This is a genomic window from Coriobacteriia bacterium (assembly GCA_018368455.1).
Taxonomy (GTDB): Bacteria; Actinomycetota; Coriobacteriia; order Coriobacteriales; family UMGS124; genus JAGZEG01.
Genome location: JAGZEG010000003.1, coordinates 115,343 through 173,013, shown reverse-complemented (window position 1 = coordinate 173,013; position 57,671 = coordinate 115,343). Strand labels below are relative to the sequence as shown.

The window sequence follows — 57,671 nt, the reverse complement described above, 5'->3', positions numbered from 1 at the left end:
GGTAGTCGAGCAGCCGGTTGAGCTCAGCCGAACGCTCCCGCGGGCTCAACTCGCCCCGGGAGGCAGCAGACGGCTCACCGGTCGCGTCAAAGAGCGCTGGCGTGTCATTGGCAGACGTATCGGACACATGGGCAGTCATGGGGAACGCTCCTCGCCAGGCTAGACATCAGATCCGCACGTCATCATAGCCAACGGCGAGCCCTGCGCCGTGCACAAACAATGGGAAGGCAGGCGTCTCCAGAGGTGGAGCTCCGGCATTTGCCTCTCCGCCCGCACGCTAGCCCGCACGTGATGGGACGGAAAATGGCCAGGAATCCCCGGCATGCATGCCTCTTCTGGCCCCAGAGGTACATCCGAAAGCAAGGCGCCCGGAGAAGACGCAGGTGAGAAGGCTGTGGTGCGGGAGTGGCCTGGAGGCACCCATGCACCACGGCGACTCCTGACCAGCCTTGCGGCGCACGCACGCAGGACGCCATCGAACGGAAAATACCCCCGTGCGGTTGCGCAACGAAAAGCCGCCCCACCCGCAAGGATCTGCGGGCGGGGCGGCGTCCCGTGCCAGAAAGCGTTGTGCGGCGCGGGCCTACGCGCGAGCAGCGGCGCTACGACCGGCGATGCGGCCGAACGTCAGACAGTCGGCGATGGAGCTGCCCGAGCCGATGTACTCGCCGTAGATGCCGTTGCTGGAGCGGCCAGCGGCGTACAGGCCGGGGATAGGCTCGTTGTCGTAGTTGACGACCTCGGCGTTCGTGTTGATCTTCAGGCCGCCGAGCGTGAACATCGACGTCATGACGGGCGTCGTGTACATGGCATAGAACGGGCCCGTCTCGATGGCCTTCAGGTACTCGAGGCTCTTGTGGAAGTCCGTGTCCTCGCCCTTGGCGCACATCTCGTTGTAGCGCTCGATGCTCTCGACGACGTGGTCGACGGGCAGGCCAATGGCCTCGGCGAGCTCCTCGATGGAATCAGCCTGCGCATAGGGCTTCAGGTAGGCGCCGTACTGCGTCGTGAGAATGTTGTCGAGCTTAGGCTGGTCGAGGATGACGAAGCACGCGTCGGGCGTGCGCTCCATGACCTCGCGGCCGATCCACGAGCCGTACCAGTCCTCGGCCAGGAAGCGGAAGCCGTGGTAGTCGAGCATAGCACCGGCAGCAAGGTCGCCATAGAGGTACATGAACTCCAGCGCGGCGATACGGGACATGGACTTCGTAGCAGCGCCAACCTTCTGGCCCATGCGAATGCCGTCGCCCAGGTCATTCTCGTTGCCGGTCTTGCTGCCGCACAGCAGGTAGTCGGCGTTGTAGTCGGCGATCATGGCGTCGTTGTACGTGAATGCGCCAGCCGCGATGACGACGCCCTTGTTCGCCTTAACGGCAAGCGCCTTGCCGTCCGCGTCCGTGGCGCGCACGCCGATGACAGCGCCCGTCTCGTCCGTCACGAGGCTCTCGGCAGCGGTGTTGTAGTGCGGCGTCGTGAAGCCCTCGACAACGCTCTCCATCGGCTCAAAGATGCCAGCGGCACCGCCGTTGGGGGTGTGTCCACGCGGGGCAGCCTTGGCGACGGCCGTGTACTCGGGAGCGCGCTCGTTGCCGGTGTAGTGCAGGCTGATGCCCTCCGTCGCCTCGACGATGTGCGTCTCGACCTCGGCGTCGCCGTCGAACACCATGCCCTGGGCCTCGCACCAGTCGTACAGGTCGAGCGAGGAGTCGCAGAAAATCTTCTGGAGGTCGGGGTCAGAGCTCGGGCCGAGAGCCGCCTTCACATAGGCAGCCATGTCCTCGGGCGTGTCCTCGATGCCGAGCCTCTTCTGCAGGCCCGTGCCGCCGCCCATGTAGATGATGCCGCCAGAGCGGAACGTCGAGCCGCCACCACGACCGGCCTTCTCAATGACGCAGACCGAGGCACCCGCCGCGTTGGCCTCGATGGCGGCCGCGCAGCCGGCGGCGCCCATGCCGACGACGACGACGTCAACCTCTTCGTCCCACGCCGGCGCATCAGCGGCGGCAGAGGCCTTCTCGTTGGCCAGGGCCAGGGCCGAGCCACTGGCCAGGGCGGCCGTCGCGGCACCAGCGACGAACGTGCGGCGGGACATGCGTGCGTTGGTAGACATGTGATCCCCTTTCGAAATGCGGACGAGGTACTCCCCCACAAGCGCCCTGGCCGTAAGCCTGGCGCCGTGCTTCGTAATCTGATTGTGAGGGCAGGACGTGGCGCCACACATCGACCAAGTGCTCGGTCAAGCGACGTCAGCACCGGGATGACCCATCGGCCAAACGGGGTGAGCAAGATATCGGTCACGGATACTTGACACGTCTACCTGCCCCTCTTGCCTCGTTTCGATATGCTTTGCCGCCCCAACTTCCAAACGGATTGCTATAGTGGAATGCGGGCGCACCAAACGTGGCGCGCCTCATGCAGAAGGGCGGCTTTCCGATGGCACTCGCTTCGAATCAAGACCTCCCGCTTGGCGTCGTCATGGAGCGCGCCGTTAGGTGGGGAGTACCCGCCTCCCCTCTGTTCGCCGCGATGCTGACAGCGCTCTCGACGACGCCGGCATCGCTCTCGGAGGTCGACGCCGGCATCTCGTACATCGCCTGCATGTTCGGTGCGCTTCTCGGCTTCCTCCTCGTCTGCACGGCACGCACCTGGGCGCCCATGGCCCGGACGATCACCTGCTGGGGAGGCGCCGTCGTGCTGGAGGTCGCGTGGGTCGCACTGACGATCGCCGAGTTCAACGCGCTGCCCGTCGTGACGCGCTGCGGGATGGTGCTCGTCGGCCTCTCGACTGCCGTCCTGCTTTGCCTGTGGCTCAGCGTCGATCAGTGGAGCGACCCGCGTTGCGAGATCGGCAAACTCTCCGTCGCCCTGCTGTGCGCGTTTCTCATCAGCGCCCTGATCAGCACGGCACCTTATCTCGCCTACGCCAGCTTCGGCCTGCCGTTCCTCACGGCGATTCCCCTCGCCCTGCGCCTGAAAGAACGCCTCGTCGAACCATCCGAAGGAAGTGCCGCGCAGCAGGCGCTCTCCATGGTGCGGCCCCGCCTTGCCATCGTGCCGCTCGTACTCGCCTTTGGCGCCGGCATCGGCGTCCTCGGATTCGGCGGCACGATAGCGGACTACGGAGCGGCCCTGGCAGCGCTGGCGCTCCTCGTCCCGTTCGCGCTCGGCCCATCTGCGCATGTGGCCACAGGGCAGCTCGCGGCCCCGCTTGCCATCCTCGGCTTGACGATGGCCGTCTTGTTCGAGAGCGGTGCACCGTTCTCGTTCTTTCTCTCGGGATGCGCTGCCTGCCTCGCCTGGCTGTGGATGGACGTGCGCATCGAACCCGCCACGGGCGAGCTTTCCCCGGCTAGCCCTCGCACAACGGCTCTCGTGCTCGGCCTCGCAAACGTGTTTGCCCTGGCAGGTCTCCTGGCCGAGCACGTCGTCGCCGGCCTCGCGCGGGCGAACACGGCGACCGTTTCCGTCTTCCTGTGCGCCTTGCTCGTCCTCGTCGACCTGCTGTGGCGCCTCAGCGCCCTGCGCTCCCCCGCCAGCAGCGAGCCGGCCTCCCGCTACGGGCGCATCAGCCCAAGAACAGTCGGCACCGCAACGCCTCAGCTCGGCCCCATCGATGAGCACGTACTTGAGACCGCGTTTGGCCTCTCGCCGCGCGAGGCGCAGGTAGCAAGCCTGCTCTGCGAGAACAGGAGCGTAAACTACGTCTGCGCGAGTCTCGACCTGTCGCGCAGCACCGTAAAGACGCACGTACGCCACATCTATGAGAAGGCGGGCGTGCACAGCAAAGACGAGCTGCAGCTCCTCGTTTGCAGCGACCAATGCCGAAAGGACGCATAACGACACATGGACACCGTTGCATTCGCAGGGCTCACCTGGGGCCAGCTGCTCTCAAAGGCAATGTTTCTCCTCGTCGTCATCGCCGTCGCCTACGGCGTGCAACATGTCGTCGTGCGGCTCATCAGCCGACTTCTCTCGCGCACACAGGCACTGCCCCAGGCGTCCATTCTCACGAACATCGCGCGCGTCGTCATCTGGGTGCTCGCGCTCGTGACCGTGCTTAACCCTGTGTTCGGCATCCAGCCCACGACGCTCTTTGGCGCCCTGGGCATCTCATCCATCGTCATCTCGTTCGGCTTGAAGGACACAATCTCGAACATCATTGGCGGACTTGCCCTCATGATCAGCAAAGTCGTCCAGCCGGGCGACTACGTGACGATCTCGGGCATCACCGGCACCGTCAGCGACCTCACGTGGCGCCACACCATCGTCCAGAACCGCGCCGGGGACCACGTCGTCATACCGAACTCCGTGCTCAACACGACCGCCGTCGTACGCCAGGCCGCCTCAACAGAGTGCGCGTGCACGGTAGACTTCACGATGGAAGCCGGCCGCAACCCAAACGATGTGGCGACAGACATCATAGAGACAGCCCAAGGCGTCGTGGGCGACCGTCTGCGCGACGGCATGGAGAGCGCCGTGTTCTTTGGCAGCATCACGCCCTACGGCGTCAAAGGACAGCTCTGGGTGTACGTCAAGCCCGACATCCCCTTTGGCGGCGTGCGCAACGATATCGTTCGCGCGTTGGCGTGCAAGCCATATTTCTCGACGTTTGACGAGATGGCCGCCGCCGGGGAGCCAAGCACGTTTTAGAGAGGCATGACCGTCCGACCATATACCTCATTGACGACCTGCCCGAACGCGCCATACAGGGCGAAGCACGCACAGACGAGGCCCTCAACGCCCGTCACGAGCGTCAGCGTTGCGTTCGGAGCAAAGTTACCCGCGGCAAGCAAGAAGAACAAGATAGTCAGCGTACCGAAGACGAGCTGGTTCGTGCGCGTCTGCTTGAGCGTGCCGACGAACATGAACAGCGTGTAGACGCCCCAGAGGACGAAGAACCAGCCAAGATCGGGACCGGCAAGCGCAAAGCCGTCTCCTAGCGGGTTCACGAGGATGAAGCACAGCGCCCACCAAAACAGGCCGTACGACGTGAACGCCGTTGCGCCAAACGTGTTGTGATAACGAAACTCCATGAGGCCAGCGATGACCTGGGCAAGGCCTCCCACGAACAGGCCAAGGGCGATGATGGCGACCGACATGTGGAAGAGTCCTATGTTGTGCAGCTGCAGTAAGGCGGTCGCCATGCCGAAGCCCAGAAGACCGAGCGGGGCGGGGTTGGCGTGGGCATGCGTCGTCTCGGACATGGGGCATCACCTTTCTTTGTCATGAAATGGGAACTGCGCTTGCCCTGGAAACGGCCTGCATCCCCAAGCACAGCGCGTGACTTGTTTTTAATGGTAGAAATGCCGGCAAAGCGGCGCAATGACCCCATGGTAAGAAGGTGAGATTCGTGTCAACAAGAGCTCAGGTCCTGGCCAACTTATAGCTTGAACTGGCGTATTACAGACGTATGACATAATCAGCTATAAGGGCAGGTACAGTGGGCCTCGCACATCCGAAACGGCAACAAATCGATCTTGCGCCATGAGGCCAGTAAACAAAAAACCGGATGAACTCGTCATCCGGTTTTAGTAAGCAATGGTGGGCGATGCAGGATTTGAACCTGCGGCCCCATCCGTGTGAAGGATGTGCTCTACCCCTGAGCCAATCGCCCATTGCGTGACGTTACAAGCCTTGGTAATAATCGAGCCGGAAGTCTTGGTGACTTCCGGCTCGCTCAGGCTCTGGTGGAGATAAGGGGATTCGAACCCCTGACCTCTTGACTGCCAGTCAAGCGCTCTCCCAGCTGAGCTATACCCCCGTCACAAGGTGCAGGGGATACAATACGGCAGAGGTTTCGTTGAGTCAAGAACTCTCTGCCGAGAACCTTGTGTTTGCCCTTAGTCCATAACTCAACCACAAAGAAAGCTTCACCAATGACAGTGCCAGGCCATTGTGCTGGCCAAACTTTTCGAATGTGCACGGTTTTGCAAAACCGTGCCCGGAAAAAGGGCGCGATCTTCGAGTGTGCGGGGTTTGCGCGCCACAGTAGGCCCGCTTAGAACTAGCTTACTATGACTAGCAAGCCTCTGACCCGTGTCTTTCTCCCGACAGGGCAGTAAGCGACCGCTAGGCGACTGGCACAAACCTCGCATGTCCGCAATACGCGCCCATTTTCGAGGCCTCACGTTACAAAACCTAACACATCCGCAAAGTTCGCCCATAAGGAGACGACGTAACAGGGCCACGGCACACCCAAAGCGAGCAGACAGGACAGCACGCACAACAAAGAACCGAGGCTTGCCCCCATGCATCTCTCCAGAAGAGGCGCCAAACAAAAAAGGCGAGGAGCCCATGTGAGCTCCCCGCCTGTATACGCAATGGTGGGCGATGCAGGATTTGAACCTGCGGCCCCATCCGTGTGAAGGATGTGCTCTACCCCTGAGCCAATCGCCCATTGCCGCGCTTTGCACCTGAGAAACAAAACAGGCCGGAAGCTACATGCTCCCGGCCCGACGGAGTATCTGGTGGAGATAAGGGGATTCGAACCCCTGACCTCTTGACTGCCAGTCAAGCGCTCTCCCAGCTGAGCTATACCCCCGTCACAAGGTGCGTTGAGTATATTACCCAGAGACCCCTACCCCGTCAAGCCCCAAAATCAAAATCAGTCACATTTTTGTTGCACCCCAGAAAAGAGGCGCTCGAGGAGGCGTGCATCGAAACGCAGGACGTCTGCCACACCGTCATCCGCGCAATCCGCGGGCTCGCACGCCTCACCGCGCCCCAGCAGCTCCGCCTCGCTTCCGGGAACCATGCCCAGCCGTACCTCCCCCGACGCGATCGTCTCGACGCGCACGTCGAGCGGCACGCGCACAACCGCGTCTCCCACGTCGATGCCGCCCACGCACGCACCCGCCGGCAGCCGCAGCAGCCAGCCGTGCTCGGTGCTAGCCAGCACACTCGTCGCAGGAACGCAGAGCCACTGCACCTCAACGACCCCGCCGTCCTCACGCGGGTCCTGCGCAAGGCCGAGCTCGCGTCTGACCTCGAACAAGCGACGCTGCATGTCGCTGACGGCGCGTGAGAGCTCGTCATGCCCGTATGAGCGCCATGGCTCGTGCAGGTCGTTCAACAGCTCGGCCGTCGCCCGATCCATCGCCATGGCACGCTTGGGGCTCTCGATGCGGCCTTGGGCTTCGTAGGCGTCCCCACGGCGCATGACCATGACGAAGTTGTGGTGGCTGTCAAAGTCGGCCCGCATGTCACGGTATAGGGCCGCACGCCCCTCAGCGTCAAACGGGGGCCGCAGACACACCATGCCAATGAGCCCCGGCGAATCCGTCACAACAAAGTCGCACTGCCCAAGGCAGCGATTGACGCGCGCCTGCTGCTGGGCAAAGAACAGCCGCTGCGTCTGCAGGCCACCGTCCATGACGGCACGGGCTCGGGCGCGCTCCTCGGGCGTCGCAAGCGGGGCCTGCGTGTCCCAGACGACCTCCTTGGCGTACTCGGGCGCAAAGTCAGCCAGAAAGCCGAGCTTCTTGAGACGCGACGTGATGTCGAGCGCCGCCGTCGTCTTACCCGACCCCGGCCCGCCGAATATGCTGACAACGACGGTCGGGCGCATCGGAGCAGCCTCATCCCCCGGCCCGAGCACCCCTGCGTCTTTCGGCTCGCCAGGCACCGTCGAGGGTGACGGCTCTTCCGCCAAACGGCTGCAGGCGTCGTTCTCCATGCGTCGCACCATCCTTGTCGTCGCTCCATGCGACGGGGGCCCGACCCCATTGAGCCGAGCCCCCGCATGTGGTCACCCTATCCTAGCGGATGCGCGCACCCAACGGCGCGGCAAGCACTTACTTGATGTCGGAGAGCTTGAAATCGTCGATGCCCTTGAAGACGTCGAGCGCCTCCTGAACGTCGTAGTCGGCGAACGTGATGGCGGAGATGGCCTTCGTCAGGCGCACGGCCTCGTCCAGAGAGCGCTGGTGGATGTTGCGGCCCGTGGCGTTGCCGTCAGCGCCGCCGACATGGATCTGCTCGTAGAGCTGCGTCAGGAACGTCTCGGCGTCGACGGTCGAACCGCCCGCGCACACGAGACCCGTGCGGCCAGCAGCCACGGAGGCCTGCTTGAGCAGCTGGGCGGACGTCGCGTCAGCCGTGTCAGCCGGCGGGTTCACCTTCACGAAGTCGGCGCCCAGGCACAGGGCGACGCCAGCTGCGCCGGCGATGAGGTCGGCGGCCTTCTCGTCAGTGACAGCCTTGCCACGCGGGTAGATCCACAGCACGACGAGCAGGCCGTTGGCGTGGGCGTCGGCGATGAGCTGGCCGGCCTCCTGCACCATGGTGGACTCATACTCGCTGCCGAGGTAGATCGTGTAACCGAGGCCGACGATGTTCACGCCGGCGTCGCGCATGTCAAGGACGGAGCCCAGGTCGTTGAGCTGCGGCGAATACGGATCAGACTGCGCCGTCTTCACGAGGTTCGTCTTGGAGTTCATCTTGACGAGGTAGTTGATCTCGGGGTAGTCCTGCGCATAGCGGGCGATGAGGCCGCGCTGGCCGGCAAGCACGCCGATGACGCCTTCGTCACCGATCTTGAACAGGTGCTCGGGATCGGCGTCAGCCGGGTCGATGCCCGGGCCGAAGAAGTCCTTGTTCATATGTTCGAACTTCTGGTCGCACGCGAAGAGCATGAGACGGCCCGTCCCCTGCGTGGCAGCCATGTAGTTGTCGATGTATGTCTCACGGAACTCGGGCATGACGTCGAGCGGAACGCGCACGTCCTCACGAGTGATCTTGGGCATTCTTCTGCTTCTCCTTCGTCAAAAGACCGATGTCCGCGCACTGCCTGCAACAAGCGGGCCCAGCGGCACAGAAACGATGCCACAATACACAGTGCCGCGTCCGCACATCCATAGCAGCAGGTCAAGAGTCGGTCATTTCAAAGAATCGCTACCGCGAGCGGCGAACTGTCGGGCAATCCGCGCAAGAGCTACGCGCCCACGACGTCGGAGAGATCGGCAACCGTGCGCACGTCGCGCAGGCGAGCATAGTCGATGCCGCAGCCGAACTCCTGCTCGAGCTGCACGCAGATGGCCATCATGTCAAACGACGTGCACCCGAGGTCCGCCACGAGATCCGCCTCGCCCGCAGGCGGTCGCTCCAGGCCGCAGACCTGCGCCACGACGCGCGCCGTTCGCTCGCAGTCCCCCATCAGCGCTCCCCCTTCGGTGTCGCAGACCTCACCAACTTGCCCGTCGGCGTCGTCGCCAGCGGCTCGGACGCCAGCTCCACATGCTCGATATGATGCGCCCCGTCAGCGCAGACGCCCCGAACGGCCGCCGCCACATCGGTTGCGGCATCAGCAGCAAAGACGCGAGCGGCCAAGCACGTGCCTTGGGGGCCATGCCAGCCATACACGAGCGCCTGGCGCACGCCCTCGATGCGACACACGGCTCGCTCCCAAGGCTCGGGAACAACGCCCGTGCCGTCGGCAAGCACGATGAGACCATCGAGGCGGCCCTCGACCCAAAGAAAGCCGTCGTCGTCGATCCGCCCGACGTCGCCCGTATGCAGCCAGCCGTCACGCAGCGCCCGAGACGTGAGGTCGGGCCTGCCGAGATAGCCCGCCATGACGTTTGAGCCCCTCACGAGGATCTCCCCGTCTGAGGCGATGCGAACCTCGTTGCAGTCGAGCGGCAGGCCAGCGCTACCGTCCTTGCGCCACGCGTCCCGGTTGACGCTGACACAGGGAGCGCACTCGGACAAGCCGTAGCAGCCGTATGCCTCGATGTCATAGCCTCGCAGGCCCGCGCACGTCACCGCGTCGACGCCCGCCCCGCCCACGAGCATCTTGCGCAGGCGTCCGCCCGTGACTCCTTTGGGGTCCGAGGCGCGCTCGAGCATGCCGAGCAGGGCAGCCGCGAAGCGAGGCGGAACGTTGAGCTGCGTCGGGGCGAAACGTGACAGTTGGGCAAACGATGCCGCAGGGGTGTCAGGGATGCAGATCGTACCGCCGACGGCAAGCGGCGCGAGCGCGTCGCACACGAGGCCAAAGCCGTGCCAGGCCGGTATGACGCTCAGCGTGCGGCACGCCGGAGGAAACGCGTAGCGGCGCAGGCCACCAAGCAAGTCGGTCACGAGGGCCCGCTGCGACAGGACGACGAGCTTGGGCTCGGAGCCCGACGATCCAGAGCTTCGCAGCACGCAACACGGCGCGTCGAGGTCGGAAATCGGCAGCTCGTCGACACACGACGCCCCGCCGCCGGTCCCCGCCATGAGCTCGCGAATCGCTTGTTCATCGAGCACGGCACAGGCGCGCACGTCAGCCCGAGATGCGTCGCTCGCCGGCCCCAGTAGAGCGACGCACCCGGAGGCAACAGAGCCGAGAAAAGCCGTCGTGAGCAGCTCGGGGTCGTCCGCGCACACATGCACGAGCGGTCGGCCTGCCAGCAAGGGGTCGGCCGCCCCAGGACACGCGCGAAGCCTCTCGGAAAGAGTGCGGCTCACGGCATCGACGCCGTCAGCCCACGCCGCATACGTCGTTACGCCGCCCACGCGCTCAAACGCGGCGGCAGAGGCGTGGCACGCCCGCGCGCGGCGAACAATATCGAGCAGATCGACAAGCTCGGGCGCCGCATAGTCAGCGTACGGTCCTCCGAGCGCCCCTCCGCAGCCCCGCGATCGCTCCCCCACCGTCACCGCACGTCCCCGCTTTCCCGCTCACCAAGCTCGCTGAACGGCGCAAGCCGTGCATAGAAGCGCTCGCGCGTCATCGCGAGCACATGGCAGTCGTGGTAGCTGCCGTCGAGATAGCGATATCCCCGCAGGCAGCCCTCCTCCTCAAAGCCGGCCTGCAGATTCGAGGCGAGGCTGCGCTCGTTGTAGCCGTACACGAGCGCGTAGATCTTGCGCAGGGGGTAGGCGCGAAACAGCTCGTCCATGAAGGTCGTGCCGATGCGACCCGCCACTCCCTTGTCCTGCCAGGCGGGCGCCAGTGAGACGCACACCTTGCAGTGCAGGTCAAATGGGCGGTAGTCGTAGGAAAACGCGATGCCCACGAGCTCGCCCGTGCCCTGGGCCCGCACGATGCGAACGTCGTGGTAGGAGTTGCGCAGCATGTCGTCGAGCCAGTCGCCAAACTCCTCGCGGCTCGTGATCGGCACACGCTCGGAGAACAGCGGCTGGCCCGTGGGGTCGCTGAACAGGGCAAACAGATCGTCAAGGTCGCGCTGGGCCTCGAAGCCCAGTACGTCGAGGCCCAGCATCGCTCCTAGCCCTTACGCTTGCTCGATGAGGCCTTGTCGTGGCCCGACGAGTGCCCGAACGAGGCACCGGCCGACGAGGCCCGCTTCGAGCCGGCCTTGACGATGCGGCCCGTGTTGCGGTCCTTGCGCGAGCTGTGACCCTTGCCGTCCGACGCGGCCCCGCTCGAACCCTTGCGATCGCTTCCGTCGCTGCTCATGAATCCTGTCCTTTCTCACAAACCGTTTTATCCGATGGAGCGTACGAGCGCGCGCTACGCCTCGACGGGCTGCAAAAGCGAGAAGTCTATCGTCGCGTAGTCAGCCCGCCACAGCGCATAGACGTCGTCCGCCTCTGTCTCGCCATACTCGATGATGTGGACAAGGCGGTCACCCGTGTAGTCCCACATGCCGCCGATGTTGTAGAGAAGCGCGGGATCCCAGCCCAGGAACGTCAGCAGGCTCTTCGTAAAGCCGGCGTATCCACCGCCTCCGCAGACGAGAAAGAGAGGCCTGTCCTTGGGGAACAGGTCATCGAGGATCGTGCGCGACTCCTTGAAGTTCGGCGTCGCCGACTCAATGCTTCCGTCCTCGTTCCACACGACGGTGTACAGCACGTCGCCGTCATAGGCGCCCTCGACCGGCAGCGGCTGCATCGTGCCGACGTAGGGATACGGCACGATGCGGAATCCCTCGAGGCACGACGACAGGTCAGGGTTGCCGTTCATGGCCCACCAGTCCGCCGGGTCGAAGAGCATGCGGCAGTCGCGATAGGCGACGTCAGGGCGGTTGAGGTAGTCGTCGATGTTGTGCACCGTGATGGCGCGGTCAACGCCAAAGGGGCTCTCGGGATCCGGGTCCGAGGGCGGCAGCGGCGGCAGGTCGTTCTTCGCAGAGGACGCCTTTTCAGATGCCGTTGCCAGGCGTGGGGCAGCGGCTGCGCCCAGCACGCCCAGAGCCGCCCCCTTCAGCAGGCGCCGCCGATCCACCGCACCGCCCATCTCATAGGTCATAGCCACTCTCCCTTGCTCGTAGATAACGGCACGACGGAAAGCGTGCCGGCGAGTTCATCATAGCAAGGCGCAGCTCAAGGTTCTATAACCTACTACGTAGGCAGGAGGGTAAAGGCAGTACCGACTGTTGGGTCACGCTGAGGCGCCGAGACCCTTGATCTCATAAACCAGCAGGTAAATGCCTATAGAGATTCATATGACCCCCTCTTGAGCGGGCTTCATAGCACCTCGTTTGCGAGCGCCTGGCGCACGTAGGGATTCGTCGCGCGCTCGACGCCGATCGTGCTCGCGGGCCCGTGACCCGGAAGCACGCGCACGGCATCGGGCAGCTTGGCGAGACGCGCGAGCGAGCTCGCGATGGCACGCCCGCTGCCGCCCTCGAGGTCTGTGCGGCCGCACGACCCCGCAAACAGCGTATCGCCCGTGAACGCCAGGCCACAGGCGCGCTCGTAGTACGTGACGCCGCCTTTGGAGTGGCCAGGGCAGTCGATGACCGCAAAGCTCAGCTCCCCCGCGGTCACGACGTCACGTCCGTGCACGGTACGCTCCGGAGGAGTGGGCACCTCGACAGCGGCGTAGTGGGCGTGCGCGGTGCGAGCGCGGCCCGGCTCAAGCATGCGGGCGTCGGCGTCGCCGATGTACCAGGGTGCCCCCGTCGCAGCGAGCGCATCGTTCAGGGCGCCCACGTGGTCGGCGTGGAAGTGCGTGATCAGCACGGCGCGCACGGGACGGCCCGCGAGGGCACGCTCGATGGCGGGCCAGTCGTCGCCAGGGTCCACGAGCACGGCACCGCCCTGGCCGTCGTCGACGATGTAGCAGTTCTCCTGCAGCGAGCCGACAACGACAGTCCGGACGCAACCAGCTGGCTCACGCACGGAACTAGTGGGAGTGGTGCTTGCCACGGCCCTTCCCCTCCCCCGACTCGCCCGGCAGCGCGCGTCGCGCATCCAGCACACCGTCGACCTGCTGCAGCAGCGAGAGCATCGCGTTGAGGCGTCCGATGTCGCCGAGCTCGATGAGGAAGCGCATGTTGGAGATGCCACTGCGATCCGTGCGCGTGCCCGACGACAGGATGTTGCCCCCCTGGTCCGAGATGACGACCGTGATGTCCGTGAGCAGACGCGTGCGATCGACGGCTTCGATGACGATCTCGACTTGGAACAGCGAGGCGCGTCCCGAGTCCCAGCGCACGCCGATCATGCGCCCCTCGGACTTCTGGAGGCTCGAGACGTTCGGGCAGTCGGCGCGGTGTACGCTGACACCGCGCCCGCGCGTGATGAAGCCCACGATGTCGTCGCCCATCACGGGGTTGCAACAGCGTGCGAGGCGCACGGGCAGCTCGGTGTCCGAGCCTTCGACGACGATGCCGTTGTTCGTGCGCTTGGCCGCCTCTCGGCGCTGGGCCGTCGTGGGACGAGCGATGCGCGGCGGCGTCATCGTCATGAGCGAGCCGGCGGTCGTCAAGCTTGCGAGCGCGCGCTTCTCGGCCTCAGCCTGGCTGTTTGTCGCGCCCTCGAGCTGGGCGCTCACCTTGTTCGCCACGAGGCGCGGCGACGTCTTGCCGTTCGCCACGGAGACAAATAGGTCATCAGGCGAGGCAAATCCGAGGATGGGCGCCACCTTCGCCATGGCGCGTGTCGTGCGCGGCGTCGCGATGCCCAGGCCCTGCTTACGCAGCTCTCGTGCCACCTCGTCACGACCGGCCGCAGCGTCGTCGGCCTTCGTCATCTTGGCAAAGAAGCTGCGAATCTTCGAGCGAGCCGACGGCGTCTTGACGATGGAGAGCCAGTCGCGCGAGGGGCTCGCGTTGTTCTGCGTCAGGATCTCAACGCGGTCGCCCATCTGCAGCTCGTAGGAGAGCGGCACGACGGAGCCGTTCACCTTTGCGCCGACGCAGTGGTTGCCGACCTCCGTGTGCACGGAGTACGCGAAGTCCAGCGGCGTCGATCCGGCGCGCAGGATGACGACCTCGCCCTTGGGCGTGAAGACGAACACCTCGGTGTCGAACAGGTCAATCTTGAGCGCGTTCAAGAACTCCTGCGGGTCGGACATGTCGTCCTGCTGAGTCCACTCGAGCGTGCGTCCGAGCAAGGCGAGCTGGTCGTCGAGCTTTTGGGCGCTCGTCTGCTTGTTGCCCTCGGAGTTGCCCGCCTGCTTGTAGAGCCAGTGCGCCGCGATGCCGTACTCGGCCTGCTGGTGCATCTCCTCCGTTCGGATCTGGATCTCCAGAGGTCGGCCCGCCGGCCCGATGACCGTCGTGTGCAGCGACTGGTACATGTTGAACTTCGGCATGGAGATGTAGTCCTTGAAGCGCCCGGGCATGGGGTGCCACTGGGCGTGCACGGCGCCGACGGCCGCATAGCAGTCGCGCACGTTCGTCGTGATGACGCGCAGCGCGATGAGGTCGTAGATCTCCGAGAAGTCCTTGCCGCGGTTCTTCATCTTCTGATAGATGGAGTACAGGTGTTTCGGGCGACCCATGATGCGGTAACCCTTGATGCCCGCGCGGTCGAGCTCGCCGCGCAGCATGCCGATGACCTCGTCGAGGTAGTGCTCGCGCTGCTCGCGCGTCTCGCTGACCATGCGCGCGATCTGGCGGTACTTCGCCGGCTCTAGGTAGCAGAACGACAGATCCTCGAGCTCCCACTTGATGGAGCTGATGCCGAGGCGGTTGGCCAGCGGGGCGTAGATCTCCATCGTCTCGTGAGCCTTGAATATGCGGCGATCTTCCGGGATGGCCATGAGCGTGCGCATGTTGTGCAGGCGGTCGGCCAGCTTGATGATGATGACGCGGATGTCCTTGGCCATGGCAAGGAACAGCTTGCGCAGGTTGAGCGCCTGCTGCTCAGACAGGGAGTCAACCTCGATGTTCGTGAGCTTCGTCACGCCGTCGACGAGCTCGGCCACCTGCGGGCCAAACATGTCAGTCAGCTGTTCAAGCGTCGTGTCCGTGTCCTCGACCGTGTCGTGCAGCAGGCCGGCACACAGCACGTCGACGTCGCTATGCAGGTTCTCGGCCAGGATGAGCGCCACCTCGACCGGGTGGCAGATGTACGGCTCGCCGCTCTTGCGCTTGACGCCAGCATGCTGTTTGGCGGCATAACGATAAGCGCGCGTCACCTTGTCGAGGTCGTCGGGGCCGAGATAGCTCCCCGCAGCCTCGAGCAGGCGTGGGAAGTTGTCGCGCCCCTCGTCCGTAGGCGCCTCGAGAGGCGCAGGCTTCGCAGGCGCGGCCGGCGCCTTCGCGGCGGGAGGCGTGGACCCGGCAGGGCTCGTGCCCGTCGCCGTCGCAGCCGTACGCGTGTCGTCACTCATCGGGTGCCTCCCTCGGTTCCATAGGGCACGATCGGCCGGCTGATGCGCGCGAGTATCTCATCGCCCGGCGAGCCCAGCGCCCAGTCGCTGTAGCGCGCGAACTCCTGCTGGGCACGCAACCCCTCGACGTAGCGAATGGATCGCGTCAGGTCCATGTGCTCGGGAGACGACACCATCTCGATGCGCCGGCGCGAGCCGAACCCCGTCGTACGCGCAAAGCCGAGCTCGCGGAAAATGGCGATGCCGCACGACACGGCGTGGTCGTCGATCGTGCAACGCGTCATCTGGGCGATGCAGTCACTCGCGAGGTCAGCGTTTGTCGCCGCAAAGCTCTGCTCGCCAGCCAGACGTGCGGCGCGGGCGCGTCCCATGAGCACGCGGTACAGCATGGCGAGGTCGTCGCGACTCGGTGCCTCCCGCGCGAGCAGGCGCTCGTCGGCCCGGCCGTCGCCCACGCTGTACGACAAGTGTACCCAGGCATCCTCTCCGTCGCGCCCCGCACGACCGCACATCTGGTTGAACGAGACCTCATCGAGCGGCAGGTGGTAGAGGACGACGTGGCGCACGTCCGGCAGGTTGACGCCCTCGCCGAACGCGCTCGTCGACACGACACATGTCAGCTCGCCCGAGCGGAACGCCGCTTCGACGCTTGCGCGGTCCTCGCGCGTGAGCCCACCGTTGTAGAACGCGACGCGGTGGCCGCACTCCCACACGCGGTGGCGCAGCATGCGCGCGACGCGCACCGTCTGCTCGCGTGTCGTGACGTACACGAGCGTCTTCTCGCCGCGCGCAAGCAGGCTCACGAGACGGTCGTCGCGCCCCGCCGTGTTGCGCTCGTCGATAAGCATGAGGTTGTCGCGGCGCGATGCGTCGATGACGACGCCGCGCTCATCTATGTCGAGCAGACGCTCAACCTCACGCGCAACGGAGGTGTCGGCCGTCGCCGTGACGGCGAGCACCGTTGGATGGCCAAGCTCAGAGAGGATGCGCGGCATCTCGAGGTAGGCCGGGCGCTTCGTCGCAGCTGCCAGCCCGGCGTGGTGCGCCTCGTCGACGACGACAAAGCCGACGCGACCCGAGGCTGCGAACTCGCCCGAGTGCAGCGCAAGAAACTCCGGCGTCGTCAGCACGATGTCGACGCCCCCGTCAGCCAGGCCCGCAAAGACGGCGTCACGCTGACCGAGCGGCGTCTCTCCCGTGAGCACGCGCGTCGTCATGCCGAGGCGGTCGAACACGCGCCCAAGGTGGAAGGCCTGGTCTGCAACGAGAGCCCTCAGCGGGTACACGAACACACTCGCGCGATGGTTCAGCAGGGCCGTACGTGCGGCGTGTACGTGGAATATGAGAGACTTGCCGCGACCTGTCGCCATGACGCAGAGCGTCGAGACGCCCGCGTCGAGGTTAGCGAGCGAGCGCTCCTGAGCCGGGAGCAGCTGAGCGTCGCCGATGAGCAGCGCACGCAGCTCGTCGGTGAGCTCTGCGGTGGAGAGCGACGCAAGGCGGGCGCGTTCGCGGCGGCGCTGGGCCGCCACGGCAAGAGCGTCGTCGCTGCCGGGCTCGCCGCGGCGCACGACGAGCACGTTGACGCCGCGGCTCGTGCCCACGTCGCCGCCCGTCACATCGCTGACGACAGCGGAGTAGGCGGCGCCGCGGTCGAGCTCGGGAGCGAGGGCCGCCGCGATGATGCGCTTGAGGTAGCCAACCTGCGTGCCATCAGCCGTACGCACGGCAACGGCGTTCGGGTCGTGCTCGTTGGACGGCTCGCGCTCGAGCACGAGCTCATCGCCGGCCTTCAGCCCGGCAAGGGCATCTTGGCGCCCCTCAAACGTCACGCCTACGACCTTCGTGTGGAACGACGACGCCTGGGAGATATCGGCGACCTCGCTCATGCCGAGGAACTCGTCGGAGCGCCCGAACAGGTCGTCAACGAGGCGAGCCGTCGCAGGATCGCAGCTGCCAGGTGCCTCCTCCGTGCGCAGCAGGACATCGCGCACGTGCAGCTTGACGCTCGTGCGCCCCTGCCATACCTCGACCTTGGGCTCGAACACGAGATCGATGGCGCCGTCATACTCGACAAGAGCCTCGGCATCGGCAGCGTTGAACATGATGCAGGGAACGGACGACGTCCCGTCCGTGACATTGAACGAGAGGTGCCTACCCCCCTCACCGCGCCGGCGTCGCTCCGTCATCGTGACGCCGCACGCCGCGAGGAGCGGGACCTCGTTCGCCTGGCCAAACGGGCGCAGGACGTCGAGCGAGCGAATGACGTCGATCGTCATCTCGGAAAGCGTCACCTCGGCAGCGACGCTGCGCCTGTCCTCAAACGCGCTGACCGGTAGCTCAGAGAGCACTTCTTCCATGCGGTCGCGGAACGCATCGAGGTTGGCGGACTCGAGCGTGACGCCCACGGCTCCGGCGTGGCCGCCAAAGCGCACGAGCAGGTCAGAGCAACGCTCGACAGCCTCGAACAGGTTGACGCTACCCACGGAGCGACCCGAGCCGCGCGCTATACCGTCAGATATCGTGAACAGGAGCGCCGGCACGTGGAAGTGGTTGACGAGACGGCTAGCGACGATGCCCTTGACGCCCTCGTGCCAGCCCTCGCCACCCACAACGATGACACGCCCGCCGTCGTACGTCGATTCGACGAGCGCCATGGCCTCGGACGAAAGCTCCGCCTCGATGGAGCGGCGTTCCTGGTTGATGGCCTCGAGCTGCGAGGCGAGGTCCTCGGCGCGCAGGGGATCCTCCGCCATGACGACGTCGAGGGCGAGCGCCGGGTCAGCCATGCGACCGGCGGAGTTCAAGCGCGGGATGACAGAGTAGGCTAGCTCGTCGGCCGTGACGTCCTCAAGAGGATGGCGCGCGCGGGCGGCAAGCGCCGCAAGGCCAGGCAGGCGCGCCGTGCGCAGGCGGGCGACGCCGTCGGCGACGAGCGAGCGGTTCTCACCCGTCAGCGGCATCATGTCGCTCACCGTGCCCAGCGTGGCGACGTCGGTGTACGTACGCCACAAGTCAGGGCGGCCACGACGGGCGCCAAGCTCGCAAATGACCTTAAGCGCGACGCCGACACCAGCAAGATCGCGGCTCGGGCAGTCGTCGTCGAGCTTGGGGTCGCACACGGGCACGCCCTGCGGCACGAGGTCGGCGGGCTCATGGTGGTCGGTGATCGCGACGTCGATGCCCTCGGCGAGGAGCATGGCGACCTCGTCTTTGCCGGCGATGCCCGTGTCAACCGTGACGATGAGGTCGGGGCTCGTCATCTCGACGAGCCGGTCGAGCGCAGCGCGGGACAAGCCGTAGCCCTCGTCGAAGCGGCGAGGGATGAACGGCGTCACCTCAGCGCCGAGCTCGCGCAGGGCGCGCGTCAAAAGACACGTCGCCGATATGCCGTCAACATCGAAGTCGCCGAACACCGCGATGCGCTCCCCCGCGTCAAGCGCCCGGTCGAGGCGCTCGACAACAGGCACAAGTCCCGGGATGAGCGCCGGGTCAACCCAGTCGCGCGTCAGCGACGGTGAGAGGAAGCGCTCGACGGCGTCGGGATCCGTGACGCCACGCCCCGCCATGATGCGGGCGACGAGCGGCGTCACACCCGTCTGTTCCTCGATGCGCGCAGCGAGCTGGGGATCGAAGCGCACGACCTCCCAACTTCTGCTGCGCGCAAGCGAGGACATTAGCGATCCTTCCCGGCGTCCGTCGCGTTCTCGCCGTAGCGCTGCTCAGCCTGGGCCCAGCGCTCCTCACGGCCCTTCCACAGCGCGTACAGCGGCGCCGCGATGGCGATGGAGGAGTAGGCGCCCAGGGAAAGGCCGAGGAACATGGCGAACGCAAAGCCCTTGAGCGTCTCGCCGCCAAACAGCAGCATGGCACCGACGGGCACGAGGCTGCACAGCGCCGTGTTCACGGAGCGGACGATGACCTGGTTCTCAGAGAAGTTCGTGATCTGGAGCGCCGTGCGGTGCACGCCGTCCTTCAGCGAGCGCATGTTCTCGTTGACGCGGTTGAACACGACGACGGTGTCGTACAGGCAGTAGCCCATGATCGTGAGAAGGGCTGCCACGACGTTCGGCGTGACTTCGAGCTGCGCCCAGGCGTACACGCCGATGACGATGATGAGCACGTGCAGCAGCGACAGCACTGCCATGAGCGACATCTTGAGCTCGTAGCGCACGGACACGAACGCGATGATGAGCGCGATAACGACAACGAACGCAATAGCGGAGCTGCGCGTAACGTCGCTACCCCAGTTCGGGCCGATGGTCGTAACCTGGTAGGAGTTGTCAGCCAGGCCAAGCTGAGACGCAATGCCCGCCGCGAGCTCATTTGCCGCGCTCGGATCCGTCTCGTTCGTACGCACGAGGAAACCGCGCGTGTCGCCGGACTGCGTCGTCTGGACAACGGCATCGCCAGCGCCACCCTGCGCGAAAGCGTCGCGCATGTCGGAGATCGTGATGTCACCCGCGTCGTTGAACGACACCTGCGTACCGCCGATGAAGTCGATGCCCAGGTTGATGCCGCGCACCGCGACGCCCACGATGGCAACGACGATGAGCACGATGGAGATGGCGAACAGGACGCGACGGTGCTTGACGAACTGGATCTCGTGCTTGAAGTGGCTACGCATCGAGCTCACCCCCCTTCCCGAGGCGCGCCTGCTGGGCGGCCTTCGCCTCCTCCATGTCGTGACGAACGCCCCAGAAGCCCGGGTTCTTCTCGATGACAGAGCGACCGAGCAGGCGCAGGACGGGCGTCGTGTAGCACAGCAGCGTGAAGAACGAGCACAGCACGCCGAGGGCCAGCGTCAGGCCGAAGCCCTTGACGGAGCCGACGCCGAGCAAGAACAGGCCGAGCGCAGAGATGAGCGTGACGACACCGGCGTCGAGCGCCGTCATGATGCCGTGCTTCGAGCCGGACTCACTCGCCTTGCGCGGCGCCTTGCCCATGCGGATCTCCTCGCGGAAGCGCTCGAGCACGAGGATTGAGGAGTCAGCCGCCATGCCGATCGTCAGCACGACGCCAGCCAGGCCAGGCAGCGACAGCGCGAAGGCGCCGAAGTGCGACAGCAGAGCGAGCAGGCCGAGGTAGACGATGCCGAACACGACGAGGGCGGTCACGGTGATGAGGCCGATGCCCTGGTAGAAGAAGAGCAGGTAGCACACGACGACCGCAAAGCCGACCGCGATGGCGATCAGGCCCTGCGTCAGCGAGTCCTGGCCGAGCGTCGGGCCGACGACGCGCGACTCGGAGTAGTCGAGCGTCACGGGCAGGGAGCCGGAGTCGAGCACGGTCTTGAGCTCCTTGGCCTCGTCGAGTGTGTAGTTGCCCGTGATGGCAACCTGGCCGTTCGCGATCTCGGACTGCACGGCGGGCGCGGAGTTCACGACGCCGTCGAGCACGATGGCGATGCGGCCGTTCGTAGGCGCCAGCACCTTCGTGACGTCGGCGAACTGCTGCGTGCCGTGGGAGTTGAGCGTGATGTTGACGGCGTAGTACGCGCTGCCCGCCGACTGCTGGCTGATCGTGACGTTCGAGATGTCGTCGCCCGTCATGAACGCGGTGTAGCTGCCCTGCTTCAGCTCGACGCCGGACTGCCCGTTGTTGATCTTGAGCAGCGCGTCCTGGTCAGCGACGTCCATCAGGTCGACGAACTCGAGCATGCCCGTGCGGCCGATCGTGTCGATGGCCTGCTGGGCGTCCGTTGCGCCCGGGATCTGCACGAGGATGGAGTTGCTCCCCTGCTTCTGCACGGTGGCTTCGCTCGCGCCGAGCGAGTTCACGCGGTTCTGTACGATGGAGACGGCCTTCTCCATGTCCTCGTCCGTGACGGCCGAGCCGTCCGGCTTGCTCGCCGTCATGATGACGGACACACCGCCCTGTAGGTCGAGGCCCTGCGTGATCTTCTCGCCGAGCGGCGTGAAGCCGATGACGCAGCACACAAGGATGACGGCGAGCGCGATGAGCGTTCCCGCGTAGCGCCGCACCTCTGCGGGGCGACGCTTGCCCGACCCGCCCTTCTTGGGCGCGCGACGCTTTGCTTGACCCGCGCCACCCGTCTGTTTGGCCCACTCCCGCGACGCCGTCGTGTGCGTACGCTCCTGCGAGCCCTCCCGCTTCGAATCTCGATCTGCCATGAACAACCTTCCCTGGGTACACCGGCCGTCCACGCCGGGACAGCCTTATCGCAAGGTAACGATCGGTCATTGTATACCAACCGCAGCTCGAGACGGCACCGCAACACGGGACGCACGCACGACAGAAGGGCCGCTCACGCCAACGCGAGCGACCCTTCACAAAATCACGCAATAAATGCGACGCTAGGCTCCGCCCCGTCCCGCTACTTGAGCGTGATGATGGATGGGCCGTTCGTGTCCACCTCTCCGTAGCCGTACGCGGGACGCTCGCCGTTGTCGACGATATGTCGCGCGACCTCGCTCACCTGCTCGGGCGCTATGCCGTCGAAGCGGTGGCAGGCGCACAGGTGGCCCGGCTTCACCTCGCGCAGGTCCGGGTGGGCCAGGTCGCAGCGCTTGATCTTCGCGAAGCAGCGCGATGCGAAGCGGCAGCCGTCCGGCGGGTCAATAGGGCTCGGCACGTCACCCTCGAGGATGATGCGCTCGCGCATGAGGTGCGGGTTCGTCGAGGGAATGGCCGACAGGAGCGCCTGCGTGTAGGGGCAGAGCGGGTCGTGGTACAGCTTCGCCTTCGGGGCAATCTCCATGAGTCTGCCCATGTACATTACGCCGACGCGGTCAGAGATGTGCTTGACGACGTTGAGGCCGTGGGCGATGAACAGGTACGTGAGGCCCAGGTCCTCCTTGAGTTCGTCAAGCAGGTTGAGCACCTGCGCCTGAATGGACACGTCCAGGGCCGAGACCGGCTCGTCGCACACGATGAGCTTCGGGCTCACGGCGAGGGCACGCGCGATGCCGACGCGCTGGCGCTGGCCGCCTGAGAACTCGTGCGGATAGCGCGTCCTCGTGTAGCTCGGCAGGCCAACGCGCTCGAGGAGCTCGCACACGCGGGCGTCGATCTTGTCAGCCGGCAGCAGCTTGTTCGTCTTGATGGGCTCCGCGACGATCTGTCCGATCGTCATGCGCGGGTTGAGGCTCGCGTAGGGATCCTGGAATATGAGCTGGATGTCGCGGGCGTGGGCACGGCGCTCCTTCGGGGACAGGGAGGCGAGGTCCTTGCCCTCGAACATGATCTGGCCGCCTGTCGGGCGCAGCAGGCCCGCCAGCATCTTGCCAACGGTCGTCTTGCCGCAGCCCGACTCGCCCACGAGGCCGAACGCCTCGCCACGGTTGATGGAGAAGCTCACGTCGTCGACCGCGTGCACCCAGCTCGTGGGCTTGCCGAAGAAGTTGGCGTCAGCGACAAAGTGCTTCGTCAGGTGCCGCACCTCGAGCAGCGGCGTATCGGCCGGCATCTTCTCGCCCCTCAGGCGCGTCGCGGCGTCATCGGCCACCTCGGGCCTGTCGAGCACGGCGGCAGCAGCACTAGCCATGGCGCACCTCCTCACCCTTCACGCCGGGCAGCTTGGGGTCGTCCCAGCTTGCGGTCTCGGCATTGACGTTCTCGCCCGCGTTGGCACCGTTCTCGTACAGGAAGCAGCGCACGCGGCGCCCGGGCTGGCCGGGCAGGTCGTACATCTGGGGCATGTGCTCGCGGCACCGCTGCGTGCAGCGCTCGCAGCGGTCGGAGAACGGGCAGCCCGGCGGCATGTCGAGCGGGTTGGGCACGACGCCCGGGATCATGAATAGCTTCTCGGAGCTCTCGTCCTCAAGGCGCGGGATAGAGCGGAGCAGGCCGAGCGTGTAGGGGTGTTTCTGGGCGTCGAACAGCGGAACCTTCGGCGCCTCCTCGACGATCTGGCCGCAGTACATGACCTCGACCTTCTCGGCGATCTCGCTCACGACGCCCAGGTCGTGCGTGATGAGCATGACAGCCATGTTGTACTCGTTCTTCAGCTTGTACAGCAGGTCGAGGATCTGCGCCTGAATCGTCACGTCGAGCGCCGTCGTCGGTTCGTCCGCGATCAGGAGCTGGGGGTTGCACGACAGTGCCATGGCGATCATGACGCGCTGGCGCATGCCACCCGACATCTGGTGAGGGTAGTCGCGGGCACGCTTCGCGGGGTCGGGGATGCCGACGATGCGCAGCATGTCGACGGCCTTGTCCCACGCCTCCTTCTTGGACATGTGGGAGTGCGTGCGGATGGCCTCGACGATCTGGTCACCTACGCGGTAGACGGGGTTGAGCGACGTCATCGGCTCCTGGAAGATCATGGAGACGCGGTCGCCGCGGACCTTCTCCATGTCGCGCTCGTTGAGCTCGAGCAGGTCGCGCCCCTCGAACAGCACCTTTCCCGAGGCGACGTGACCCGGTTCTTCGAGCAGGCGCATGATGGACAGCGACGTGACGGACTTGCCGGAGCCGGACTCGCCCACGACGGCGACGACCTGGCCGGCGTCGATGGACAGGCTCACGTCGTTGACCGCACGGACGACGCCGCGACGCGTGGGGAACTCCGTAACGAGGTCCTTGACTTCAAGCAGCATTGTCCTCACCTCTTCCGCGACTTGGGATCGAGCGCGTCGCGGATGCCGTCGCCCAGGATGTTAAACGCCAGCACGGCGATCGTGATGGCAAGGCCGGGGTAGATCATCGTCCACGGGGCCATGAAGATATAGCTGCGGCCGCGACCAAGCATGTCGCCCCACTCTGCCGCCGGCGGCTGTACGCCCAGACCGAGGAAGCCGAGCGCGGCGCAGTCGAGGATGGCGCCGGAGATGCCGAGCGTGGCGCGCACGATGATGCTGGGCACGACGTTGGGCAACACGTGGCGGAAGATGATGACGGCGTCGGAGTCGCCGATGACGCGCGCCGCAGCCACATAGTCGTTGCTCTTCACCGACAGGATCTGCGAGCGGACGATGCGGGCGTATTCCGGGATGGACACGATGCCGATGGCGATGACCGCCTTGTCGATGCCCTTGCCCAGGGCCGCCATGAGCGCGATTGCCAGCAGCAGCGAGGGAATGGCGAGCATCATGTCCATGATGCGCATGATAAGCGTGTCGACCCAGCCACCCTTGTAGCCAGCGATGGCACCGAGCGCCACGCCGATGACGAGCGAGATGGACACGGCGAGCAGGCCGCACACCAGGGAGATGCGCGTTCCGACAAGGATGCGCGAGAAGATGTCGCGGCCCTGCTGGTCGGTGCCCGCCCAGTGCTCGGCGCTGGGGGCCTGGAACGACGCGGACAGGTCCTGCTCGTAGGGGTCGTAGGGAAGCACCTGCGGGAACGCTGTCGTGACGATGGCGATGAGCGCCAACAGCACGATAACGACGAGGCTGACCATGGCTGCCTTGTTGTGCAGCAGGTTCACCCACATAGCATGCCAGGGCGACTCCGCCTTGCCCGTGACGCGGGCGTTGACCGCGAGCTCGGCAGACTGGGGCGCGGGGCTTTCGGTAGCTGCCATCGCTCTCACCCCTCTTCCTTCGAGTACTTGATGCGCGGGTCAAGATAGGCGTAGATGACGTCAACGAGCAGGTTCATCACGATGAAGATGACGCCCGTGAGCAGCACCGTTCCCTGTACGACGGGGAAGTCCGACTTCACGATGGAGTCGACGGCGTACTTGCCGACGCCCGGCCAGGCAAAGACGGTCTCCGTGAGCATGGCGCCGCCCATGAGGCCGCCGAGCTGCAGGCCAATGATCGTCGTGACCGGCAGCATGGCGTTGCGCAGCGCGTGGTGGCGCACGACGCGGCCGGCGCGCAGGCCCTTGGCGTGGGCCGTCCGCACATAGTCCTCAGAGAGCGACTCAAGCATGCTCGAGCGCGTCATGCGGGCGATGATGGCCATGGAGTACAGCGACAGGGCAAGGGCGGGCAGGATGAGGTGCTGTATCGCATTACCGAACGCCTGGAAGTCTCCCTTGGCGAGCGTGTCGATCAAATAGAAGCCCGTTCCGCCCGTCGGCTGCATGATGGGGTCGATGCGGCCCGTGCTCGGCAGGATGTGCAGCGTGCCTGCAAAGAAGATGATGAACAGGATACCGATCCAGAACACGGGCATCGAGACGCCGGCCAGGGCGAGCAGCATCGTGATGCGGTCGACGATCTTGTCCTTGTGCGTTGCCGCCAGCACGCCGAGCGTGATGCCCACGATCGCGGCTATGAGGATGGCGAACAAGGCGAGCTCGATCGTCGCCGGGAAGCGCTTGAATATCTCGTCGGCCACGGGCGTGTGCGTGTAGTACGACATGCCGAAATCGCCGTGCAGCGCACCCCACAGGAAGTCCCAGTACTGCTCGAGCATCGGCTTGTTAAGGCCGTACTCCTCGCGCCACTCGTTGATCGCCTCCTGCGTGGCGTGGTCGCCCAAGACCACGCCAGCGGGGTCGGGCGAGAAGGCTCGCATGATGAGGAACACGATGATGGACACGCCGAGCAGCACGGGGATGGCCATCAGGAGCCTCTTGATGATGAACTTCAGCACGAGCCTCGCCTCCTCTCTCTCCTATTTGACGAACCGCCCCAAACAGCGGGACGGCCCGTCTGCCTGCGTTCTCAGACGGGCCGTCCCCAAGGGCGGACCCAGCCGACTCCCTACGATCGATGCGCTACGCCAGCACCTGCAGGTTCTCGATGCGGACGTCGTCGACGATGTGGTAGTTCATGTTCTGGACCTTGGGGCTGTAGCCCGTCAGCACCTTCGTGTGGCTGATGACAAGCCACGGCACCTTCTCGGCCACGATCTCCTCGCAGCGCTTGTAGATCGCGTCGCGCTCCTCGCCGTCCTCGAGCTCCACGCCCTGCTTGATGAGGTCCTTGTACTCCGCGTCCTCAAAGTGGGCCGTGTTCAGGCCGTCGAACGAGTCAGCAAGCAGGTTCATGAAGTTGTCCGGGTCGCCGTTGTCGCCCGACCAGCCGTTGAACGCCAGGTCGAAGTCATGGGCGTTCAGCCTCTGCTTGTACGTCGTCCAGTCATACGTGTCGACCGTGACGTTGACGCCGATCTTGGCGAGGTAACCCTGGATAGCCTCGCCCAGCGTCTGGCCCGTGGCGGGGTTGTACGGGCGCGGGTTGGAGTACGTGATCATGTGGAGCTCGGTCACGCCAGCAGCCGACAGGGCGGCCTGAGCGGCCTCGGGGTCATACTCGGGCTGCTTGATGTCCTTGACGTAGGGAGCCATCGACTCGGGCATGACGGAGTTCGCCGGCGTGGCATAGTCACCGTAGAGCGCCTTGACGAGCTCGGGCACGTTGATGGCCTGGCACACGGCCTTGCGCAGGCTGGCGTCCGTGAAAATGGACTGGTCACAGTTGAACAGCATGTAGTTGATGTTCAGGCCGTCAACCTCGAACAGCGAGTAGCCGGAGTTCGTCACCGTGCTCGCGACGGTCGAGTCAACGCCCGTGATGACGTCGACCTCGCCGTTGACCAGGGCCATGACGCGGCTCGCGTTCTCAGCGATGAAACGATAGACGATGTTCTGCGTCTTGCCGGCGTGCTCGGCATCCCAGTACTCGTCAAAGCGCGTGAGCACGAGGTTGTCGGCCTTCGTCCAGCTGACGAACTTGTAGGGGCCCGTGCCGACGAGCGTCTCCGTGAAGCGGCCACCCACCTCGTCGAGCGCCTTCTTCGAGAGGATGGGGGCGCCCAGACCCAGAGCCATGTTCTTGATGAGCGTCGTGTTGACGGAGCGCAGCTTAAAGACGACCGTGTAGTCGTCGGGAGCCTCGATCGTAGAGACGCCCGTCTGCGTGTCGGAGTCGCCGAAGATGAACGACGCGTAGGACATGTCGGTGTCGCGGTTCTCCTCGAGCTGGCGCCCGAGCGAGGCAACGACGTCAGCGGAGGTCATCTCCTCGCCGTTGTGGAACTTGACGCCCTTGCGCAGGTGGAACGTATAGGTGAGTTGGTCGTCGGAGATGTCCCAGCTCTCGGCGAGGCAGGGCTCGATGTCGGTCGAGTCCGCAGCAAAGCGAAGCATGGACTCGCACATCTCGCGAACAACGGCACGGGAGTCGCCATCGGAGAAATAAGCGGGGTCGAGCGACGTGGGCTCGGCGCCCTGGGCAAACGTGACCGTGTCCTTGTACTCGCCATCAGCCAGCGCGGTGGCAGGATGCGCGACGGAGGCCGCGATGCCGCCCATCATCGAGAAGACGCCGGCGGCGGCGAAAAGCTTGCAGAGCTGGCGGCGCGAGACGCTCACGTCGGCCGCGGATGAGGTTGTGCTGTTCATGGGCTGTCCTCCCAGGGCTATGCGCCGTTAGGGCGCGCAAACGTGACGTGCTTTATTAAGGCAAAGTACGCCGCGCAATACCCTGGGATTTACGGGCTTTAACTTCTCAGAAATAATTCAGTTACATGGAGAACATATCGACTCAGATTCATTTACAGTGCATTTCTTGGGCGTTGATATTCATCTTTATGGTGAGAGCACGAAATGGGGCGGTAAACGGCGCGATGCGTGGAGACAGAGCAAAAGAAACGGGCGCCCCACAGGGACGCCCGTCAGGTGAACCGCATGCATACGCGCCATCAGGCAACGCCAGAAGCCGCCCGCCGATCAATCAACGCCCGCCGGACGCGCAGGACCGCGTAGAGCACGACGAGCACCGTATAGACAATGAGGCTTGCCAAGCCCTTATGCGAGCCGCCGAGCGCCGACGTTCCGAGGAAGAACAGAATGTGCGCGAGATAGAGCGCGACCATGAGGTAGGCCAGACGCTGGATGTTCTTCCACACACGCGGGTTCATGTGGCGGCGCACAGTCCGAAACGACATGACGCCCAGCGCCACAAAGATCACGGCGAGCACAAGCGCAACGACAATGGAGACGCGAACGTTCACCTTGAGCACGGCGCCACCCAGTAAGCGCTCGAGATAGGACGGCAAGAACACAGCAAGGTGCCCCAGGATGAATATGAACGACAGCACGGACAGCTCACCGCGCACGAGACGCCACTGGTGGCGCAGCTTCGACGAGGCGTCGAGGCATCCCGTAAACATAACGATGCCAAGCAGCACCGACGAGAGATAGCCCTTCTGGAGCACGAACGTCGCCCACTGCCAGTGGCGCAGGTTTACGTCTTGCGACACGGCCCACACATACGCCGCCACAACGACAAACGCGCCGACATAAAACGGTGTCGCGTGGTCACGCAGCGTCTTGGCCAGCGGGAATGCCAGAAGCATCGCCACGACGAGAGAGATGCCCAGCGCAATGAGACTCGATACGTCGATCACGAGCGCACCCCCTACGCGCACGCGACGGCAGGCTCGGCCTGCACGACATGGGAGGCGATGCTCTCGAGCGCCACGCGACTCTGCTCGAGCGCGCCCTGAACAACGAGCAGCATGCCGGTATAGAACGTCGTCTTGGCGTAGGAGGCCGCCACGTCGCGCAGCTCCCCCACCCAGTTGAGCAGGTGAGCGTCGATGAACGCCACCTGACGAGCCGCATTAGACGCAAGCGCCGCGTTATCGCCGGCGTCAAGAGCTGCAAGCGCCCGCGTGCACATGTGAGAAAGATACTCGAGCTCGAACGAGAGGTGGTCCTCTGGCTCGTGAAGCTCGGGGTTCACGACAAAGCCGTCGTCAGCAAAGCGGCGTACGACGTCGTCGCGCGACTCTTGCATCATGATGTGCAGCTCGCTCGTAAACACGGACTCGTATGGCACGGCCGTCATCTTATCCTGAGAGAACACGCCCGCCGCAAGGAAGATGCGCGCGTACTCGACCGCGAGCGCGCCGCGCATGTCGGAGGGGGCAAAGTGGAAGAAGCGACGCAGCTGCGCATAGCCGCGATCGAGCGTATCGTTGCCGGTGTCGCGCGGCCACTCCTGGGCTGCCAAGTCGGCGATGGCCTCCTCATTCAGCTCTCGGAACAGCACCTGCGACAGGAAGCGATACGTCTCGATGCCCGCCTCAAAGAACTCCCGCAGCTCAGTCTTCTCCCACATGACCGCACACCTCTCTCCCCTTCAAAGGCGCCGGGCCCATGTCCCCGACCCGGCGCCCTCAGATCAACCTAAGTTGGATTGCTCTTGCCTCAAACCCCGCACTAGTCCACGGACCCCGCAGTCGTCACGTACTTCTGCGCCTTCTCCACCGTGGGGGTCAGGTCCTCGGCGCGCCACTCGCCGAAGCGCGGTGACAGGATGTAGGTCGTCAGCGGGCTATTGCCCGTGTCAGGCAGGTGGTGAATCGACTCGGGATCAGCTGCGGCCAGCGCTTTGGAGACGTCGGATTCCGGGTCGTCCAGATCGCCGTAAAAACGAGCCTTACCCGGGCAGTTCTTGACGCACGCAGGCTTCTCGCCCTGCTTTGTCAGCGACTCGCACAGCGTGCACTTCTGCACGACGCCCGCCTCGTCGTTGTAGTCGCGCACGTCGTAGGGACACGCGTCCATGCACAGCTTGCAGCCGATGCACGCGCTCTCGTCGATCGTCACGACGCCGTCGTCATTGCGGTAAGACGCGCCTGTCGGGCACACGCTCATGCACGGGGCGTCCTCGCACTGCTGGCACTGCTTCGAGATCCACCACGTCTTGACGTTGGGCCACTCGCCGTAGGGCTCGACCTGGTAGAGCTTGTTCCAGTGGTGGCCGAGCGCCACGCCGTTCTCCATCTTGCAGGCCAGCTCGCATGCATAGCAGCCGATGCAGCGGTCAAGGTTGATAACCAGGCAGTTACGCGCCATAGACGGCATTACCTCCTCCGGTGTTCTCCGAGGGCACGGGCAGCCACGGAGTGAAGTCCTCGGCGTTGAGCCACACGCCCTCGGGCGCGCCGTCGGCCTTCGTGATGTTGATCTGGACGCCGCGCAGCGTGTAGGTGCCATACACGTCGTTGAACGGGCACTCGTCGTTGTTCTGCGTCAGCACGTTGATGTTCATGACCTGCCAGGCGCGGTTGGGGTCGTCGCTGTCGAGCAGCTCGGGGTTCCAATAGCGCTCCTGATAGATGACCTTGGGCGCCACGCTCTTCGTCACGCGGCACTGGCCCTGGGTACGCCCGCGCTTTGACTCGAGCCACAGCCAGTCGCCGTCCTCGACGCCAATCTCCTTCGCCGTCTCCGGGTTGATCCACGTCTCGGGGTAGGCGCACAGCTCGCGTGTCCACGGCGTGTTGCGCAGCGTGCCGTGGTGGAAGAACGGCAGGCGGCCCTGGGTGAGCGTGTACGGATAGGCCGGGTCGTAGCCTGGATCGCCCTCAACGGGGGACTCGTACGGCTCGAGGTAGTACGGCAGAGGGTTGTAGTTGTCTGACTTGGGGAACACGTCCGTCGCCGGCTCCATCGTGCCCGAGCCATCGATAGCGCCCGTCAGGCCGAGCAGGATGTTACCGTCGAAGTACGGCTCACAGCGCTTGGACGTCGTGTGGAAGCCAACGGGCTTGCCCGTCTCCTCGTCGAGCTTGAGGTGGCTGTTGTACGACTTCTCGGCGTACTCCTCGATCGTCTGGTACTGGCTGGGAGCCTGCGCCTGGAACGTCTTCCAGTCCCAGTCCTCTGTGCCGTAGTAGAAGCTGCCGACGAAGTACCCGACGTAGTCCATGTACTCCTCGTACGTCTTCCAGTACGTGCCGTAGAACTTGCCGGCGACCTCAGGATCGAACGAGTCGATGGCGCGCTTGTGCCCGCGCTTGGCGAGGCCCGCGGCGAGCCACGACCAGTGCATGCACTCATCGACAGCCTCGTAGAGCTGCGTGCACGCCTGCCGGATGCCATACGTGTTCAAGCGATCCTGCGCGTAGTTCGTCTCAAGCCACTCAGCCGTGGGCAGCACATAGTCAGCCAGGCAGACGCTCGTCGTTGTCCAGTGCATGTACATGTGGACGTTGAGCTCCGTCGTCATCATCGCCTCGTAGAAGCGCGTGGCGTTACCTACCATGGCGAGCTTGTTGCCCGAACGCTCGATCCAGATGCGCGGACGATAGGGCTCGCCCGTCTCGATGGCCTTGAGCACGCTCGGGATGTGCGACGCGAGCCAGTGGCCCAGGCCCTTGTGCTCCGTGTAGCCGAGGCGCGCGTTGGCCTCCTCCTCAGGCATGCGCAGCGGGTGGTCGGGGTGGTGCAGACCGAACGGCTGGACAACGTAGTTGCACGGCTCGACGTAGCACGGGCGATCTTGGACGATCGAGCCGGGCTGGCGGATGCAACCCATGAGGATGTCGAGGATGGCGTCGCCCTGCGCCGCCTGCGCCGAGTTGCGCGTCTGGTCCGTCGCGACGCCCAGCGAGACGCCGGCGTTGGGGCAGCCGTCGACGTAGATCTTGATAGCCTCCTCGATCTTGTCGGCTTCAAGCCAGCACACCTCGGCCGCCTTGTCGAGCGTCCACTCGGCGACGTGCTCTTTCATGATCTGGAACGCCGTGCGTGCCGTCTCGCCGTTGGGCAGCTCGTAGCTGCCGAACATCTCCGGGTCGATAGAGCCGTCCTCGGGGAACGGGTAGGGCATGGCGACGGCCTTGTTTGACTTCTTGTCCCACACGACGTACTCGTCCTCGCCACCCAGGTTGAGCTCGGAGGCGCGATACGTCAGGCGCGTGTCCTCGTGGACGAGGAACGGCAGGTTGGTCCACGTGCGGCAGAACTCGTGGTCGTACAGGTCGTTCTCGATGATGTAGTTGATCCACGCCAGCATGAGCGCGACGTCCGTGCCAGGACGGATGGGCAGCCACACGTCAGCGCGGGCGGCGTCGGGTGTGAGGCGCGGGTCGATGACGACCGTCTTCATGCCGGCGTTGCGCAGGTCCGTCACGACGCGGCCCGTGGAGCCAGTGCCGTGCAAGCTGGGCCCGACGCCCCACATGACGTACGCCTTCGTGGGCGTGCACTTGTCGTCGGGCAGGATACCGGGCAGATAGACCTCCGTGACGGGGCCGTCGGCCAGCGACGTGTCGGCCGTGCCGTTCAGGCAGAACTCCATGTGGTTGCGCGGCAGGTAGCACTGGGCGCAACCCGGCTCGAAGAAGTTGCCGCCGCCCCAGACGGACAGGAAGCGCGCCGGCGAGAAGAACTGTGGGTTGCCGCCACCGCCCGTGGAGCACACGAGGCTCTTGGGGCCCTCTTTCTGGTAGTACTCCCACATGACGTCACAGATCTCGTCGATGGCCTGCTCCCAGGAGATGCGCTCCCACTGGTTCGAGCCGCGCTCGCCGACGCGCTTCATGGGGTACTTGATGCGGTTCGGGTTGTAGAGCGCCTGGATGCCGGCAAGGCCCTTGGCGCAGACGCCGCCCTTGTTCATCGGGTCGTCGGGGTCGCCTTCGAGCTTGATGACCTTGCCGTCCTTGACGTGCGCGATCATGCCGCAGTTGTTGAGGCAGCCGCGACACATGGTATGCAGCTTCTTGACCTCATCCTGCGCTGGGGCATCCTGCGCGGCGGACGGCTCGGCGGCAAGCAGGTTCGGCGTCGCCGTCGTGGCCATGGCAGCGGCGGCAGCGCCAAACGCGGCGAGCTTTACGAAGCTGCGCCTGCTGATGGTCGTCTCTGTCAACTCCTTCTCCTCCCTCTCTGATGTGGTACACGTGCGCAAAACCGCGAAGATGCGGTGGTTGCCAATGGAAATGCGTGCGACGGGGCCCTACAGGAGCTGCCGACCCACCTCGGTGACGCGCCAGGCAGCGTCGCGCCACTCGATGCCGCCCGCCGTCTCAAGAGCGTCGATGAAGAACTGGGGATAGACGCGGGTACGCCCCGACGCAGCATCCGGCTGAAGCTGCGGAAACTCGTTGATCTGCGCCTCGAGGTCGGCGCGCGAACAACCGTCAGCATCAGCGCAGGCCCACAGCGCCGCCTTGAAAACGTCACCGTACTCGGGGCGCTCTTCAAGCAGGGCACGCATCGTCACGCCGGGCTCGTAGGCTGCGGCAAGGCGGCGCCCCTTCTCCGTGACGGCAAGCGTCTCGTACGCCTCGGCGTCCTCGGGGACGTCCTCGTCGGTCTGGACGTCCTCCAACGTCCCTGCGTACGGCTCTCCGTTCACATACACCTGCTCGACGAGCCCCTTCCTGCGCACGAGGATGTCGATCGTCGCGGCCGCGCCTCGAGCCCAGGAGGCATCCCACGTCTTCGCGAGCATCTCCTCAACCTCGGAGCGCCTGCGCGGCTCCTCGCCCTCAAAGCTTGTGAGCACTGCGAGCACCGGCGCCTTGAGCGCAGGGTTGTCTTTGATCAGATCGTGCTCCATCGTCCATACCTCCCGTTCGACGCCCAGCGACGCGGTGCGCCATGTATGACGCGGCCCGTGTGCGCCGCGCTCCCTCGTGCAGTCCCCACGATAGGCGGGCATCAGAGGGTGAGCGCATCGTCACGACCGGGAGGGTTTGCCGTCGTCACGGAGGTGATTGCCGAGTCACCACCCCCGGCAAAATTGACTAGTCAATTTACGAAAGCGCAGGTAGATGGCCCAGTAGTCTCACGGTATGCATCTGCGAGAAGACCTGGCCTCCCCTCGCCTGCACGAGGAGGCGCCGCCGATGGCCAGAAAGTGAGCTCGTGAACAGGGCGCTTTCGTCCGCGTGATGCCGCTCGGACAAAACCGTAGGTCGCATCTCGACGTGCGAGCCCCTTTTCTAGAGAAAGGAATACACGAGCCCGGTTCCTGGCCACCGAACGCTGCGTTGCATGCAAAAACGGCCCCGCATCACACGGATGCGAGGCCGTAAGTGAAACAATGCGGTGCGTAGGCCGCAGTTTTTTCCAGAGCTCCCTAGCGCGCGTCCCCTCGCACGTCGTGCGGCCCCACTGACAGGTAGTCGAGCAGCTCGTGGCGGGAGTGCACGTCGAGCTTCGTGTAGATGGAGCGGATGTGGCTGCGCACGGTGTTCTTCGAGATGACGAGATCCTCCGCGATCCAGTTGGCCGATCGTCCCTGCGCGAACAGCAGCATGATCTGCGCTTCTCGAGACGAAATGCCGAGAGATCCGGGCAGAGACTCTATGCGAGCCGCCAAGACTTCGGCATCGTCTTCCAAGGGCAGAGCACCGTTAGTGGCCGGAATGTCCCGATCGATCGGAAGTCCATCGGATGACTCCGCATCAGGTCGACCGCCCCCACCACGCGCGAGCTCTTCTTTGAAAGGGACGCCGGCTTCGTCGGGACGCCACGTAAACACAAACTTGATGTCGGAGTCCGTGAACACGAACACGAAGAGCAGAGCGATGACGAGCATCATCGCGGCGACGAGCACGATGTGGGCCGACGGCGTGTCAAGCGCCGGAGCGCACAGCATCCCAAGGCCCCACGATGCGGCGCTTGCCCCCAGATAGACCGCCTGTCCAAAGCCGAATGCGCGCACAGGCGAGAAGCCGAAGCGAAACGCCGCGTAGGCCAAGAGGCACGTGAATATCATCCAGAGCAGCTCTTTGCCGATGCCCAGATACGCCAGGCTCACACCGAACACAGACGCGAACACGACGGCGATGCCCAGCAGGATGAGCGCGGCATAGACACGCCGCACAGAGCGCACGATGTCGCCAGAGTTCACGGCGACACAGATGGCGAGCGCAGCGAGGAATATCGCGAACGTGCTGATGGCGCCCACGCGAGCGAAGTCACCATCGGGCATCGACGCGGCAGCGACACCCTTCGCAAAGCCCGCCGTCACCGCCACGATCGCGCTGGCCAGCACGATGCGCACATACGTACGCATGCCCGGCGCCCGCCAGCCACTCGGGGCAGACGCGCACACGTCGGCGGGGAACGGGTCGACGTCACCCGGCATCACGTAGAGCAGGGCGCCAACCAGCGGCAGAGCGGCAATGAAGAACGGGCGGCACACATCGGGCAGGCCGATGCCCATGAAGTAGAAGAATGCAGCGAGCACCAGCGAGATGGAGCCCGCCGTGAGAACCTCGCGCCCGCCGAGCGTGCCGTATGCCTCGCCTGTCTTGAGCGCAAGGACGGATGTACCCAAGCCCGTCAGCACGAAGCCGACCACCGGGAGCACGGTGAGATCGACGTAGGGAGCCAGCCCAACGAGCAGCGTCCCGATGACGCCGAGCAGGCTGACGCCGAGGACAAAGCGGCGATCTCCCAACAGCGGCGTGACGCGTCGCCACCCCAGGGCGGCCACCACGAGGGCAAGCATAATAGCGGGCGTCGAGAACAGATACATACGGCCGACCTGCTGGGCAAAGAAACCCGCGGGACCAAGGACAAACAGGCCCGTGCTGCTGTAGCACAGCCAGATCCATGCCCACCAGCCGCCCATGCCCAGATAGCGCAGATACGGCCACTGTTCCGCCAGGCGCAGCATTCCCTCGGCGTACTTCGATTTCCCGCGTCCCATACTCCACCCCCGCGTCCCTCTCAGACAGCGCGTCACATTTTAAAACAGGCAGCAAAAGGGATCAGCGAGACAACGAGACGGCCCCAGGCGCGCAGCTTCGGGTCCAAGTGCATGATTCTTCGGGGGCGCGTGCACAAAGCGACTGCCGAGTGCGCGATTCTTCCGACCAGAATGGCCGCACGGGGCGCGTCGCTCGAGGATGCACTCCTAAACCCGCAGGTTAAAGGCTCTCGGACCGGCCACTGGGCCGTAAACCCGCCAACGGGCGCAGCGGACGAGGCCAAGAACCCTGCACTCGACGGCCATCTTGCGCAGGAGCCATTAAAGAAACGTGCACTTGGGGGCAGTTACGCGCGCAGGGCGCGCAGCAAGCCACCCCCCGCACGGAGAAAACTCCCACGCCTAGTAGTCCACGGCCGCCGGCGAGTCCATCCAGTCGGACACGAACGCGCCGTAACGGCCCTCGATGATGGCGCGGCGCGCGCGGCGCATGAGGTCGAGCAGGAAATAGATGTTGTGCATCGACAGCAGCATGCCGCCAAGCATCTCTTTCTGCGTGACGAGGTGGCGCAGGTAGGCACGCGTGTAGCCTCCCGTGCACACCGGGCATGTGCACTGTGGGTCGAGCGGGCTGTGGTCGTGCGCCCATTTCGCGTTGCGCATGTTGAGCCTGCCCTGCGACGAGAACGCCGTGCCCATGCGTCCCGTACGGGTCGGCAGCACACAGTCGAACATGTCGATGCCGCACGCCACACCGCGCACGAGCGTCGTCGGGTTTCCGACGCCCATGAGGTAGCGAGGCTTGGAGCGCGGCATGTGCTCGCTCGCAAGCGGCGCAAGCGTCTCGAACATCGTCTCGTGGTCCTCGCCCACCGAGTAGCCGCCGATACCGTACCCGGGGAAGTCGCCGCACTCCTCGAGGTGCGCGAGCGAGCGCAGGCGCAGGTCGAGGTGCATGCCGCCCTGGACGATGCCGAAAAGCGCCTGGTCGGCCTTCGTGTGCGCCTTGAAGCAGCGCTCCGCCCACATGCTCGACAGCTCGACGGCCCGCTCAACAAACGAGCGCTCCGCCGGGTAGCCCGGGCACTGGTCGAGCTGCATGACGATGTCCGCGCCGAGCTTCTGCTGGATGTCCATGTTCTGCTCAGGCGTCCAGAACACGTGTGCCCCGTCGTAGTCGTCGGCGCGGAACGCAACGCCCTCGTCCGTGAGCTTCACGAGGTCGCCGTGCGAAAACACCTGGAAGCCACCCGAGTCTGTGAGGATGGGATGGTGCCAGCACATGAAGTCGTGCAGGCCGCCCATCTCCGCGACGAGGTCGGCCCCGGGCCTCATAGCAAGGTGATAAGTGTTTGCAAGCACGATCTGGGCGCCAAGCTGCTCGACGGTGGAGGGCAGCAACCCCTTGACGGTGGCCTTCGTGCCGACGGGCATGAATATAGGCGTCTCGATGTCACCGTGCGCCGTGTGGAACACGCCGGCACGGGCATGCGTCGTCGGGTCCTCGGCAACGATGTCGTAGGAGAACAGGTCAGGGGTATCTGCTGCAGTCACGATGCATCCTTTCTTGCAAACACGGGTGGGGCCATGGTAGCGCAACGGCGTGAGCATGGCGAACCACCGCACACGCTGCCGCGAGCCGTGCAACGAAAATTGTCGAATCTGACAACGGTCTGACAGCGGGGCGCACCTCTGCTCACGGTACGTCTTACCTGCGGTGAAGCAACTCCTTCCTCCCCTGTTGTCACATGGTTGTCAGATGCGTTTCCCGCATCGCCAGACAGAGCGCGCGCATACCCCAGCCCATGGCACGGTGAGTGCGCACGTGTGCAGACGACGCGGGAGGGACGATGGACACAACTCGATGGCACGGGGTCGGCAGACAGGTGCTCAAAAGGCTGCGAAGGGAGGTGAGGAGCACCGGCATAGCGCTTGCGATCGTCGCGATGCTGTTCGCCGCCATGCTGGGAATGGCCTGCTGCACGCCCGGACGGAGCCCCGCCCTGGCAGAGGAGGCGCCTGACGGGCCCGGCGTCACGGTAACGGCGCCCGATCTACAGAGCGGAGAAGAAGGTGCCACCCCGGGAGAAGGGCAAGAAAACACGGCGATGGCCGGTCGGAGCGGCAGGGATGAGGGCGAGAGGCGCGAGCCGTTCGAGGGAGAAGGCCCCACAGCTCCGCAGACCCAGGGTGCGCTTCTCGACGCGGAGCAGCCCACAGAACCGGGCATCGCGGCGTCGTTTTCCTCTGAAACAAACGTGCTCTCCATCCAGCTGAGCGATCCGCAGGGCGCAACGACGCTGCGCGTGCGCCTGGGACGCGGGCTCAAACCGTGCCCTGGCATCCCCTTCAGCGGCGATGCAGTCAAAGGCGTCAGCGGCGCTGTCGACGAGGAGGGCCCGCACATCGACATCTCTCTCGGCGAGGGAACTACGGCAGCAGTTGCGACGTTTGGCATTCCGCTGGACGGCATTGCGGCACGCAGCATCGAGCTGCTCGACGAGGAGGGGGACGTGCTCTCATCGATAGGCAGCATCCCCGCACCGCCTGGGATGGCTCTGGAGCCCGCAGAGCTCGCGTCGGGCGAGAGCGCGCCGTTCACGACCGTCGGCCACTATGCGAACACGGCGACGGCGACGCTCAACAGCATTCCTCGCATCGCCAACGCCAACGACGGCACGCCAGCCTACTGCAACGACATGCTGCTCAACGCCCCGGGAGACCCGAACCACGGCCCATCTGATCCCGTGTGGTACGACCGCTGGTTCTTCCCCAACGATCCGCAAGCGGCGGCAGACCAAGGCAAGAACCTCCTCGACTACCTGATGTTTCACGGCTATCCGAGCGATCCAACGATAGGGGGCGCCTGTTCCGATCCGCAAGACGCCGAAGCGGCAACGCAGTGGGCGATCTGGAGCTTCACGAATCCGGGAAGTCACCCGACAACGGAGGCGCCCAGCGAGAGCTGGTCGGCGGGTTTCTGGCAGGCCTACGACGGGCTTATCGCCGGCGCCTGGGCCTACGACGCTGCCGTGCGAGCCGATCCGGGCGCGTTTCGCCCCGAACGTGACGCGTGCATTGTCTGGGAAACGGGGGCCGACGAGCTCCAGAACATCTTGACGGCACGCCCGGCGTACGGGTGGCTTGACGTCGCGAAAGCGTCGACGCGGCCCGACCTGATCGACGGACGGGCGTACAGCCTAGCAGACGGCGTGTTTGAGGTACGCACGTCCAACGGTTCGGTAGCGGCGACGCTACAGACTGATGACAGCGGCCAGGCGAGTTGCCTGCTCCCCGTGGGCTCATACGTTCTCGTCGAGACAGACGCCCCCGCTGGCCACGCCCTCGACCCGACCCCTCGCAACGTCACCATCACCGGAGGGCCCGTGCACGTGCGCCTCGATGTGAGCGACCCGGCGATTATGGGCGACATACGCATCTCGAAGCACGGCGGGACGCCCTCAGGCCCGCCCGTGCCCACAGCGCGTTTCTCAATCGAAGATGCCGCGAGCGGAGCCGAGGTCATGGAGCTCGAAACAGACGCAAACGGCCAAGCGTCAACGGGCGACGAGGCCCTCCCCCTCGGAACGTACCTCATACACGAGATATCGGCACCAGACGGATTTGGTATCGCCGACGAGATTCAGCTGACCCTCGATGAAACAACGGCACAGAAAGAGGTAACGATCGTGGATCCCTACATGACGCACGTTAGCATCAGCAAGACGTCGGCCAAGACCGGAGAGGCCCTGGCCGGGGCCCGCCTGCAGGTCATCAACGAAAACGGCACCGTCGTGGATGACTGGGTGAGCGCCAGCAAACCGCACGAGATGACAGGCCTCGCCCCTGGGAGCTACACGCTGCGGGAAGTCGAGGCGCCCCAGGGCTACAAGCTCGCGCCCGACGTTCCGTTCGAGATCCGGCTCACCGCGTCCGAGCAGGACGTCACCATGGTGGACGAACGCTCATGCGTGCCGTTCTCGTTCGCCAAGATCGATGCCATCTCCCGTATCCCACTCGAAGGCGCACTATTCGCCCTCTACCAGCCCACGCGCGAGCTGCCGGACACCATAGGACAGCAGGAGATTCGCGACGACAGCCTTTGGGAGCTCGTAGACGCACAGGCCTCAGACGTCAACGGCCTCGTGGACTTCGGAGAGTTGGACGAGGGGACGTATCTGCTGCTTGAGGAGCGCGTCCCGCACGGATACGTCCGGCCGAGCGGAGGGTGGGTCGTCGGCGTAGACAGCGAGCAGGGGCTCTCCCTCGAAAGCGTCGGCGACGTGTCCAACCCGCCGTTCGAGCACGACCAGGGCACGCTGCGCGTCGGCAACTATCGCCAGAGCGAGCTGCCGAGAACCGGTGGCACGGGGTCGATCGCCCCGCTGATAACGGGCGCGACGCTTGCCGCCACGGGCGTGGCGCTCGCCGCCCGCGGCCGACGCGCGGCACGCAAGGTCGCGCGCTCCGTCGCAAGCGCCGCCCTCATGGCACTCGCCCTCTGTGCGCTCATCGTCCCCGCCCTGGCGATCGCCCAGCCGTCGGAGCTCCCCGATCCGGATCACGCCGCCTCCCTCAGCGTGCATAAGTACGTACTGCCCGATGAGGTCGCACCGGGAGAGCCCTCGGACGGACGGCCAATCGAACAAGAGAGTCTGCCGGACGACGCGCAACCGATCCAAGGCGTCACGTTCGCGATCCGCCGTGCCTACAGCCGGGGAGAGGCCGACGCCCTCATATCGCAGGGCACCGCGCGAGCGGAGGATTTCTCCCCCGCCCCCGGCGCCACGGGAGAGTTCGCCGACTACGTCGTTCGCGCGGGAGATGAAGAGCTGTCAGCGGAGACGAACGCGGAGGGCGTCGCACGCTTTGACCTGCCGGGGCACCAGGGCACGTGGCTCGTGCGCGAGCTCCCCGACCCCCGCGTCGAAGCGGGATGCGCGCCGTTTCTTGCCAGCGTCCCCATGGCAGACCCGCAGGACGAGGCCTCATGGCTCTACGACGTGCACGTCTACCCAAAGAACTACCGCATAGACGTCGACAAGGCCATCATCGAGCGTGGCGAGTGCACCATGCAGGCGAGCGCGGCAATCGGCGAGGCCGTGACGTTTCGCATCGCCTGTGACGTGCCCAACAACATAGACCGTGCCACGTCATACGTCGTTACGGACCAGCTCGACTGGCGCATCTCGACGACGCCCGCAATGCCTGAAGGACTTGCCGTGACGGCAGGAGACATGGAGCTCCAGCCCGGAAAAGACTTCACCGTCAGCGTCTCTCCGGCGACAGATGATGCGGGTCACGCGTGTCAGTTGTTGAGTTGGGACTTCACGCCGGGACTCACGCGGCTGAAAGGTGCCGTTGACGCAGCGCAGGGTCCTGGAGAGGCGAAGGTCGTCATCGATTTCGTCGCTCGGCCCAACGAGGGCGCCGTGAGCGGCACGCTCGACAACGGTGCGCGTCTCGAGATCGTCAACGAAGCAGGCACGCACCACGAGTTTGAGACGCAGAGGCCGACCGTGTCCTTCGGCGCCATCAACGTAGACAAGTGCCAGGCGGACGATCCGTCCCTCAAGCTGGAGGGCGCCGTGTTTCGCATCGCTGCCTCTATTGAGGACGCGCACGCCGGCCGCTGGATGCATCGGCTCGCACCTGATGGCTCAGACGCCGGCATATGGGAGGAACGCACGGCCGGAGACGGCAGCGCCACGTTCGGAGGTCTGCGCTACGACCTGCAAAACGGGACGGACTACTATCTCGTCGAGGTGCAGTCGCCCACGGGATTCCAGCCGGTTAGCGAGCCCATCCGCGTCCACGTCGGGCCCGCCGGCAACCCTGACGAGCCCGAGCTCTCCCCCACGATCCAGGTGCGTGACGCGCCCGTGCCCGTCCTGCCAAACACGGGAGGCAGGGGCTCGGCGTCATGCGTCGTGGGAGGGGCGTTGCTTGTCGCTGCCGGACTCGGTCTTCCCCTCGCCACGCGGAGCCGGCGACGCCACGCGCACAGGTCACGGCGCTAGGAGCGCAGCCCTGTGGGGATCAGAAGCCGCGCAAACGTAGTCTGGGAGCCTGATGGCGAAGAGCCATCCGCCCGCGCGTCGGTCCGGCGGCGCTCCATGCTCGCCCCCGTCCTCGCCGGTCTGCTCGTTGCCACAGGCCTCGCCGTCATCCTGTGGCCCGTCGCGCTGCGCGCCTTGAACGCGGACGTCCTGCAGTCACAGGCCGAGCAGATCAGCGCGTCGCTCGCCCCGGCCATCAGAGAGGGCGCCGCCGAGCGCCCCCTCGCCCAGGCGCGCGCCATGAACGAGGAGCTCGCCGCTCGCCCAGAGCCGACATTCGGCCCCGATGCGGCGCCTCAGGGGTACGACGCATGGCATCCGCTTGACGACGAGGCCATCGCGCGGCTGGACATACCCGCGCTCAACCTGTCGCTCCCCGTGTTCTCCGGGACATCCGATACGGTGTTGTCGAGGGGAGTGGGACACTTACCTGGCAGCAGCCTTCCTGTTGGTGGGGCGTCGTCGCGCTGCGTCATAGCAGGGCATACGCTCTATCGTGACACGCGGTTGTTCGACGACATCCCGAAGCTACAGCCAGGAGACACTGTCGAGCTCACGTCCTGCGCGGGGACGCTGCACTACGAAGTTCGCGAAACGAGCGTCATCGAGCCCACGGATACGTCCGCGCTAGCCATCGAGCCAGGGCACGACCTGCTGACGCTGCTCACGTGCTACCCTCCCGGCGTCAACACGCAGCGCCTGCTCGTCACGTGCGAGCGTGTCAGCGACAGCCGAGACGGCACCTCCTCGGACGCCGGCGCGCCCGGATTAACGCCACCCGGCAGCAGCGTCCCCGCAGAGCGAGGGCGCCTCAACAGGCGTCGACTTCCTGGCGCGCTCGTCGCCGCCATCTGCGCCCTGGCCTCGCTCGCTTCCGGAATAGCGGCGTCCCTTCTGCTCGTGTCCCGCTCGCGCCAACCGCAGAAACCACACTAGCGTGGGATACCATGCGTATCCGCCCGACTGCCCGCAACCCCGCGCGTCTGCCGCGCTTTGAGAGGACCCCATGTCTGCCGCACCTCTGCGTCTCGCACCCCAAACGGCCAAGCGATCGGCATCGCCCGCTCCGCGCCGCCTTCCCGAGCTACTCGCTCCCGCTGGCACGCTCGACGCGTTCAAGGCGGCGCTTGCTGCCGGCGCAGACGCCATCTACTGCGGGCTCGGCGGCTTCAACGCGCGGCGCAACGCCGAGAACATGGACATCGACGCGTTCTCCCACGCGTGTGACATGGCGCACCTGGCGGGATCGCGCGTCTACGTGACGACGAACATTCTTGTGCGACAGGACGAGATGGCAGATGCGCTGCGCCTCGTGCACGACGCGGCGGCAGCAGGCGCTGACGCGTTCATTGTCCAGGACTGGGGGCTGCTCGCCCAGATCCGCGAGTTGTGGCCCGAACTCGAGCTGCACCTTTCGACGCAAGCGAACGTCCACGACGTCGAGGGCGTGCGCCTGGCAAAAAGCCTGGGCTGCGCCCGCGTCACGCTCTCGCGCGAGATGTCGCTCGCCGAGATAGAGGCGTGCTCGCACCAGGGCGTCGAGCTCGAGGTGTTTGCGCACGGCGCCCTGTGCGTCTGCTACTCGGGCGAGTGCCTCCTCTCCTCCATGCAGCGCGGCAGGTCGGCAAACCGGGGGCTGTGCCGTCAGCCCTGCCGCCTCCCCTACGAGCTGCTCGACGAGCAGGGCACCCCCGTCGCACGCGTCAACGGCAACCGCCTGCTCTCACCGCGTGACGCCTGCACGATCGGTGAGTTGCCCGCCCTTGTCGCGGCCGGAGCAGGTGCCCTCAAGATCGAAGGGCGCATGAAGGCACCCGACTACGTGGGCACGGTCGTCGGGGCGTACCGCAGGGCGCTTGACGAGCTCGCGCAGGGGCTCGACCCCGCCCAGGACGCCGAGACAGATCGGGCGCTGCGCCGTGCGTTCAATCGAGACTTCACGAGCGCCTACCTTCACGGGGCGTCCGGCAACGACATGATGTCCTACGAGCGCGGCAACAACCGAGGCCAGCTCGCCGGCGAGCTCGTCACCATGAGGGGACGCCAGGCAGTGCTCGACCTCTCGCAGCCCGTCTCGACAGGCGACCTGCTCGAGATCCGCAACCCCGATAGGTTTGACGACTACGTCACCGTGCCCGCCCCCCACGACGCATCCGCCGACACGGAGCTCGACGTAAGGCTGCCACGCCCCATGCCCACCGGCTGCGTCGTTCGTGTCATCCGCAGCGAGCGAGGCATGGCCCAGGCGCGCGAGTACGCGGCGCGCACGTGGCCCCGCAAACGGCGCGTCGCCGTCCGCGTCGAGGCGAGGCTCGGCAAGCCGTTCGCCGTCGAGGTCTCGACGCTCGACGACGCGCACCCAGCCCTTGGGCAGGCCGGCGTCGCGCAGCGTTCGGAGGGCTTCGTCGTTGAGCCCGCACGCACGCGACCTGTCACCGCCGAAGACCTGCGCGAGCACGTGGGGCGCGTGGGGACGAGTCCCTTTGAGGTCGCCTCCTGGGACGTCGAGCTCGACGAGGGCGTGGGCATGGGCTTCTCCGCCGTGCACGCCGTGCGCGCCGAGGCGCTCGAACGCCTTGCCGAGCGCCTGCTCGCCCCCTGGCACGCACGCGCAGAACGCCTCATCGACGCCCCCTGCAGCCTCGCCGAACCCCCCGTCCGCAAGCGGGCGACACACCGCGACGGCGGCTCCGCTACGTGCGAGCCCGGCGACGTATGCGCACTCGTGCGATCCCCCGAAGCCGCACGCGCGGCGCTCGGGGCCGGTGCGAGCCGCGTGTACGCGACGGCAGACGATCTTGTGCTCGGCGCCGGATCGAGCGCGCTGCGAGACGCCGAGCACGACAGCGTGCCCCAACCAGGCGGAACGACAGACCGTGCGACGTGGCCCGAGGGCGTCATACCCGTCATGGGCGAGGTGAGCCGCTCCGCCGACGAGGGCGTGGTCGCCGCCACGCTCGGCGCGCTCGCAGCCCGCGGCGGATCCGTCGTCGCTGGCACGGTCGGCGAGCTCGTGCGCGCACGTCAGCTCCCGTCCGCCCGCATCGAGGCATGGCACACGCTGCCGCTGCACAACCTGCCGGCCTTCGAAGAGCTGCACCGTATGGGCGCTGCGCAGGCCTGGCTCTCCCCCGAGCTCTCGCTCCTCGAGATTCAGCGCCTCGCGCCTCGCGCCCCCCTCGAGCTCGGCATCGTCGTGTCGGGCCGCATGCGCGTCATGACGTGCGAGCATTGCGTCCTGCAGTCGATGGGTCCGTGCGCCAAGACGTGCCCCACGTGCGCCCGCAGGCGCCGCCCACTCACGTTGCGCGACGAGTTCGGCCGCACGTACCTCGTCACCTCGGACGTACACGGGCGCTCGCGTGTCTGGGAACCAGCGCCGCTCGACATCACGCCGCAGATCCCCGAGCTGCTGCGCTGCGGCGTCACGCACTTCATGGTCGACGCGCTGCTTCTCGACCCCGCCCAGGCCGCAGCGGCCGTGCGCACTGCCGCACGCGCTCTTGAGGACGCCCGCGCCGGCCGCGTTCCGCCGGTGCGTACCGGACGGGCCAACGCCGGTCACCTGTTCGAGCGCATCGGATAGCGGGACGACGGACCCGGCAAGCAGGCCAGCCCTACACCTCGAACGCGAGGTGCTCCGTGCAGAGGCAGGCAACGGCCCCCTCGTCGAGGTCACAGCCCAAGCCGGGGCTATCGAGCGAGATGCGCCCTCCGTCAACCACAAGCTCGGGCTTTGCGACGTCCCGGGCGAAGTAGCGCGCCGTCGAGCAAAGGTCGCCTGGGATGTCGACGCCGGGTAGCGCCTCGAACGCGGCGTGAAGGCGCTTAGAGATAGATGTGTCGAACATGCCGCCCATCCAGACCTCCGCGCCACGCTTGCGTGCCTCCCGGTAAAAGCGCAGCGCCGGCGCGACACCACCGAACTTGCCGATCTTGAGCGCAAAGCAGCGCAGCGCGGGATGCGACTCGAGCACGTGCCACGCGTCCTCTGCACACGTGACTGACTCGTCGAGGCAGATCAGCGTGTGCATCGTGGCCTGCAGGCGCTCCAGGCGCTCCCACAGACCCGCCGGTCCCTCCGCAGGTGGACGCGCGGGGTCGAGCGGCTCCTCGATGCAACGCGCGCCCAGCTCATCCAGCTCGCGCAGCAGGGCGGCGTCGGCCTCGGTGTAGCTCCCGTTCGCGTCGAGCGTGACCATGAGGTCAGGATGGTCGACGCGCACGGCACGCACGCACGCGACATCGTCGCCGGGGCGCACCTTCATCTTTATGCGGGCGTAGCCGGCAGCGACGGCTCGATCGGCGGCAGCCCGTGTCTCGTCGATGCTTCCGATGCCCAGGACGGCACCCGCCGGCACGGTCAGCCCCTCCGTCGTCCCTGCGCAGGCAGACTCCCCCGCCTCCTCGAGCAGCACGCGCCACAGAGGCAGGCCGCGCTGGCGCGCCCACAGGTCCCACAGGGCGTTCTCGAGCGCCGCGCGCGCCATGGGCAGGCGGCGCGCCTCGGGACAGGACGCCAACAGCTCCTCCGCCTGCCACGGGTCAAGCAGCGGCGTTCCCAGGACGAGCGGAACGAGGTGCTCGCTCAGAGCCCGGAGGTCCTCGCCGAGCGTCTCGGGCAGATACCACGGCGTCGTGAACGAGACGCACTCCCCCAGCCCGGCGTTGCCTCGCTCTCCCCGCACGCGCACGATGAGAGAGGGCCTCGTGCGCAGCGTCGTGCGGGCCGTCGTGATCGGCTGCACAAACGGCTGCTCGATGCGCCAGATGTCGATACGGCGCACGCAGATCCGGGCGTCATCGTGAGCTCGCAGCGCAGATCGGTCGACCTTGCCGATGCCCGTGCGCGGGAACTCGTCGAGCACGTAGAGCCGGTCAGGCAGGTTGATCTTGGAGAGCGTCTTCGCAAGCCCCTCGCGTACGGCAGCCGCCCGCGCCACTGCGGGCCCCGCATCCGCGCCCGCAGGCATCTCGACAAAAGCGACCGGGCGACGGCCCCACCGCTCGTCGCGCGCCCCGAACACGTAGGCGTCGCGCACGCCGGGCACACGCCTCAGGGCGTCTTCCACCTCCGCCGGATAGACGTTCTCACCGCCCGAGACGAACATGTCGGCCGTCCGCTCGCCCACACGGATGCGGTTGCCACGAACCACCCCCGTGTCGCCGCTCAGCAGCAGGCCGTCGGCCGCACGCGGCGTCGGCGCGTTGAGATAGCCGCCCATGACGCCCGGGCCGCCCAGGGCAAGCTGCCCGCCAACTGCGCGGGCCTCGTACCCAGGCAGCAGCTCAAGCCAGCCGTCGAACGCCTCGGTGACGGGGGCGTTTGCCACCTGGCTCGACGTCTCCGTCATGCCGAAGCTCGCCCACACGCGCGCCCCCGCCTCGACAGCGCGGCGCAGCGTCGCGGGGTTGGGAGCGGAGCCGCCGAGCAGCAGGCAGTCATAGCGCGGCAGAACGCGTGCGAGCCCCTCGCTAGAGCGACGATCGTCGGCGTCGAGCAGGTCCTGCAGCGTCGCGTCCACGACGGAGAGGTGCGTCGCGCCGAGCTCCGCCGCATCCGACAGGACGCGCGCGGCGTCAAAGCGGCGATAGAGGGCGAGAGGCGTCCCGTTGAGCACGCTGCGCACGAGCACCTGGAGGCCGCCGACGTGGTACATCGGCAGCGTCGCCTGCCACAGGCCGGCGCCCGGGCGGCTGAGACGCTCGTTGGAGGCACGTGCCGAGCCGCAGAGGTTGTCCCACGTCAGGGGCACGGCCTTGGGCGCCCCCGTCGTACCCGACGTGAACATGACGACGGCCGTCGCGGAGCCGGACGTCACATCGGTGCCCAGCACGTCCGTTTCGACGCGCGCGCGAGCACCCATCATCCCTTCGACGTCAGTCTCGGAGAGTGGATCGGGCAACTCGGCGCCGAGAGTGCCCCGAAGCCCCTCGAGGCGCAGGCGCTTCTCGGCGGACGAAAGGCGCGCGTTCAGCGTCACGAGGGCGCAGCCGACGCGCGACGCAGCCAGCATGAACGCGACGAAGGCCGACGAGTTCGCGAGGTCGACCGGCACGTAGTCGCCCGCCCGGACGCCCCGCACCGCAAGACCAGACGCCACACGACGGGCGGCGTCGTCCATTTCGGCGTAGCTCACCGTGGGGAGCGACACGCCGTCAGAGGCGCCCCGCTCCCCGTCGCACAGCCACAGGAATGGAGCGTTGGGGCGTCTGGCCAGCGTACACGCGAACGCACAGGCGAACTCGTTGCCCGTCTCACCTGACATGTGACGGCCCGGCCTACGGGAACGTCGGGAACTGGTGGAAGTCGGGGGTGCGCTTCTCCTTGAAGGCGTCGCGCCCCTCCTTGGCCTCGTCCGTCGTGTAGTAGAGCAGCGTCGCGTCTCCGGCGAGCTGCTGGATGCCGGCAAGGCCGTCCGTTGCGGCGTTGAAGCTCGCCTTCATGAAGCGCAGGGCCGTCGGCGAGAGCTGCAGCATGCGGCGCGCCCAGGCGACGCACGTACGCTCGAGCTCGTCGAACGGCACGACCGCGTTGACGAGGCCCATGTCGAGTGCCTCGGCCGCCGAGTACTGGCGGCACAGGTACCAGATCTCGCGTGCCTTCTTCTGGCCGACGATAGCCGCGAGATAGCCCGCCCCGTAGCCCGCGTCGAAGCTGCCGACGCGTGGGCCCGTCTGGCCGAACTTGGCCGTCTCTGCCGCGATGGACAGGTCGCACAGGATGTGCAGGACGTGGCCGCCGCCGATGGCGTAGCCGTTGACCATGGCGATGACGGGCTTGGGGACGACGCGGATGAGCCGCTGCAGGTCGAGCACGTTGAGACGCGGGATGTTGTCCTCGCCGACGTATCCCCCGTTGCCGCGGATCTTCTGGTCTCCGCCGCTGCAGAACGCCTCGTCCTCGTGGCGGCCGCCGTGGTTGGCGCCTGTCAGGATGATGACGCCGATGGACGCGTCATCGCGGGCGCGCGTGAACGCGTCGTACATCTCGTCGACGGTCAGCGGCGTGAACGCGTTGCGGTGCCACGGGCGGTTGATCGTGATCTTGGCGATGCCGCCGCACGTCTCGTAGACGATCTCGCGGTACTCACGGCCGGGCACCCAGACGATGGGCTCGTCGTCAACCGGCGTCTCGCCCGGACGCTGGCAGGCGCTCTCCTTAGTATCGATCTCGCTCATGTGGACCTCGCTTCTTCTCGGTAGCGTCACCGCACGCCGCCAGGGCTGGACAAACCGGCACGAAACGGCAACCAGAATATCGTCTGTCCGAGATTATGACGCAGGCCGGCCCCGCATCGCACCGGAGTACGTGACGTGGCCGTCGTACCCGCCGATTGTCCACGAGGCCGGGTGGCGCAGAGAGGTCGACACGCCGGAGCGAGACTAGCAAGCCCCGTTGAGAAACGTCCCCACCTCGCGCGCATAGCGAACGGGGTCCTCAAAGTGGGCGTCATGGCCGACGTCGGGCAGAATATGCACGGAAAGGCCGCGCCGCAGCCCTCCCGCGGCCTCGCCCAGCCTGCGCGCGACGGCGGCGTACTTAGGGTCGAGCTCGCCAGCAATATAAAGAACGGGGACGCCCTGTTCGGCAAGGGCTGCGGGGGCGTCTGCGAGGCGGGGCATCGCGTGCTGGCCCGAGCCCTCGAACGTCAGCGCCAGCGCCTCGGCGTCGTTGCGCATGCGGGCCTCACGCAGCAGCAGGCGACGCTCCTGCGGCAGCGCGCGCTGCGAGGCGAACACGGGACGCGTCTCCCAGAAGTCCATGAAGTCCGCAAGCGAGTCCCGGCGCACGCGAGCGGCAAGAGTAGCGTCCCGATCTGCGGCTTCCCGCCGGTATGCCTCGTCCGTGGGCCCCAGACCAGCGCTTTCGAGCACGAGAGCCGCTACGCGGTCAGAGTGGCCCGCCGCGTAAGCAAGCGCGACGCGCCCACCCATGGAGTAGCCCACGAGTGCAACGCGAGGAAGGCGGCGCTCGGCCGAAGGCGTGGCACCTCCCCCCACAGGAGCCGAGACCGTCTCCGGGGCAGGACGGGGCGCCACCAAAGCAGACTCCGGCGCAACGACCTCATCGATGAACCCCGCAAGCGTCGCGACAAGCTCGCCAAACGCGTACGGGGCGGGGTCGCGCGGGGCGTCGGAGCCGCCGTGCCCGACAAACTCGGGGGCCCATATGGCACGGCCAGGCAACATCTCAGCAAGCAGTGGGACAACTTCATCCCACGTGCGGGCGCTCTGGGAGAACCCGTGCAGCAGGACAACAGGGGGCGCAGACACCGCGCCGTCAAACGCCCCCCCACCGCAGCGCCCGATAGCGCACGCCACCGCGCTCGAAGAAGACGACCCGGGGCTCGGGCCCGACCGACACGCTAGACATGGCGATAGCGCTCGTGCGTGCCGGCGATCGGGAACGGGATCTCGAGCAGCGAGATGCCTGGCGTGCCGAGCAGCTCCTCGTATGCTTGCGAGAACTCCGCCACCGACGTCGCCCGACGATACGGCACGCCGAACGTCGCCGCCGCGTGGTCGAACTCCAGGTGCTGGGGCGTCAGGAACAGCCGCTCGAAGTAGTCGTCCTCCGAGCGCTGGGGCAGCAAGTCGAATATGCCGCCGCCTGCGTTGTTCAGCAGCACGATGACGACGCTCTTCGCCCGCTCTCCCCCATGGTGCGTCAGCAGCTCGCGCTGGAGGTGCAGCGCGTTGAGGTCGTGCAGCATCGCGAGGTCGCCGATGAGCAGCGTCGTCTGGTCGAAGCGCTGCGCCGCGCCCAGGGCACTCGAAACCGTGCCGTCGATGCCGTTGAGCCCGCGGTTGCACAGGACGGCGAGTCCCTTCGGTCCGCCGGCGCGATAGAACTGGTCAACGGCGCGGATGGACATGGAGCTTGCCGCCCAGAGCAGCGAGCCCTCAGGCGCGAGCTCGAGCAGGCGTCGCACGTAGGCGCCCTCGAACGCGTCGCCGCCCTCGTCCGCCCGCGCGGTGAAGCGTCGGGTAGCAGTGTCGTCAGCCGTGCGCCACGAGGCAAGGAACGCCCGCTGCGCCGCAAGGTTCTCGTCCGCGAGCGCGGCGTCTCCGGCATTGCGGCGCGCTCGGAGGGCCGAGCGCAGGGCGCCGACAAACGTAGGAGGATCGCAGCGGACGAAGAAATCCGTCGCGACGTTGAAGTCGCGCGTGTCCACGGCGTCGACGACGATTTGCATCGGCCGGTCACCCGTCGCGGGGTCGGGAGCGCAAACGGTCGTAAAGCAGGCCTTGGACACCGGGTAGCGCCCGAAGCGGATGACGAGCTCCGCACGTCCGACGCCAGGTCGTGGCTGGCCCTCGGTCCCGAACACCTCGTCGTAGGCGCTCAGCAGGTGGTCGTCGGCATAGGCGCGCAGACCGGAAAGCGGGTCTGCCACGACAGGCAAGGACAGCTCCTCCGCCAGCGCGAGCAACTCGCGCGCGTCCCGCTCGCACGAGGCGCTCCCCTCGCCCGCAAGCAGCAGGGTGTCGTGCGCGAGGATGAGGTCGAGCAGGCGGTCTGCATCCGAGGGCGCCAAATCGACGGGCGGCCTCACGATGCGCGTGCCCAGCCGCGTCAAGCGGCCCGCCGTGAACAGGCCGTCAACCGACAGGTCGGGCTTGAGCGGGTTGTCGAACGGGAAGTTCAGCTGGACGGGCCCGGCCGTGCCCATGCAGCCGTACAGCGTGGGAGAGTCATCACCTATCGGGAGGGGCGTGCCGGTCGCACCCGAGCCGCACGCGGCGCAGTACGCCTCGAGGGCCGCCTGACGCGCGAAAGCGATATCCGCCGCGCTCGACCCCGGCAGTGGCATCTGGCGAAACAGGCGCACGTGGCTGCCGTAGGCGTTGAGCTGGTCGCACGTCTGCGGCGCGCCCAAGCCCCACAGGCGAGGCGGGCGGTCGGCTGTCAGGAGCAGCAACGGCACGCGAGACGACTCCGCCTCCATGACGGCGGGATAGTAGTTGGCGACGGCCGTGCCCGACGTGCAGACGAGGCAGACCGGCTGGCCACTCGCCTTCGCAAGGCCAAGTGCGAAGAACGCCGCCCCCCGCTCGTCGACGTCAACGTAGAGGTTGAGGCTGCTCGCGTGCGCCACCATGGCGAGTGGCGTCGAGCGCGAGCCAGGGCTTACGACGATGTCGCGCACGCCGAGGCCTATGAGCTCGTCGAAAAACGCAGAGAGCCACAGGGCGGACGCCGCCGAGCTGGGCACGGCATCTGCGGCGTTGGGGCGCGGCTCGCGTAGCTCGGTACGCGTCGCCTCGACCCGCCTTGCATCCGCCGCACCCATCTCACCGGTCACGAAGTCGAGGTTAGCCATGGCGCACCTCCGCCCCCTCGCCGCCGTCGAAGGCCGACAGGACGGCGCGCAGCTTCATGCCGATCTCGTCGTATTCACTATCCGCGTCGCTGCCGGCAACGATGCCGCAGCCGGCGTACACCCAGCCCTGCCGTCCGTCGAACACGCCCGTGCGCAGGGCCACGCGCAGCTCGCCGTCGCCGTCAGCCGTCATGAACCCCGCCGCGCCGCCGTACAGGCCGCGCGCGTACGGCTCGATCTGTCGGATGAGCATGAGCGCCTCGCCCACGGGCGCGCCCGAGAGCGCCGGCGTCGGATCGAGCTGCGCCGCGAGGCCAAGCAGCGTGCGCCCGCCGAGCAGGCGCGCCGACACGGGCGTCCAGAGGTGCTGCACGTTGGGCAGCGACATGATCTGCGGATGGGCGGGGACGTCGACGCCGTAGCACGTGCGGTCGAACACCTGGCGCACGAAGTCGACGACGAACGCGTGCTCGCGCAGATTTTTCGCGTCGTGCAGGAGCTCGTCGGCAAGGCGCTCGCGCTGTGCGGCGTCGGGGCTCGTGGGACACGTCCCGGCGAGGCACATGCTCTCGACCACGTCGCCGCGCTTGCGCACGAGCAGCTCGGGCGTGCACCCGCAGAAGAAAACGTCGGCGTAACGATAGAGCACGACGCAGCCCCGGGCAGGCACGTCGATGAGGTTGACGACGAGGTCGCGCGCGTCAAACGGAGCCTGCGCGACGAGGCGCTGCCTGCGCGACAGCACGACCTTGCCGACGCGCCCCTGATCGATGGCAGCCAGGCCGGCCTCGACGCGCGCCGCCCATGCGGAGCGGTCGTCGGGCTCGAGCGAGAACGGAATGGTGACGCGCACGCGCGCCGGCGCCGCCTCGCAGGCGCGCACGAAGCGTTCGACGCGGGGACGATACACGGGGCCCAGGCTGTTCACCTGCAGGAACGTCCCGCTCTCGTTCTCTATAAGCACGACCTCGGGCACCATGAGGCCCACGCTGGGAAACGACGCGAACAGCTCGTCGGTCGGCGCGGGGTTGCCGGCGTCGAAACGCGAGAACGTGAACAGGACGGGGGCGACAGACGCAGGGCCCTGCGCCTCATACTCGACCTCGCCGAGCGACGAGACGGCGACGCAGCGGCCCATGCCCAGGTAGCGCGAGGGACGGTCCTTGTCATAGAAGACGAACTGGTCGGTAAACCCGTGCGCGAGCGCGCAGAACGCGTCGACGACGTCGGCCTCAACGGGCATCGTGTACGAGAACAGCTTCGTGAGCACGCAGAACCTCCCCCTCGCCCGAGCGGCTGCGCACGGGCGTCATGGCAAGACCGCACCGGACGCGGCCACCGGATGGCGACGATAACTCGTGCCAGTATACCGACACGCCCGTCGGCGCGAGGCGCCCCGCCAGCCGATTGGACGCCTGCTCCATCTAAGCCGAGCCGCTCTTATCTGTCAGCCAGGTATTAGGAGACCCATGTGCATTCAGGCAATAATTCCAAAATCTACGAGAAGCATCAGAAAGCTCGGCGCCTCGCAAGGTGGAAACCCCGAAGCCCCACGTTACATCTTCAAATGGGATGAGACGCATGCCATCGCTATTAAAGAAGGGAAGACGCTTTAAGTGGCCAACGCCAAACGCCGGTCCATTCCCTTCGAGCGTGTAGTTATAGAGCCAAAACATCGCGGACGAAAAATAGGTCGCAGCAGGTCTGCCCGCGACACCCTCAAACGAGCTCATAATAGACGCGTAGCACTTAAAGTCCGGCCCCGGCATAGCTATCCTTCGCCCCACGAAGTCAGACGCTTTTAGAACTTCTCTGCCAAAAAGAGGATCGCCTCTCCTCACCCAGAAGCTCGTCGTGGTCGTATGTATTGAACGCGTATCAAAATCACTGGCAAACGGGGCGAGCGTCAGGGCGATATCACATCTCCCTGCCCTCAACTCTTCATCGCACGCATAGTCCGCAGCATCGGTATAACCTAAAGAAATATCAGGATTCTGCTCACAAAAGGTATCTATAAAATGAGGGCCAAGATAGCCCAGCACTCCGATTGCGAAGCAAACGGTCAACCTGTTAAGTTTGCGCATCCGAATTCGATTGATATCGTTCATGAGTTCAGAATGCGATGCCGTATCTCGTTCTACATAGCGGAGCAGCGCTTCGGCGTACTCCGTAGGAACGCAGGCGTTGCGCCCTTCATGGCGAAACAGTTCAACACCCAGTTCCTTTTCAAGGCTTCTCAGTGATTTCGTGAGTCCCTGTACGGAAATTGAAGTCTCACGGGCAGCCTTCGTAAAGCTGCCACATCGGCATGCCGCTTCGAAATACTTCAACTGAATAGTGTTCATGACCACTCCCCCTGTAGGTCATAAAGCTTTTCTATTGTAGGGGATCAAAAGCATTTGGCAATAAACCTTAAGATGAATATGCCCAACTTTTTGTACGCTTCTTAGCGCTTCCAGTAACAGAATAAACCATATGATTCATATCAGGACATGTCCAAGTCTCACAGGTGTTCATTTCAATAAACAATATTACGTTGATCGATAATTTAAGTACTGAAAAGGGGCTCATAATGATGAATGGCACAGAGCAGCATGCAATGACGCGTCGCGGTTTTGTCGCCGGAGCAGCCGTGGGCACGGCCGGGACAATGGCGCTTGCCGGCATGCAGGCCCGCGCTGACGAGGCGGCCGGCAACGACTTCCTCTCAAGCGTCGCGTGGGACAACGAGTACGACGTCGTCATCATCGGCTTCGGCCCCGCCGGCGCCTCCGCTGCCGTCGCCGCCTCCGAGGAGGGCGCCAGCGTCCTGCTCATCGAGAAGGCCCCGCTCGGCCGCGAGGGTGGCAACGCCCCCTACGCCGGCCAGGGCACGCTGTCCATCTACCCCGGTGACGAGGAGAAGGCGGCCACGTACCTCAAGGCCCTGCGCGGCGACTTCAACACGCCGTCCGACGAGATGATCGACGCGCTGGCCGTCGAGCTTGCCAAGAACCTCGAGTGGTTCGAGTCGCACGGCGCCGAGAGCGTCGAGATGGTCCCGTTCGTCGAGTATGACTACGAGGGCAGCGAGACCATGAACCTGCTCGCGGTCAACGGCGAGTTCTGGACGGGCCAGAACTGGCGCGTCATCCGCGGCGCCGCCCTCGCGGCGGAGAACGTCGACGTCTGGTACGAGTCGCGCGTCATGCACCTCATCCAGGATCCCGCCACGGGCGTCGTGCACGGCGCCGAGGTCCACAACGGCGACGAGGTCATCAACGTGCGCGCCCGCAACGGCGTCGTGCTGTGCTGCGGCGGCTTTGAGAACAACATGCAGATGATCCAGGACTACCTGCAGGTCCCGTACGGCTACGCCAAGGGAGCCCACTACAACGAGGGCGATGGCATCCTCATGGGCATCGAGGTCGGCGCGCGCCTGTGGCACATGAGCAACGGCGTCGGCCCCGACCCGAACTTCGTGAACCCCGAGACCGGCAACGCCTGCGGCTACTGCATGCAGGGCCAGCAGAGCCTCGTGAGCACGGGCTTCAGCTCCAAGAGCGTCATCTTCGTCGGCGGCGACGGCACGCGCTTCGTCGACGAGGGCAAGTCGCCGAGCCACGGCTTCATCGACTTCCACGGCACGCACAAGCACATGCACGTGCCCGTGCCCGCCTTCGCCATCTTCGACGAGGCCGCCCGCGTCGACGCGCCCATCTACACCGGCTGGTCCGAGCAGAACGAGGCCGAGGTCGAGAAGGGCTGGATCACGAAGGCAGACACGATCGAGCAGCTCGCCGAGATGATCGGCCTGGATCCCGAGGCGCTGTCGACCCAGGTCGCCACGTACAACCAGGCGTGCGCCGACGGCGTGGACGTCGTGCTCGGCCGCAGCGCCGAGACGCTGAACGCGCTGGCGGAGTCCGGCCCCTACTACGCCATGGAGCTCTCGCCCACGTACACGAACACGCAGGGTGGCCCCGAGCGCGACCCGCAGACGCGCATCATCTCCACGACGGGCGAGCCGATCCCCCACCTGTTCGGCGCCGGTGAGCTGGGCGCCCCCTACGCCGACATGTACCAGGCCGGCGGCAACCTCGGCGAGGCGTGCGCCTTCGGTCGCCTCGCGGGCCGCATGGCCGCCGCCGCGAAGGACGACGCCGTCATGGACTCGCTCGTGAGCGGCGAGCCCAAGGTCGCGACCTGGGAGGAGGCCACGGTCGAGACGGCCGAGGGCGAGTACCTGGGCACGGCCGACGGCATCGGCGGCCCGCTGACCGTCAAGGTCGCGTATGCCGACGGCACGATCAGCTCCGTCGAGGTCGTCGACCACCACGAGACGGACGGCATCGGCACGAACGCAATCGACGCGCTGCCCGCGGCCATCGTCGAGGCGCAGAGCACCGACGTCGATACCGTCGCCGGCGCCACCGTCACGAGCCGCGCCATCCTCGAGGCCGTCGACAACGCTCTTGCCGAGGCTGGCAACTAAGAGCCATTCCCGCTAGGCCGGGAGCCGAGCCCCCAGCGGCTCCCGGCACTTCTTTAGGCGCGCAATCCCCAGCGCGCCACCACAGGCGGCCTCCCGATCCTTGACACAGCATTCATGCGAGCCGGATATCGGGAGGCCGCTCTGCGTTTGCGTTCGCGACGCGCCAGGTTTGCGGGTGCCTCACGGGGGTTGGCGCCGACAGCCCGCGATCTGGCGCCACACCGGGTGGCCCGCAACCCGGCGTTGCACCAGGCGTCCCCAAAAGACGGTTCTGCCAGGTTTTGCAAAACCAGGCGCCGGAAATGGCCCCGATCTTCGGTTGTGCAAGGTTTGCGCACCTTCAAAAGGGAGGCTGCTTCTAGGCGAGATGCCGCGACCTGCGGAAATGACACAAAGCCACGCGGTTACACCGAAGATCGCGTCAACAAACCTAGCACGCCCGCAATTCGGGGCCAAATTCAGCGCCCCAAATTACAAAACCTAGCACGATCGCAAAACTCGCCCACCCAAGGGGCAACTCTTGGCAGGAAGAGCGAGCTCGAAAAGCTCCCTGCCCGCAAACGCACGATGGGCCGCCCCTCGTCAGGACGGCCCATCGTGGCAGCGCGGCGCAAGCTGTTGTCGAGACGCCGCGGATACAAGGCGGGCCGCCCCGTAGCGTACTAGACGCTACGTGAGGGGCGGCCCAACGCAACAAGCACAATAAGCGGTTGTCGAGGTGCGTCAGATGCAAGGCGGATCGGGGCGTAGCGTACTGACGCTACGTAAGCCCCGATCCAACGCCGCAGATGGCGTGCCTCGGCAAGCGCTTCTAGCAGATCTTGACGACCCAGCCCTCAGGCCCCTCGATCTCGCCGGACTGGATGCCGGTCAGCGTCGAGCGGAGCTTCGTCATGATCGGGCCCATCTCGTCGTGGCCGTTCTTAAAGACGATGGTCTCGTCGCCGTGATGGACCTCGCCCACCGCGGAGA

40 protein-coding genes and 4 tRNA genes (2 of these 44 running past the window's edge) are annotated in these 57,671 nt (G+C 65.9%); 6 read left to right on the top strand and 38 right to left on the bottom strand.

The window, feature by feature from the left end; genetic code table 11:
* On the bottom strand, window positions 1–139 hold the start of the coding sequence (gene ligA / locus KHZ24_02975; protein ID MBS5450164.1) for an NAD-dependent DNA ligase LigA. The gene continues 2,150 nt to the left of window position 1, outside the view; only the first 139 of its 2,289 coding nucleotides appear in the window; it begins with the start codon at window positions 137–139; its stop codon lies off the left edge, out of view.
* A gap of 444 nt (window positions 140–583) precedes the next feature.
* Window positions 584–2,110 (bottom strand): FAD-dependent oxidoreductase, encoded by a 1,527-nt coding sequence (locus KHZ24_02970; protein MBS5450163.1) that lies wholly within the window; start codon window positions 2,108–2,110, stop codon window positions 584–586.
* Window positions 2,111–2,433: 323 nt separating this feature from the next.
* On the opposite strand from KHZ24_02970, the gene KHZ24_02965 reads away from it, so the two are divergent.
* Window positions 2,434–3,837: a helix-turn-helix domain-containing protein gene (locus KHZ24_02965; protein MBS5450162.1), complete on the top strand. Its 1,404-nt coding sequence runs from the start codon at window positions 2,434–2,436 to the stop codon at window positions 3,835–3,837.
* Between the two features lie 6 nt (window positions 3,838–3,843).
* A complete protein-coding gene (locus tag KHZ24_02960; GenBank protein ID MBS5450161.1) occupies window positions 3,844–4,650 on the top strand; it encodes a mechanosensitive ion channel in 807 nt (268 codons plus the stop codon).
* Here KHZ24_02960 and KHZ24_02955 read toward each other — a convergent pair.
* From KHZ24_02955 to tgt, 29 genes are all read right to left on the bottom strand, one after another.
* Window positions 4,647–5,204 (bottom strand): acetate uptake transporter, encoded by a 558-nt coding sequence (locus KHZ24_02955; GenBank protein MBS5450160.1) that lies wholly within the window; start codon window positions 5,202–5,204, stop codon window positions 4,647–4,649. The two genes, KHZ24_02960 and KHZ24_02955, sit on opposite strands and share 4 nt — an antisense overlap.
* Window positions 5,205–5,539: 335 nt before the next feature.
* Window positions 5,540–5,614 (bottom strand) — tRNA-Val (locus KHZ24_02950).
* Between the two features lie 71 nt (window positions 5,615–5,685).
* Window positions 5,686–5,761 (bottom strand) — tRNA-Ala (locus KHZ24_02945).
* A gap of 560 nt (window positions 5,762–6,321) precedes the next feature.
* A tRNA-Val gene (locus tag KHZ24_02940) sits at window positions 6,322–6,396 on the bottom strand.
* A gap of 69 nt (window positions 6,397–6,465) precedes the next feature.
* Window positions 6,466–6,541: transfer RNA gene (locus KHZ24_02935), tRNA-Ala, on the bottom strand.
* 63 nt (window positions 6,542–6,604) lie between these two features.
* Complete coding sequence (locus tag KHZ24_02930) at window positions 6,605–7,675, bottom strand: AAA family ATPase (GenBank protein MBS5450159.1); 1,071 nt, start codon at window positions 7,673–7,675, stop codon at window positions 6,605–6,607.
* Between the two features lie 118 nt (window positions 7,676–7,793).
* Window positions 7,794–8,744, bottom strand: coding sequence for an aldolase (locus tag KHZ24_02925; protein ID MBS5450158.1), 951 nt, complete (start codon window positions 8,742–8,744; stop codon window positions 7,794–7,796).
* Between the two features lie 188 nt (window positions 8,745–8,932).
* Complete coding sequence (locus KHZ24_02920) at window positions 8,933–9,154, bottom strand: acyl carrier protein (GenBank protein MBS5450157.1); 222 nt, start codon at window positions 9,152–9,154, stop codon at window positions 8,933–8,935.
* Window positions 9,154–10,635, bottom strand: a complete 1,482-nt coding sequence (locus KHZ24_02915; protein ID MBS5450156.1) for an AMP-binding protein — start codon at window positions 10,633–10,635, stop codon at window positions 9,154–9,156. Before KHZ24_02915 ends, KHZ24_02920 begins: the two co-directional genes overlap by 1 nt.
* Before the next feature lie 2 nt (window positions 10,636–10,637).
* Window positions 10,638–11,207: a GNAT family N-acetyltransferase gene (locus KHZ24_02910; protein ID MBS5450155.1), complete on the bottom strand. Its 570-nt coding sequence runs from the start codon at window positions 11,205–11,207 to the stop codon at window positions 10,638–10,640.
* Between the two features lie 5 nt (window positions 11,208–11,212).
* Window positions 11,213–11,404, bottom strand: a complete 192-nt coding sequence (locus tag KHZ24_02905; GenBank protein MBS5450154.1) for a hypothetical protein — start codon at window positions 11,402–11,404, stop codon at window positions 11,213–11,215.
* A gap of 54 nt (window positions 11,405–11,458) precedes the next feature.
* Complete coding sequence (locus KHZ24_02900; protein ID MBS5450153.1) at window positions 11,459–12,196, bottom strand: hypothetical protein; 738 nt, start codon at window positions 12,194–12,196, stop codon at window positions 11,459–11,461.
* Between the two features lie 218 nt (window positions 12,197–12,414).
* Window positions 12,415–13,098 carry an MBL fold metallo-hydrolase gene (locus KHZ24_02895; protein ID MBS5450152.1) on the bottom strand — a complete coding sequence of 228 codons (684 nt, stop codon included), beginning with the start codon at window positions 13,096–13,098 and terminating at the stop codon, window positions 12,415–12,417.
* Window positions 13,076–15,511: a bifunctional (p)ppGpp synthetase/guanosine-3',5'-bis(diphosphate) 3'-pyrophosphohydrolase gene (locus KHZ24_02890; protein MBS5450151.1), complete on the bottom strand. Its 2,436-nt coding sequence runs from the start codon at window positions 15,509–15,511 to the stop codon at window positions 13,076–13,078. The genes KHZ24_02895 and KHZ24_02890 overlap by 23 nt, the downstream gene beginning before the upstream one ends.
* On the bottom strand, window positions 15,508–19,188 hold the full coding sequence (recJ, locus tag KHZ24_02885; protein ID MBS5450150.1) for a single-stranded-DNA-specific exonuclease RecJ: 3,681 nt from the start codon (window positions 19,186–19,188) through the stop codon (window positions 15,508–15,510). The genes KHZ24_02890 and recJ overlap by 4 nt, the downstream gene beginning before the upstream one ends.
* Window positions 19,188–20,138, bottom strand: coding sequence for a protein translocase subunit SecF (secF, locus tag KHZ24_02880; GenBank protein ID MBS5450149.1), 951 nt, complete (start codon window positions 20,136–20,138; stop codon window positions 19,188–19,190). The genes recJ and secF overlap by 1 nt, the downstream gene beginning before the upstream one ends.
* The gene (secD, locus tag KHZ24_02875) at window positions 20,131–21,645 is read right to left on the bottom strand and encodes a protein translocase subunit SecD (protein MBS5450148.1); all 1,515 of its coding nucleotides are present in this window, start codon (window positions 21,643–21,645) and stop codon (window positions 20,131–20,133) included. The genes secF and secD overlap by 8 nt, the downstream gene beginning before the upstream one ends.
* A 203-nt stretch (window positions 21,646–21,848) precedes the next feature.
* Window positions 21,849–22,940 (bottom strand): ATP-binding cassette domain-containing protein, encoded by a 1,092-nt coding sequence (locus tag KHZ24_02870; protein MBS5450147.1) that lies wholly within the window; start codon window positions 22,938–22,940, stop codon window positions 21,849–21,851.
* Between the two features lie 70 nt (window positions 22,941–23,010).
* Complete coding sequence (locus KHZ24_02865) at window positions 23,011–24,072, bottom strand: ABC transporter ATP-binding protein (protein MBS5450146.1); 1,062 nt, start codon at window positions 24,070–24,072, stop codon at window positions 23,011–23,013.
* Window positions 24,073–24,077: 5 nt separating this feature from the next.
* Window positions 24,078–25,001, bottom strand: a complete 924-nt coding sequence (locus KHZ24_02860) for an ABC transporter permease (GenBank protein MBS5450145.1) — start codon at window positions 24,999–25,001, stop codon at window positions 24,078–24,080.
* A gap of 5 nt (window positions 25,002–25,006) precedes the next feature.
* On the bottom strand, window positions 25,007–26,023 hold the full coding sequence (locus KHZ24_02855) for an ABC transporter permease (GenBank protein MBS5450144.1): 1,017 nt from the start codon (window positions 26,021–26,023) through the stop codon (window positions 25,007–25,009).
* 124 nt (window positions 26,024–26,147) lie between these two features.
* Window positions 26,148–27,776, bottom strand: coding sequence for an ABC transporter substrate-binding protein (locus tag KHZ24_02850; GenBank protein MBS5450143.1), 1,629 nt, complete (start codon window positions 27,774–27,776; stop codon window positions 26,148–26,150).
* A 299-nt stretch (window positions 27,777–28,075) separates the two neighbouring features.
* On the bottom strand, window positions 28,076–28,783 hold the full coding sequence (locus tag KHZ24_02845) for a ferric reductase-like transmembrane domain-containing protein (GenBank protein ID MBS5450142.1): 708 nt from the start codon (window positions 28,781–28,783) through the stop codon (window positions 28,076–28,078).
* Between the two features lie 11 nt (window positions 28,784–28,794).
* Window positions 28,795–29,499 (bottom strand): molecular chaperone TorD family protein, encoded by a 705-nt coding sequence (locus tag KHZ24_02840; GenBank protein ID MBS5450141.1) that lies wholly within the window; start codon window positions 29,497–29,499, stop codon window positions 28,795–28,797.
* A 101-nt stretch (window positions 29,500–29,600) separates the two neighbouring features.
* Window positions 29,601–30,239, bottom strand: a complete 639-nt coding sequence (locus KHZ24_02835; GenBank protein MBS5450140.1) for a 4Fe-4S dicluster domain-containing protein — start codon at window positions 30,237–30,239, stop codon at window positions 29,601–29,603.
* The gene (locus KHZ24_02830) at window positions 30,229–33,042 is read right to left on the bottom strand and encodes a molybdopterin-dependent oxidoreductase (protein MBS5450139.1); all 2,814 of its coding nucleotides are present in this window, start codon (window positions 33,040–33,042) and stop codon (window positions 30,229–30,231) included. The genes KHZ24_02835 and KHZ24_02830 overlap by 11 nt, the downstream gene beginning before the upstream one ends.
* 87 nt (window positions 33,043–33,129) lie before the next feature.
* Window positions 33,130–33,735 carry a hypothetical protein gene (locus KHZ24_02825; protein ID MBS5450138.1) on the bottom strand — a complete coding sequence of 202 codons (606 nt, stop codon included), beginning with the start codon at window positions 33,733–33,735 and terminating at the stop codon, window positions 33,130–33,132.
* Between the two features lie 522 nt (window positions 33,736–34,257).
* Complete coding sequence (locus tag KHZ24_02820; protein ID MBS5450137.1) at window positions 34,258–35,838, bottom strand: hypothetical protein; 1,581 nt, start codon at window positions 35,836–35,838, stop codon at window positions 34,258–34,260.
* A 402-nt stretch (window positions 35,839–36,240) separates the two neighbouring features.
* Complete coding sequence (tgt, locus tag KHZ24_02815; protein MBS5450136.1) at window positions 36,241–37,449, bottom strand: tRNA guanosine(34) transglycosylase Tgt; 1,209 nt, start codon at window positions 37,447–37,449, stop codon at window positions 36,241–36,243.
* A 299-nt stretch (window positions 37,450–37,748) separates the two neighbouring features.
* Here tgt and KHZ24_02810 point away from each other — a divergent pair, with 299 nt between their 5' ends.
* The 3 genes from KHZ24_02810 to KHZ24_02800 all read left to right on the top strand — a co-directional run bounded on the left by KHZ24_02810 (window position 37,749) and on the right by KHZ24_02800 (window position 45,483).
* Entirely contained in the window at window positions 37,749–41,858 is a 4,110-nt protein-coding gene (locus KHZ24_02810; GenBank protein ID MBS5450135.1) for a SpaH/EbpB family LPXTG-anchored major pilin, read from the top strand.
* 96 nt (window positions 41,859–41,954) lie between these two features.
* Complete coding sequence (locus KHZ24_02805; GenBank protein MBS5450134.1) at window positions 41,955–42,833, top strand: class C sortase; 879 nt, start codon at window positions 41,955–41,957, stop codon at window positions 42,831–42,833.
* 70 nt (window positions 42,834–42,903) lie between these two features.
* A complete protein-coding gene (locus tag KHZ24_02800) occupies window positions 42,904–45,483 on the top strand; it encodes a U32 family peptidase (protein ID MBS5450133.1) in 2,580 nt (859 codons plus the stop codon).
* A gap of 31 nt (window positions 45,484–45,514) precedes the next feature.
* On the opposite strand, the gene menC is transcribed toward KHZ24_02800, so the two are convergent.
* The 6 genes from menC to KHZ24_02770 form a co-directional block, all read right to left on the bottom strand.
* Complete coding sequence (menC, locus tag KHZ24_02795; GenBank protein ID MBS5450132.1) at window positions 45,515–48,166, bottom strand: o-succinylbenzoate synthase; 2,652 nt, start codon at window positions 48,164–48,166, stop codon at window positions 45,515–45,517.
* A 13-nt stretch (window positions 48,167–48,179) separates the two neighbouring features.
* Window positions 48,180–49,010 carry a 1,4-dihydroxy-2-naphthoyl-CoA synthase gene (menB, locus tag KHZ24_02790; GenBank protein ID MBS5450131.1) on the bottom strand — a complete coding sequence of 277 codons (831 nt, stop codon included), beginning with the start codon at window positions 49,008–49,010 and terminating at the stop codon, window positions 48,180–48,182.
* Window positions 49,011–49,283: 273 nt separating this feature from the next.
* Window positions 49,284–50,174: an alpha/beta fold hydrolase gene (locus tag KHZ24_02785; protein MBS5450130.1), complete on the bottom strand. Its 891-nt coding sequence runs from the start codon at window positions 50,172–50,174 to the stop codon at window positions 49,284–49,286.
* Between the two features lie 92 nt (window positions 50,175–50,266).
* Window positions 50,267–52,195 carry a 2-succinyl-5-enolpyruvyl-6-hydroxy-3-cyclohexene-1-carboxylic-acid synthase gene (gene menD / locus KHZ24_02780; GenBank protein MBS5450129.1) on the bottom strand — a complete coding sequence of 643 codons (1,929 nt, stop codon included), beginning with the start codon at window positions 52,193–52,195 and terminating at the stop codon, window positions 50,267–50,269.
* Window positions 52,196–52,217: 22 nt separating this feature from the next.
* Complete coding sequence (locus KHZ24_02775) at window positions 52,218–53,468, bottom strand: isochorismate synthase (GenBank protein ID MBS5450128.1); 1,251 nt, start codon at window positions 53,466–53,468, stop codon at window positions 52,218–52,220.
* Between the two features lie 181 nt (window positions 53,469–53,649).
* A complete protein-coding gene (locus KHZ24_02770) occupies window positions 53,650–54,570 on the bottom strand; it encodes a LysR family transcriptional regulator (GenBank protein MBS5450127.1) in 921 nt (306 codons plus the stop codon).
* A 227-nt stretch (window positions 54,571–54,797) separates the two neighbouring features.
* On the opposite strand from KHZ24_02770, the gene KHZ24_02765 reads away from it, so the two are divergent.
* Window positions 54,798–56,699, top strand: a complete 1,902-nt coding sequence (locus tag KHZ24_02765; protein ID MBS5450126.1) for an FAD-binding protein — start codon at window positions 54,798–54,800, stop codon at window positions 56,697–56,699.
* 811 nt (window positions 56,700–57,510) lie between these two features.
* On the opposite strand, the gene KHZ24_02760 is transcribed toward KHZ24_02765, so the two are convergent.
* Window positions 57,511–57,671, bottom strand: the final stretch of a protein-coding gene (locus KHZ24_02760) for a branched-chain amino acid aminotransferase (GenBank protein ID MBS5450125.1). It continues 871 nt past the right edge of the window; 161 of the gene's 1,032 nt are visible here — the last part of the coding sequence; the start codon falls outside the window, past its right edge; it ends in the stop codon at window positions 57,511–57,513.

Bases quoted from the DNA above. Each gene is read 5' to 3' on its own strand.
- KHZ24_02960 (MBS5450161.1), top strand. From the start codon at position 3,844: ATGGACACCGTTGCATTCGCAGGGCTCACCTGGGGCCAGCTGCTCTCA.
- KHZ24_02840 (MBS5450141.1), bottom strand. From the start codon at position 29,499: ATGTGGGAGAAGACTGAGCTGCGGGAGTTCTTTGAGGCGGGCATCGAG.
- KHZ24_02770 (MBS5450127.1), bottom strand. From the start codon at position 54,570: ATGAACACTATTCAGTTGAAGTATTTCGAAGCGGCATGCCGATGTGGC.
- KHZ24_02970 (MBS5450163.1), bottom strand. From the start codon at position 2,110: ATGTCTACCAACGCACGCATGTCCCGCCGCACGTTCGTCGCTGGTGCC.
- KHZ24_02800 (MBS5450133.1), top strand. From the start codon at position 42,904: ATGTCTGCCGCACCTCTGCGTCTCGCACCCCAAACGGCCAAGCGATCG.
- KHZ24_02965 (MBS5450162.1), top strand. From the start codon at position 2,434: ATGGCACTCGCTTCGAATCAAGACCTCCCGCTTGGCGTCGTCATGGAG.
- menC (MBS5450132.1), bottom strand. From the start codon at position 48,166: ATGTCAGGTGAGACGGGCAACGAGTTCGCCTGTGCGTTCGCGTGTACG.
- KHZ24_02825 (MBS5450138.1), bottom strand. From the start codon at position 33,735: ATGGAGCACGATCTGATCAAAGACAACCCTGCGCTCAAGGCGCCGGTG.
- KHZ24_02870 (MBS5450147.1), bottom strand. From the start codon at position 22,940: ATGCCGGCCGATACGCCGCTGCTCGAGGTGCGGCACCTGACGAAGCAC.
- KHZ24_02930 (MBS5450159.1), bottom strand. From the start codon at position 7,675: ATGGAGAACGACGCCTGCAGCCGTTTGGCGGAAGAGCCGTCACCCTCG.
- KHZ24_02925 (MBS5450158.1), bottom strand. From the start codon at position 8,744: ATGCCCAAGATCACTCGTGAGGACGTGCGCGTTCCGCTCGACGTCATG.
- KHZ24_02920 (MBS5450157.1), bottom strand. From the start codon at position 9,154: ATGGGGGACTGCGAGCGAACGGCGCGCGTCGTGGCGCAGGTCTGCGGC.
- KHZ24_02835 (MBS5450140.1), bottom strand. From the start codon at position 30,239: ATGGCGCGTAACTGCCTGGTTATCAACCTTGACCGCTGCATCGGCTGC.
- KHZ24_02820 (MBS5450137.1), bottom strand. From the start codon at position 35,838: ATGGGACGCGGGAAATCGAAGTACGCCGAGGGAATGCTGCGCCTGGCG.
- KHZ24_02910 (MBS5450155.1), bottom strand. From the start codon at position 11,207: ATGCTGGGCCTCGACGTACTGGGCTTCGAGGCCCAGCGCGACCTTGAC.
- recJ (MBS5450150.1), bottom strand. From the start codon at position 19,188: ATGTCCTCGCTTGCGCGCAGCAGAAGTTGGGAGGTCGTGCGCTTCGAT.
- tgt (MBS5450136.1), bottom strand. From the start codon at position 37,449: ATGCTCACGCCGTTGCGCTACCATGGCCCCACCCGTGTTTGCAAGAAA.
- secD (MBS5450148.1), bottom strand. From the start codon at position 21,645: ATGGCAGATCGAGATTCGAAGCGGGAGGGCTCGCAGGAGCGTACGCAC.
- KHZ24_02805 (MBS5450134.1), top strand. From the start codon at position 41,955: ATGCTCGCCCCCGTCCTCGCCGGTCTGCTCGTTGCCACAGGCCTCGCC.
- KHZ24_02775 (MBS5450128.1), bottom strand. From the start codon at position 53,468: ATGCCCGTTGAGGCCGACGTCGTCGACGCGTTCTGCGCGCTCGCGCAC.
- KHZ24_02765 (MBS5450126.1), top strand. From the start codon at position 54,798: ATGATGAATGGCACAGAGCAGCATGCAATGACGCGTCGCGGTTTTGTC.
- KHZ24_02890 (MBS5450151.1), bottom strand. From the start codon at position 15,511: ATGAGTGACGACACGCGTACGGCTGCGACGGCGACGGGCACGAGCCCT.
- secF (MBS5450149.1), bottom strand. From the start codon at position 20,138: ATGCGTAGCCACTTCAAGCACGAGATCCAGTTCGTCAAGCACCGTCGC.
- menD (MBS5450129.1), bottom strand. From the start codon at position 52,195: ATGGGTGCGGCGGATGCAAGGCGGGTCGAGGCGACGCGTACCGAGCTA.
- KHZ24_02955 (MBS5450160.1), bottom strand. From the start codon at position 5,204: ATGTCCGAGACGACGCATGCCCACGCCAACCCCGCCCCGCTCGGTCTT.
- KHZ24_02860 (MBS5450145.1), bottom strand. From the start codon at position 25,001: ATGGCAGCTACCGAAAGCCCCGCGCCCCAGTCTGCCGAGCTCGCGGTC.
- KHZ24_02905 (MBS5450154.1), bottom strand. From the start codon at position 11,404: ATGAGCAGCGACGGAAGCGATCGCAAGGGTTCGAGCGGGGCCGCGTCG.
- KHZ24_02865 (MBS5450146.1), bottom strand. From the start codon at position 24,072: ATGCTGCTTGAAGTCAAGGACCTCGTTACGGAGTTCCCCACGCGTCGC.
- KHZ24_02900 (MBS5450153.1), bottom strand. From the start codon at position 12,196: ATGACCTATGAGATGGGCGGTGCGGTGGATCGGCGGCGCCTGCTGAAG.
- KHZ24_02850 (MBS5450143.1), bottom strand. From the start codon at position 27,776: ATGAACAGCACAACCTCATCCGCGGCCGACGTGAGCGTCTCGCGCCGC.